This window comes from Natronosporangium hydrolyticum (assembly GCF_016925615.1).
Taxonomy (GTDB): Bacteria; Actinomycetota; Actinomycetes; order Mycobacteriales; family Micromonosporaceae; genus Natronosporangium; species Natronosporangium hydrolyticum.
In genome coordinates this window covers 920,560-976,591 of sequence record NZ_CP070499.1, presented here as the reverse complement: position 1 = coordinate 976,591, position 56,032 = coordinate 920,560, and the positions used below count along the sequence as shown (strand labels likewise).

The 56,032-nt window shown below is 70.8% G+C and carries 56 protein-coding genes (2 of these 56 running past the window's edge); 25 read left to right on the top strand and 31 right to left on the bottom strand.

The annotated features are described in order from the left end of the window. The 6 genes from cutA to purN all read right to left on the bottom strand — a co-directional run. Window positions 1-282 carry the 5' portion of a divalent-cation tolerance protein CutA gene (gene cutA, locus JQS43_RS04565; protein ID WP_239677803.1) on the bottom strand. It extends 42 nt beyond the left edge of the window, so 282 of the gene's 324 nt are visible here — the first part of the coding sequence; the start codon lies at window positions 280-282; the stop codon falls past the left edge of the window. A 56-nt stretch (window positions 283-338) separates the two neighbouring features. Continuing rightward, window positions 339-1,295 carry a malate dehydrogenase gene (locus JQS43_RS04560; protein WP_239677802.1) on the bottom strand — a complete coding sequence of 319 codons (957 nt, stop codon included), beginning with the start codon at window positions 1,293-1,295 and terminating at the stop codon, window positions 339-341. A 20-nt stretch (window positions 1,296-1,315) separates the two neighbouring features. Continuing rightward, on the bottom strand, window positions 1,316-2,473 hold the full coding sequence (locus JQS43_RS04555; RefSeq protein ID WP_239677801.1) for a M23 family metallopeptidase: 1,158 nt from the start codon (window positions 2,471-2,473) through the stop codon (window positions 1,316-1,318). 78 nt (window positions 2,474-2,551) lie between these two features. Beyond that, the gene (locus tag JQS43_RS04550; RefSeq protein ID WP_239677800.1) at window positions 2,552-3,412 is read right to left on the bottom strand and encodes a bifunctional methylenetetrahydrofolate dehydrogenase/methenyltetrahydrofolate cyclohydrolase; all 861 of its coding nucleotides are present in this window, start codon (window positions 3,410-3,412) and stop codon (window positions 2,552-2,554) included. A 14-nt stretch (window positions 3,413-3,426) separates the two neighbouring features. Then, the gene (gene purH, locus JQS43_RS04545) at window positions 3,427-5,013 is read right to left on the bottom strand and encodes a bifunctional phosphoribosylaminoimidazolecarboxamide formyltransferase/IMP cyclohydrolase (RefSeq protein ID WP_239677799.1); all 1,587 of its coding nucleotides are present in this window, start codon (window positions 5,011-5,013) and stop codon (window positions 3,427-3,429) included. Then, complete coding sequence (purN, locus tag JQS43_RS04540; protein WP_239677798.1) at window positions 5,010-5,615, bottom strand: phosphoribosylglycinamide formyltransferase; 606 nt, start codon at window positions 5,613-5,615, stop codon at window positions 5,010-5,012. The genes purH and purN overlap by 4 nt, the downstream gene beginning before the upstream one ends. A gap of 246 nt (window positions 5,616-5,861) precedes the next feature. Here purN and JQS43_RS04535 point away from each other — a divergent pair, with 246 nt between their 5' ends. Further along, window positions 5,862-6,098 (top strand): DUF4190 domain-containing protein, encoded by a 237-nt coding sequence (locus JQS43_RS04535; RefSeq protein ID WP_239677797.1) that lies wholly within the window; start codon window positions 5,862-5,864, stop codon window positions 6,096-6,098. 218 nt (window positions 6,099-6,316) lie between these two features. Further along, window positions 6,317-6,559: a hypothetical protein gene (locus JQS43_RS04530; protein WP_239677796.1), complete on the top strand. Its 243-nt coding sequence runs from the start codon at window positions 6,317-6,319 to the stop codon at window positions 6,557-6,559. Between the two features lie 227 nt (window positions 6,560-6,786). Here the strand turns inward: JQS43_RS04530 and JQS43_RS04525 are convergent, their stop codons facing one another. The 4 genes from JQS43_RS04525 to JQS43_RS04510 all read right to left on the bottom strand — a co-directional run bounded on the left by JQS43_RS04525 (window position 6,787) and on the right by JQS43_RS04510 (window position 11,244). Next, on the bottom strand, window positions 6,787-8,184 hold the full coding sequence (locus JQS43_RS04525) for a cell division protein PerM (protein WP_239677795.1): 1,398 nt from the start codon (window positions 8,182-8,184) through the stop codon (window positions 6,787-6,789). A 253-nt stretch (window positions 8,185-8,437) separates the two neighbouring features. Then, window positions 8,438-9,322 carry a succinate--CoA ligase subunit alpha gene (gene sucD, locus JQS43_RS04520; RefSeq protein ID WP_239677794.1) on the bottom strand — a complete coding sequence of 295 codons (885 nt, stop codon included), beginning with the start codon at window positions 9,320-9,322 and terminating at the stop codon, window positions 8,438-8,440. A gap of 2 nt (window positions 9,323-9,324) precedes the next feature. After that, a complete protein-coding gene (gene sucC / locus JQS43_RS04515; RefSeq protein WP_239677793.1) occupies window positions 9,325-10,509 on the bottom strand; it encodes an ADP-forming succinate--CoA ligase subunit beta in 1,185 nt (394 codons plus the stop codon). A gap of 330 nt (window positions 10,510-10,839) precedes the next feature. After that, entirely contained in the window at window positions 10,840-11,244 is a 405-nt protein-coding gene (locus JQS43_RS04510) for a coenzyme B12-dependent isobutyryl CoA mutase small subunit (RefSeq protein ID WP_239677792.1), read from the bottom strand. 424 nt (window positions 11,245-11,668) lie between these two features. Here JQS43_RS04510 and JQS43_RS04505 point away from each other — a divergent pair, with 424 nt between their 5' ends. Next, on the top strand, window positions 11,669-12,322 hold the full coding sequence (locus tag JQS43_RS04505; protein ID WP_239677791.1) for a M23 family metallopeptidase: 654 nt from the start codon (window positions 11,669-11,671) through the stop codon (window positions 12,320-12,322). Between the two features lie 278 nt (window positions 12,323-12,600). Continuing rightward, on the top strand, window positions 12,601-13,629 hold the full coding sequence (locus tag JQS43_RS04500) for a M23 family metallopeptidase (protein WP_239677790.1): 1,029 nt from the start codon (window positions 12,601-12,603) through the stop codon (window positions 13,627-13,629). A gap of 67 nt (window positions 13,630-13,696) precedes the next feature. Here the strand turns inward: JQS43_RS04500 and pcrA are convergent, their stop codons facing one another. Continuing rightward, entirely contained in the window at window positions 13,697-16,054 is a 2,358-nt protein-coding gene (pcrA, locus tag JQS43_RS04495; protein ID WP_239677789.1) for a DNA helicase PcrA, read from the bottom strand. 288 nt (window positions 16,055-16,342) lie between these two features. On the opposite strand from pcrA, the gene JQS43_RS04490 reads away from it, so the two are divergent. Then, window positions 16,343-16,630: a chorismate mutase gene (locus tag JQS43_RS04490; RefSeq protein ID WP_239677788.1), complete on the top strand. Its 288-nt coding sequence runs from the start codon at window positions 16,343-16,345 to the stop codon at window positions 16,628-16,630. A gap of 7 nt (window positions 16,631-16,637) precedes the next feature. Here JQS43_RS04490 and JQS43_RS04485 read toward each other — a convergent pair whose 3' ends face one another. Beyond that, window positions 16,638-17,384 (bottom strand): LuxR C-terminal-related transcriptional regulator, encoded by a 747-nt coding sequence (locus JQS43_RS04485; RefSeq protein WP_275581019.1) that lies wholly within the window; start codon window positions 17,382-17,384, stop codon window positions 16,638-16,640. Next, window positions 17,381-18,703, bottom strand: coding sequence for an ATP-binding protein (locus tag JQS43_RS04480; protein ID WP_239679312.1), 1,323 nt, complete (start codon window positions 18,701-18,703; stop codon window positions 17,381-17,383). Before JQS43_RS04480 ends, JQS43_RS04485 begins: the two co-directional genes overlap by 4 nt. A gap of 165 nt (window positions 18,704-18,868) precedes the next feature. Here JQS43_RS04480 and JQS43_RS04475 point away from each other — a divergent pair, with 165 nt between their 5' ends. The 3 genes from JQS43_RS04475 to JQS43_RS04465 are packed head-to-tail and all read left to right on the top strand — an operon-like array spanning window position 18,869 to window position 21,865. Further along, window positions 18,869-20,326 (top strand): PspC domain-containing protein, encoded by a 1,458-nt coding sequence (locus JQS43_RS04475; RefSeq protein ID WP_239677787.1) that lies wholly within the window; start codon window positions 18,869-18,871, stop codon window positions 20,324-20,326. Further along, the gene (locus JQS43_RS04470; protein WP_239677786.1) at window positions 20,323-20,526 is read left to right on the top strand and encodes a hypothetical protein; all 204 of its coding nucleotides are present in this window, start codon (window positions 20,323-20,325) and stop codon (window positions 20,524-20,526) included. Before JQS43_RS04475 ends, JQS43_RS04470 begins: the two co-directional genes overlap by 4 nt. A gap of 49 nt (window positions 20,527-20,575) precedes the next feature. After that, complete coding sequence (locus JQS43_RS04465; RefSeq protein WP_239677785.1) at window positions 20,576-21,865, top strand: phosphatidylserine decarboxylase; 1,290 nt, start codon at window positions 20,576-20,578, stop codon at window positions 21,863-21,865. A gap of 115 nt (window positions 21,866-21,980) precedes the next feature. Here the strand turns inward: JQS43_RS04465 and JQS43_RS04460 are convergent, their stop codons facing one another. The 3 genes from JQS43_RS04460 to JQS43_RS04445 form a co-directional block, all read right to left on the bottom strand. Further along, complete coding sequence (locus tag JQS43_RS04460) at window positions 21,981-23,030, bottom strand: CDP-alcohol phosphatidyltransferase family protein (RefSeq protein ID WP_239677784.1); 1,050 nt, start codon at window positions 23,028-23,030, stop codon at window positions 21,981-21,983. Between the two features lie 166 nt (window positions 23,031-23,196). Beyond that, complete coding sequence (locus JQS43_RS26010; RefSeq protein ID WP_275581018.1) at window positions 23,197-24,123, bottom strand: NUDIX hydrolase; 927 nt, start codon at window positions 24,121-24,123, stop codon at window positions 23,197-23,199. Window positions 24,124-24,154: 31 nt separating this feature from the next. Beyond that, window positions 24,155-25,081 carry an NUDIX domain-containing protein gene (locus JQS43_RS04445; protein ID WP_239677783.1) on the bottom strand — a complete coding sequence of 309 codons (927 nt, stop codon included), beginning with the start codon at window positions 25,079-25,081 and terminating at the stop codon, window positions 24,155-24,157. 164 nt (window positions 25,082-25,245) lie between these two features. Between JQS43_RS04445 and JQS43_RS04440 the strand changes: the two genes are divergently transcribed. Next, on the top strand, window positions 25,246-25,479 hold the full coding sequence (locus JQS43_RS04440; RefSeq protein ID WP_239677782.1) for a PspC domain-containing protein: 234 nt from the start codon (window positions 25,246-25,248) through the stop codon (window positions 25,477-25,479). A gap of 70 nt (window positions 25,480-25,549) precedes the next feature. On the opposite strand, the gene guaA is transcribed toward JQS43_RS04440, so the two are convergent. Genes guaA through JQS43_RS04415 form a run of 5 tightly spaced genes read right to left on the bottom strand, consistent with a single transcriptional unit; the run spans window position 25,550 to window position 30,477 of the window. After that, complete coding sequence (gene guaA, locus JQS43_RS04435) at window positions 25,550-27,103, bottom strand: glutamine-hydrolyzing GMP synthase (protein ID WP_239677781.1); 1,554 nt, start codon at window positions 27,101-27,103, stop codon at window positions 25,550-25,552. Window positions 27,104-27,135: 32 nt separating this feature from the next. Further along, the gene (locus JQS43_RS04430) at window positions 27,136-27,675 is read right to left on the bottom strand and encodes a Uma2 family endonuclease (protein ID WP_239677780.1); all 540 of its coding nucleotides are present in this window, start codon (window positions 27,673-27,675) and stop codon (window positions 27,136-27,138) included. After that, window positions 27,672-29,375 (bottom strand): GMC family oxidoreductase, encoded by a 1,704-nt coding sequence (locus JQS43_RS04425; protein ID WP_239677779.1) that lies wholly within the window; start codon window positions 29,373-29,375, stop codon window positions 27,672-27,674. Before JQS43_RS04425 ends, JQS43_RS04430 begins: the two co-directional genes overlap by 4 nt. 17 nt (window positions 29,376-29,392) lie before the next feature. Beyond that, window positions 29,393-30,091, bottom strand: coding sequence for a class I SAM-dependent methyltransferase (locus JQS43_RS04420; protein WP_239677778.1), 699 nt, complete (start codon window positions 30,089-30,091; stop codon window positions 29,393-29,395). A 20-nt stretch (window positions 30,092-30,111) separates the two neighbouring features. Continuing rightward, window positions 30,112-30,477 (bottom strand): hypothetical protein, encoded by a 366-nt coding sequence (locus tag JQS43_RS04415; protein WP_239677777.1) that lies wholly within the window; start codon window positions 30,475-30,477, stop codon window positions 30,112-30,114. Window positions 30,478-30,634: 157 nt separating this feature from the next. Here JQS43_RS04415 and JQS43_RS04410 point away from each other — a divergent pair, with 157 nt between their 5' ends. The 9 genes from JQS43_RS04410 to JQS43_RS04370 all read left to right on the top strand — a co-directional run bounded on the left by JQS43_RS04410 (window position 30,635) and on the right by JQS43_RS04370 (window position 39,654). Beyond that, window positions 30,635-33,271, top strand: coding sequence for a TPR repeat domain-containing protein (locus tag JQS43_RS04410; RefSeq protein WP_239677776.1), 2,637 nt, complete (start codon window positions 30,635-30,637; stop codon window positions 33,269-33,271). Continuing rightward, complete coding sequence (locus JQS43_RS04405; RefSeq protein ID WP_239677775.1) at window positions 33,268-33,915, top strand: hypothetical protein; 648 nt, start codon at window positions 33,268-33,270, stop codon at window positions 33,913-33,915. Before JQS43_RS04410 ends, JQS43_RS04405 begins: the two co-directional genes overlap by 4 nt. A gap of 66 nt (window positions 33,916-33,981) precedes the next feature. Further along, the gene (locus tag JQS43_RS04400) at window positions 33,982-34,608 is read left to right on the top strand and encodes a hypothetical protein (protein ID WP_239677774.1); all 627 of its coding nucleotides are present in this window, start codon (window positions 33,982-33,984) and stop codon (window positions 34,606-34,608) included. Window positions 34,609-34,631: 23 nt separating this feature from the next. Then, window positions 34,632-35,270 carry a hypothetical protein gene (locus tag JQS43_RS04395; protein WP_239677773.1) on the top strand — a complete coding sequence of 213 codons (639 nt, stop codon included), beginning with the start codon at window positions 34,632-34,634 and terminating at the stop codon, window positions 35,268-35,270. Between the two features lie 63 nt (window positions 35,271-35,333). Continuing rightward, on the top strand, window positions 35,334-35,963 hold the full coding sequence (locus JQS43_RS04390) for a hypothetical protein (protein ID WP_239677772.1): 630 nt from the start codon (window positions 35,334-35,336) through the stop codon (window positions 35,961-35,963). 23 nt (window positions 35,964-35,986) lie between these two features. Continuing rightward, window positions 35,987-36,583, top strand: a complete 597-nt coding sequence (locus JQS43_RS04385) for a hypothetical protein (RefSeq protein ID WP_239677771.1) — start codon at window positions 35,987-35,989, stop codon at window positions 36,581-36,583. An 84-nt stretch (window positions 36,584-36,667) separates the two neighbouring features. Then, window positions 36,668-37,303, top strand: a complete 636-nt coding sequence (locus tag JQS43_RS04380) for a hypothetical protein (RefSeq protein WP_239677770.1) — start codon at window positions 36,668-36,670, stop codon at window positions 37,301-37,303. A 5-nt stretch (window positions 37,304-37,308) separates the two neighbouring features. After that, window positions 37,309-38,721: an outer membrane protein assembly factor BamB family protein gene (locus tag JQS43_RS04375; protein ID WP_239677769.1), complete on the top strand. Its 1,413-nt coding sequence runs from the start codon at window positions 37,309-37,311 to the stop codon at window positions 38,719-38,721. A 57-nt stretch (window positions 38,722-38,778) separates the two neighbouring features. After that, the gene (locus JQS43_RS04370) at window positions 38,779-39,654 is read left to right on the top strand and encodes a hypothetical protein (RefSeq protein WP_239677768.1); all 876 of its coding nucleotides are present in this window, start codon (window positions 38,779-38,781) and stop codon (window positions 39,652-39,654) included. 6 nt (window positions 39,655-39,660) lie between these two features. Here the strand turns inward: JQS43_RS04370 and JQS43_RS04365 are convergent, their stop codons facing one another. The 5 genes from JQS43_RS04365 to guaB form a co-directional block, all read right to left on the bottom strand. Further along, window positions 39,661-40,770 carry a winged helix DNA-binding domain-containing protein gene (locus JQS43_RS04365; RefSeq protein WP_239677767.1) on the bottom strand — a complete coding sequence of 370 codons (1,110 nt, stop codon included), beginning with the start codon at window positions 40,768-40,770 and terminating at the stop codon, window positions 39,661-39,663. A 42-nt stretch (window positions 40,771-40,812) separates the two neighbouring features. Further along, a complete protein-coding gene (locus tag JQS43_RS04360) occupies window positions 40,813-42,222 on the bottom strand; it encodes an ATP-binding protein (protein WP_239677766.1) in 1,410 nt (469 codons plus the stop codon). Window positions 42,223-42,348: 126 nt separating this feature from the next. Beyond that, window positions 42,349-43,758 carry a M1 family metallopeptidase gene (locus JQS43_RS04355; protein WP_239677765.1) on the bottom strand — a complete coding sequence of 470 codons (1,410 nt, stop codon included), beginning with the start codon at window positions 43,756-43,758 and terminating at the stop codon, window positions 42,349-42,351. Window positions 43,759-43,816: 58 nt separating this feature from the next. Further along, window positions 43,817-44,929: a GuaB3 family IMP dehydrogenase-related protein gene (locus tag JQS43_RS04350; protein ID WP_239677764.1), complete on the bottom strand. Its 1,113-nt coding sequence runs from the start codon at window positions 44,927-44,929 to the stop codon at window positions 43,817-43,819. Window positions 44,930-44,954: 25 nt separating this feature from the next. Next, window positions 44,955-46,457, bottom strand: coding sequence for an IMP dehydrogenase (gene guaB / locus JQS43_RS04345; protein WP_239677763.1), 1,503 nt, complete (start codon window positions 46,455-46,457; stop codon window positions 44,955-44,957). A 128-nt stretch (window positions 46,458-46,585) separates the two neighbouring features. Between guaB and JQS43_RS04340 the strand changes: the two genes are divergently transcribed. Then, complete coding sequence (locus JQS43_RS04340; RefSeq protein ID WP_239677762.1) at window positions 46,586-46,969, top strand: DUF5319 domain-containing protein; 384 nt, start codon at window positions 46,586-46,588, stop codon at window positions 46,967-46,969. Between the two features lie 7 nt (window positions 46,970-46,976). Here the strand turns inward: JQS43_RS04340 and JQS43_RS04335 are convergent, their stop codons facing one another. Next, entirely contained in the window at window positions 46,977-47,954 is a 978-nt protein-coding gene (locus tag JQS43_RS04335; RefSeq protein ID WP_239677761.1) for a response regulator transcription factor, read from the bottom strand. Between the two features lie 217 nt (window positions 47,955-48,171). On the opposite strand from JQS43_RS04335, the gene JQS43_RS04330 reads away from it, so the two are divergent. Further along, window positions 48,172-48,597 carry a WhiB family transcriptional regulator gene (locus JQS43_RS04330; RefSeq protein ID WP_239677760.1) on the top strand — a complete coding sequence of 142 codons (426 nt, stop codon included), beginning with the start codon at window positions 48,172-48,174 and terminating at the stop codon, window positions 48,595-48,597. A gap of 28 nt (window positions 48,598-48,625) precedes the next feature. Here the strand turns inward: JQS43_RS04330 and JQS43_RS04325 are convergent, their stop codons facing one another. From JQS43_RS04325 to groES, 3 genes are all read right to left on the bottom strand, one after another. Next, complete coding sequence (locus JQS43_RS04325) at window positions 48,626-50,161, bottom strand: molybdopterin-dependent oxidoreductase (RefSeq protein ID WP_239677759.1); 1,536 nt, start codon at window positions 50,159-50,161, stop codon at window positions 48,626-48,628. Between the two features lie 112 nt (window positions 50,162-50,273). Beyond that, entirely contained in the window at window positions 50,274-51,914 is a 1,641-nt protein-coding gene (groL, locus tag JQS43_RS04320) for a chaperonin GroEL (RefSeq protein WP_239677758.1), read from the bottom strand. A gap of 99 nt (window positions 51,915-52,013) precedes the next feature. Next, window positions 52,014-52,328 (bottom strand): co-chaperone GroES, encoded by a 315-nt coding sequence (gene groES, locus JQS43_RS04315; protein WP_239677757.1) that lies wholly within the window; start codon window positions 52,326-52,328, stop codon window positions 52,014-52,016. A 306-nt stretch (window positions 52,329-52,634) separates the two neighbouring features. Between groES and JQS43_RS04310 the strand changes: the two genes are divergently transcribed. The 5 genes from JQS43_RS04310 (at window position 52,635) to JQS43_RS04290 (ending at window position 56,027) form a co-directional block, all read left to right on the top strand. Further along, the gene (locus JQS43_RS04310; RefSeq protein WP_239677756.1) at window positions 52,635-52,832 is read left to right on the top strand and encodes a DUF1918 domain-containing protein; all 198 of its coding nucleotides are present in this window, start codon (window positions 52,635-52,637) and stop codon (window positions 52,830-52,832) included. 56 nt (window positions 52,833-52,888) lie between these two features. Further along, window positions 52,889-53,704 carry a hypothetical protein gene (locus JQS43_RS04305; protein WP_239677755.1) on the top strand — a complete coding sequence of 272 codons (816 nt, stop codon included), beginning with the start codon at window positions 52,889-52,891 and terminating at the stop codon, window positions 53,702-53,704. Window positions 53,705-53,723: 19 nt separating this feature from the next. Continuing rightward, on the top strand, window positions 53,724-54,923 hold the full coding sequence (locus tag JQS43_RS04300) for a class I SAM-dependent methyltransferase (protein WP_239677754.1): 1,200 nt from the start codon (window positions 53,724-53,726) through the stop codon (window positions 54,921-54,923). Between the two features lie 4 nt (window positions 54,924-54,927). Further along, complete coding sequence (gene ybaK, locus JQS43_RS04295) at window positions 54,928-55,413, top strand: Cys-tRNA(Pro) deacylase (protein ID WP_239677753.1); 486 nt, start codon at window positions 54,928-54,930, stop codon at window positions 55,411-55,413. Between the two features lie 161 nt (window positions 55,414-55,574). Further along, entirely contained in the window at window positions 55,575-56,027 is a 453-nt protein-coding gene (locus tag JQS43_RS04290; protein WP_239677752.1) for a hypothetical protein, read from the top strand. Here the strand turns inward: JQS43_RS04290 and JQS43_RS04285 are convergent. Further along, window positions 56,008-56,032, bottom strand: partial view of a hypothetical protein gene (locus JQS43_RS04285; RefSeq protein ID WP_239679310.1) — the 3' portion only. 227 nt of this gene lie beyond the right edge of the window; 25 of the gene's 252 nt are visible here — the last part of the coding sequence; the start codon falls outside the window, past its right edge — the gene reads right to left on this strand; its stop codon occupies window positions 56,008-56,010. The genes JQS43_RS04290 and JQS43_RS04285 overlap by 20 nt on opposite strands.

Sequence of the window (56,032 nt, the reverse complement as noted above, 5' to 3'; positions counted from 1 at the left end):
CCCCGCGGTCACCGGCAGGCAGAGGATCTCCGGCACGTCGTAGCTGTGGTGGGCGCGGATGTACTCCTCCAGGCTGCCGTAGGCGCGCTGAGTGGTCTTGAAGACCACCTGCCACTCCTGCTCGGTCTGGACCGACCCCTCCCACCAGTAGCTACTCGAGATCGGGCCGATCACCTGGGCGCAGGCCGCGGCGCGCGCCTGCACCGCCGCCCGGGCGAGGTCGTCCGCGGCGTCCTTGCTGTCGATGGTGGTCACGACCTGGCAGTGCGAGTACCCGTTCATCCGCCACACTCTAGCGGGGACGGCCACCGGCCCGGGCGGGCCGGCGGCCGCACTGCTCAGAGATTTGCGACGTCAGCCTGCTTGGCGCGGACCGCCTCGGCCGCCTCGCCCAGCGCCGCCCGCTCAGCGTCGGTCAGGGCGGTCTCGACCACCCGGCGCACCCCGGTCGCGCCCAGCTCGGCCTCGACCCCGAGGTAGACCCCGGAGATGCCGTACTCGCCGTCGACCCAGGCACAGACCGGCATCACCGCGCCGCTGTCCTCGGCGACCGCCCGCGCCATCTTCGCCGCGGCGGCGGAGGGGGCGTAGTAGGCAGACCCGGTCTTCAGCAGCGCCACCACTTCGGCGCCGCCGTTACGGGTCCGGGTCACCAGCTCGTCGACCTTGTCGGCCGGCAAGAGGTCGGCCAGCGCGGTCCCGTTCACGGTGCAGCGGGACGGCACCGGCACCATGGTGTCGCCGTGCGAACCCAGGGTGAGCGTCCGCACCGCGCTCACCGGCACCGCCAGCGCCTCCGCAACGTTGTTGGTGAACCGGGCGGTGTCGAGCATGCCCGCCTGCCCCATCACCCGGTGCTTCGGGAACTGGGTGACCTGCTGGGTGAGCGCGGTCATCTCGTCGAGCGGGTTCGAGACCACGATCACTACGGCGTTCGGCGCGTACTTGGCGATGTTTTCCGAGACCTGCCGGACGATCTTGGCGTTGACCTCGATCAGGTCCATCCGGCTCATGCCCGGCTTGCGCGGCAGACCGGCGGTGACCACGACGATGTCGGAGCCCTCGATCGCCTCATAGCCCTCACCCTGCTGGCCGGTGCTCTGCCCGACCACGGTGGTCTCGAAGCCCTCGACGGCGCGGGACTGGTTCAGGTCCAGCGCCAGCCCTTCCGGCTTCCCTTCGATGATGTCGGTCAACACCACCGTGTCAAAGATGTCGTACTCCGCGAGCCGCTGCGCGGTGGTGGAGCCGTAGAAGCCGGCGCCGACCACGGTGACCTTCTTGCCAGTACCCATGCCCCGACCTTAATCGCGACTCAGCACCATCGGGTGAGCGGGTCCGGCGCGCCGGTCCACACGTACGCGGCGCTGACCCACCCACCGTCGCCGAGCCGGTGCCACACATTGGTAGTGCGGTCCCGGCCGGTGTGGTCACTGCCCCGGGCAGAGCACTCGATCGTGACGGTGGCGCCATCGGCCACCGAGCCCACGATCTCGTGCTCGGCCCCGGGCCCGCCGCGACGGTTCAACTCCCCCGGACCAAAGGTGTCGACGACCCCCTCGTCCAGGGCCAGGGCGCCGTGGTTGTGGAGCACCCCGCCGACATCCACCCGGGTGGAACCGTGCCGAGCGAACCCCTGGTAGTTGGCCGCTCCGGCGCCGATCACCCACTTGCCGAGGTTGTAGCCGTCGATCGGCACGTACTCGCCGTCCCGGCGCAGCGAGAAGTGGACATGCGGGCCGGTGCTGCTGCCCCCACAGGAGACGTCATTGCCGATCATCCCGATATAGTCGCCCTCGGCGACCGCACTGCCGTAGACCACGATGTTGTCTTCGAGGTGGTAGTAGTCGGTGGCGAAGCCGCGGCCATGGACCACCCGGATCCAGCCGGTCTCGGACGGGCACATGGTGTACGCGTACCCGTCGGCGGCCGCGAGCACCCGGCCGTCGCCGCCGGCCAGGTCGATGGAGCTGCGGACGGTGCCGCTCATCGGGTGCGGCCCGCCGGTGTAGCGCCACTGCTGCCCCACCGCGTACGGCAGTCGCATCCCCGTCCGGAAGTCAGTCGCCAGCGGCGCCGAGCCGCCATAGCCGGTGGTACCGAGCACCTCCTGCTCCGGCTCGGTGAGCACCGGGGCGTCGTCGCTGACCCGGGCGAACTGCGGCGAGCCCTCCAGCGCCACCCGCCACCGGTCGCCCTCCGCCCAGGCCAGCCACAGCCACCCGTCGGGGTGGCGCTCCGGCTCCTCGGGAGCCACCTGAACCACGGTGCCGAACGCCCACTTGTCGGCGTTCTCCCGTTGCACGTGGACATCGGTGGCGACCGTGTCGTCGCGCGGCGGCAACTGGGCCATCACCTCATCGACCAGCACCGGGTCGGGGGAGTAGACGAACGGCTCGTCGTCGGCGGGTTGCTGGGACGCTGGCGCGGCGGCGCCGAACAGACCGGGCAGGACCAACGCGATCGCGGACACGGGTAGCGGCCTCCACATACCCGCATCCTCGACAAACCGGACAGTAATAACAAGTGACGCGCCGACTACATAGGGTAATTAGTGATCGCGCTCGGCGCGCTCCACCACATTCGCCAACAACATCGCCCGGGTCATCGGCCCCGCCCCACCGGGCATCGGCGCCAGGAAACCCGCCACCTCGGCGACCTCGGGCGCGACATCACCCACCAGCTTCACCTTGCCGTCGCGCTCGGCCCGGGTGATCCCCACATCGAGCACCGCCGCCCCCGGTCGGACCATATCGGCGGTGAGCAGTCCCGGCACCCCGGCCGCCGCGACCACGATGTCGGCCCGGCGAGTATGCCCAGCCAGCTCCCGGGTACCGGTGTGGCACAACGTGACCGTCGCATTCTCCGACCGGCGGCTCAACAGCAACCCCAACGGCCGGCCCACGGTCACACCCCGACCGATCACCACCACCTCCGCGCCCGCCACCGGCACCTCGTACCGGCGCAGCAACGCCAGGATGCCGCGCGGTGTGCAGGGCAGCGGCCCCGGCATCCCCAGCACCAACTTGCCCAGATTCACCGGGTGTAGGCCGTCGGCGTCCTTGTCCGGATCGACCGCCGTCAGCACCGCCTGTTCGTCCACCCCGGATGGCAGCGGCAGCTGCACCAGGAAGCCGGTACACGCCGGGTCGACGTTCAGCTCCGCGACCGCCGCCAGCACCTCATCCTGGGTGGCGCTCGCGGGCAGGTCCCGGCGGATCGAGGCGATGCCGACCTCGGCGCAGTCCCGGTGTTTGCCAGCGACATAGGCCCGGGAACCCGGATCGTCACCGACCAGGATCGTCCCCAGGCCCGCGGTACGCCCCCGCGCCGCCAGCGCCTTGACCCGCTCCCGCAGCTCCTCCTTGACCGCCGCCGCGGCCGCCTTGCCGTCCAGCCGCACTGCGCTCACGGCTCGCTCCTCTCTCAGTGGTAGAAGTGCCGGGTCCCGGTCAGGTAGAGGGTGATCCCGGCCGCGGTCGCCGCCTCGATCGCCAACTCGTCCCGGACCGATCCGCCCGGCTGGACCACCGCCCGGACACCGGCGTCGATCAGCACCTGCAGTCCGTCCGGGAACGGGAAGAAGGCGTCCGAGGCCGCGACCGAACCGGTGGCGCGCTCGGCCCCGGCCCGCGCCACCGCGAGCCGGGCCGCGTCGACCCGGTTGACCTGGCCCATGCCGACCCCGACCGTGGCCCGATCGGCGGCGAGCAGGATCGCGTTCGACTTCACCGACCGCACCGCCCGCCAGGCAAACGCCAGATCCGCCAACACCGCCGGCGCGGCCGGCTCGCCGGCCACCAGCCGCCAACTCGCCGGATCGTCGCCCGGCGCGTCGATCCGGTCAGCCGACTGCAGCAAGGTGCCGCCAGAGATGTGCCGCACGTCGAATGCCACCGGCTCCCACGCCGGCACCCGCAACACTCGCAGGCCCTTCCGCTCGGCGAGCACCGTCAGCGCCGCGTCCTCATACGCCGGGGCGACGATCACCTCGGTGAAGATCTCGGCGACCTGCTGGGCCAACTCCTCGGTGACCGGCCGGTTGACCGCGATGATCCCACCAAAGGCCGAGACCGGATCACAGGCGTGCGCCTTGCGGTGCGCCTCGGCGACATCGGCCCCGAGGGCGATACCGCACGGGTTCGCGTGCTTGATCACCGCCACGCACGGCTCGGCGAAGTCGTGCGCCGAGCGCCAGGCGGCGTCGGCGTCAATGTAGTTGTTGTAGGACATCTCCTTGCCGTGCAGCTGCTCGGCCTGCGCCAACCCGACCGGCTGGGCCGGGTCGGTGTAGAGCGCGGCGGCCTGGTGGGGATTCTCGCCGTAGCGCAGCACCGTCGCCAGCTGCCCGGACGAGGCGGCGTACGCCGGCCAGCCCTGCTGCTCCGGCTCCGGCTCCGGCTCCGGCTCCGGCTCCAGCAGCACCTGCGCGCTCCACGCCGCGACCGCCCGGTCATAGTCGGCGATGTCGATGAAGGCCCGGGCCGCCAGGGCCCGTCGCTGCGCCAGCGTGAACCCACCCTCGGCGACCGCCGCCAGCAGCTCCGGATAGCGCTCCGGCGAGGTGACGACGGCGACATTGGCGTGGTTCTTCGCCGCCGCCCGCACCATCGCCGGCCCGCCGATGTCGATCTGCTCGACGCACTCCTCCAGGCCGGCGCCCGAGGCGATGGTCTCCCGGAACGGGTAGAGATTGGAGACCAGGAGGTCGAACGGGGCCAGCTCCAGCTCGGCCAGCTGGGCGGCGTGCGCCTCGCGCCGGTCCACATCGGCGAGCAGCCCCGCGTGGACCGCCGGATGCAGCGTCTTCACCCGCCCATCCAGACACTCGGGGAAACCGGTCAGCTCCTCCACCCGGCGCACCGGGGCCCCGGCCGCCTCGATCGCCCCAGCCGTGGAACCGGTGGAGACGATCTCCACCCCGGCGGCGTGGAGCGCCTGCGCCAGCTCCGCCAGGCCCGCCTTGTCATACACACTCACCAGTGCGCGCCGGATCGGCCGCCGACTGGTCATGGGATGCTCACTTTCCTCTCGGTGATGGTCCAACCCTCACGCACCAGCCGCCCGACGCACTCGACCAGCTGCGCCCGCTCGGCGACTTTGATCCGCTCAGTCAATGTCTCCACTGTGTCGTCCGGCTGCACCGGCACCGCCACCTGGGCGACGATCGGGCCGGTGTCGACCCCCTCGTCGACGAAGAAGAGCGTGGCACCGGCAAGCTTCACACCGTACGCCAGCGCGTCCCGCGGGCCGTGGATGCCGGGGAACGCCGGCAACAGCGAGTTGTGGGTGTTGAGGAAACGATTCCGGAAGGCGGACAGGAACGCCGGGCCGGCGAGCCGCAGAAATCCGGCCGAGATCACCAGATCCGGACGGTGCGCCGCCACCCGCTCAGTGAGCGCCCGATCCCACGCGGCACGGTCCGGATAGTCGCCGACCGGCACCTCGAAGGTCGCCACCCCGGCCGCCGCGGCCAGCGCAACCCCGCCGGTCCCCGGCCGGTCCGCGCCGACCGCCACCACCTGCGCGCCGTACGCCGGAGCGGCGCAGGCCTCGAGCAACGCTCTGGCGTTGCTGCCGGCCCCGGAGACGAGTACGACGAGCCGAGCGGTCACCCTGGCACCCTACCGACCGGCCCCGACATGGGCGCCGGCAGGCCGATCGTGCCAGACCTACCCGCCGGGCGGCCGAGCCCCGCGCCCACTCGACCAGTTATCCATGGTTGCTCCCGCCACCTAAGATCTGCCGAGTCACACGTAACTGACGGAAGGATCATGATGACCGCCCCAGTTCCCCCGGGCATGCCGGGTCAACCAGGCCCCCCGCCCCAGCAACCAAGCAACGGGCTCGGCCTCGCCGCGATGATCGTCGGCATCGCCGCCATCCCGCTGGTGTGCTGCTTCGGCTTCGGCATCCTCGCGGGCATCGTCGCGGTAGTGCTCGGCTTCCTCGGCAAACAGAAGGCCGACCAGGGACTCGCCACCAACCGTGGCCAGGCGCTGACCGGCATCATCTGCGGCGCCGTCGCCGCCGGGCTCGGCCTGTGCGGCACCGTCCTCAGCCTGCTGGACGTGTTCACCTTCAGCAGCTCGTTCTAGTTTTGCCAACGCGGTGGTTGCGGGGCTCGGATAGTCTCCCCACGTCGTAGCGTTCAGGCCAGGACCAGCCGCAGTCGACGGTCCGCGACCTGTAACCGCAGGCCACGCCGGTGCCAACCGGGCATCGGCTGTACTGATCGATCAGGGGTTGACGTGCTGGTCACCGGACCGCATGATCACCTCTGGTCGATCACTTGAGGACCCGGGAGGAAACACACATGACCGCACCTGGCGCACCTGGTGCACCGGCAACCGGCGGCAGCAACAAGGCCACGCTCTTCGGCATCCTGGGCATCGTGCTCAGCTTTGTCTGCTGCGGAATCGTCGGCGTCGTCTTCGGCGTACTGAGCATGAACCAGGCGAAGAAGTTCGGCACCTCGACGACGCTCGGCATCGTGACGATCGTGATCGGCTCGATCCTCACGGTGCTGCAGCTCATCGGGGGTCTGACGGCGCTCTGACGACGCCCGCCGGGTGACCCCGCGTCACCCACCGGCTCTTATCGGCCGGTGCCGCCCGCCTCGGGCAACTCCTCGGAGCGGGCGGCACCGGCCGATCGCTGTCCGCCTACTCCCACGTACCCAGCCAGAAGCCGCCTGACCGTACGTCGCCGCCGGGCATTCTCGGGTCAAGGGTCAAGGGTCAAGGGTCAAGGGTCAAGGGTCAAGCGGCGAGCAGGCGGGCGGGGTCAGGCCCGGCGGCGGCGGGAGAGCGCCGTGCTGGCGCCCGCCCCGATCAGCCCGCCGACCGTCACCGACGCGGCTGCGAACCCCGCCACCGGCAACGGATCCGGCCCCAGCGTGGTCAACGCTCCGCTGAGCAGCGGACCACCCGAGAGGTAGGCCGCCGCGCCAATCAACAACCCGGCGACCGCCCCGGCGACCACCACCGCCGTCAGTAGCTGGCCCCAGCCCGCCCGGATCCGCCGGATCAGGGCCGCCGCCCGCAGCCGACGGGCCAGCCCCCGACCGGCGAGCGCCCCGGCGATCACCGGCACCACCAGCAGCACCGCCCCGAGGGTCGGTAGTGGACCGTCCGGCACCCCGGCGAAGACCGGCAACGGCGGCAAGGGCTGCGCCGCTGTCACCTCGCTGCTACGAACCACCGTGTCGCTACCGATCGCGAAGCCCGGCCCCAGCAGATACGCCGTCGCCCAGACCATCAGATTCGGCGCGAAGGCCAGGCACATGAGGGTGAGCCCGGCCTGACCGGCCACACCGGTCTGGTAGACCGCGAGCATGTCACCGGCCTCCCGCCAGTCGACCGCGATCGCCGCCCCGGCGAGCACCGCGCCACTGGCGAAGACGACAGCCACCGCTACCACCGCTGCCCGCGCCCCGGCCGGCACCGCCGCCGGCAGCCTGGCCAGCCACATCCGCCACACTCCGGTCGCGTGCAATGATCCGCAGCCGGCCGCCAGCAGACCGAAGCCGGCGAGCGTCACCCCGGCGACGACGACCGAAACTCCCCAGTCCTGCTCCCCGACGACGAACCCGGCGAGCGCGCCCAGCCCGCCGTAGCCGACCGCCACCACCACCGCCGCCAGCAGCGCGTGCCAGAACGAACGGCGGTGCCGCGCCCCCATCGCCCGGGTCACGTGCACCCCTGCCCGGGCCACCCGCCATGCGGCCAAAGCCCCGATCGCCAACGGCGCGACGCCGATCGGACCTTCTGGCGTCTGCAGTGCGACACCGTGGCCGAGGAGCCAGCCGGCGGCCGCCACCCGCAACGGATCGAGCAGGCCGGTCGGACCGAGCTCGACGAAGATCAACAGCGTGACGAAGAGCGCCACCGGGGTGAACGAAAGCAGCGCCGCCCAGCCGGTCGCTACCGCAGCGGCCAGCGGCAGCGGCGCCCGCCGCGGCCGATCACCGCGGCTCGCCCGACCCGGCCGACCGGCCCGCCCGGCAGCGGCGGCGGCACCCGCGACACCGGCGACGGCCGGGGCGTCGGCCGCCCCACCAGCCATGTCGGCTGACTCGCCCGGCGCGCTCCGGGCCGCCAGGTGGGCGGCCTCAGCCGCGGTCAACAGCTCCTCTGGTGCGGCCGACTGGGCCGGCACCGGGGGGTCATCACGAGTCGCCATCAACGACTACCTTCGACCTGCATGCCGTCATTCTGCCCGAACCGAGCACGAATAGTCGCTGTCGGCGAACCGGTGCCGGCATCGCAGTCCGCGCCAGCCGGCGCCATACCGCTAAGGCGCCTACCAGCCGGCGCCATACCACCAAAGCGCCTACCAGCCGGCGCCATACCACCAAAGCGCCTGCCGGTCGGCGCCATACCACCAAAGCGCCTACCGGTCGGCGCCATGCCACCAAAGCGCCTACCAGCCGGCGCTAGCCGCGCATGACCTCGCGGACCAGACCGGCGGTCTCGGTCGGCGTCCGACCAACCCGCACCCCGACCGCCTCCAGCGCCTCCTGCTTGGCCTGTGCGGTGCCGGCCGAACCGGAGATGATCGCGCCGGCGTGACCCATGGTCTTGCCGGGCGGCGCGGTGAAGCCGGCGATATAGCCGACGACCGGCTTGCTGACGTGCTGCTTGATGAACTCAGCCGCCCGCTCCTCGGCGTCGCCGCCGATCTCGCCGATCATGACCACGGCGTCGGTCTCGGGGTCCGCCTCGAAGGCGGCGAGCGCGTCGATGTGGGTAGTGCCGATCACCGGGTCGCCACCGATCCCGACACAGGTCGAGAAGCCGATGTCCCGCAGCTCGTACATCATCTGGTAGGTCAGCGTGCCGGACTTGCTGACCAGCCCGATCCGGCCGGGGCCGGTGATGTCGGCCGGGATGATGCCGGCGTTGGCGGCCCCGGGCGAGGCGATCCCCGGGCAGTTCGGGCCGATGATCCGGGTGTGGCCGCCGGCGGCCACGTTGTACGCCCAGAACGCGGTCGAATCGTGCACCGGGATGCCCTCGGTGATCACCACCGCCAGGCCGATCCGGGCGTCGACCGCCTCCATCACCGCCGCCTTGGCGAACTTCGGCGGGACGAAGATGACCGACACATCGGCGCCGGTCTGCTCGACCGCCGCGGCGACATCGCCGAAGACCGGCAGGGTCACGCCGTCGAACTCCACCTGCTGGCCACCCTTACCGGGGGTCACCCCACCGACGATGGTGGTGCCGGCGGCGAGCATCCGTCGGGTGTGCTTCGAGCCCTCCCCGCCGGTCATCCCCTGCACGATGACCTTCGAGTCCTTGGTCAACCAGATCGCCATGACTACTTCCCTGCTGCCGCGAGCTCCGCCGCCCGCTTGGCGGCACCATCCATCGTGTCCACCCGCTGCACCAGCGGGTTGGCGGCGCTGTCGAGAATCGCCCGACCCGCCTCGGCGTTGTTGCCGTCCAGCCGGACCACCAGCGGCTTGTCGACCTGCTCCCCGCGCTGCCGGAGCAGGTCGAGCGCCTGCACGATGCCGTTGGCGACCTCGTCACAGGCGGTGATCCCGCCGAAGACGTTGACGAAGACCGACTTCACGTCCGGGTCGGAGAGCACGATCTCCAGACCGTTGGCCATCACCGCGGCGCTCGCGCCGCCCCCGATGTCCAGGAAGTTGGCGGGCTTCACCCCGCCGGCCAGATCCGCTCCGGCGTACGCCACCACGTCCAGGGTGGACATCACCAGGCCGGCACCGTTGCCAACGATCCCGACCGAGCCGCCGGTCAGCTTCACATAGTTGAGGTCCTTCTCCTTGGCCCGCTGCTCCAGCGGATCCTCGGCGGCGTGGTCGGCGAGTTCTTCGTACTCAGGGTGCCGGAAGGCCGCGTTCTCGTCCAGCGTCACCTTGGCGTCCAGGCAGAGCACCCGGCGCTGCGGGGTACGTGCCAGCGGGTTCACCTCGACCAGCGTGGCGTCCTCGGCGATGAACGCCCGCCAGAGCCCCTGCGCGATCTCGGCCACCTGGTCGGCGACCTCGGTCGGGAACTGACCCTCGCTGACGATCTGCCGGGCAGTGGCGTCGTCCACGCCCACGTTGGGGTCGATCGCCACCTTCGCCACCCGATCAGGGGTGGTCGCGGCGACCTCCTCGATATCCATACCGCCGGCCACGCTGGCGATGCAGCGGAAGGTCCGCTCCGCCCGGTCCAGTAGGTAGGAGAGGTAATACTCCTCGGCGATATCGGCGGTCACCGTCAGCATGACCTGCTCGACCCGGTGACCTTTGATGTCCATGCCGAGGATGGCGGCGGCGTGCGCGGCCGCCTCGTCCGCGTCCTCGGCGAGCTTCACGCCGCCGGCCTTGCCTCGGCCGCCGACCTTTACCTGCGCCTTGACCACCACTTGACCACCGAGCTGCGCCGCGAGCTCGCGGGCCTCCTCCGGGGTGGTGGCGACCCCGCCGGCCAACACCGGCAACCCGTGCTTGGCGAAGAGCGCGCGCCCCTGGTACTCGTACAGATCCACGCCGGCAGCCTAGCGACCCTTAAGGCACGGTACGCAGTTGGGTGTGTGGTCGCCGCCCGCGTCGCCGGCCCACGCCGCGGCCGTCGAAGATATGCGGAACTCGCTCCAAGGATCCCGTTACCCCCGCGATGAGCCGTCGTTGAGTAAGACGTCGGCAGCTGATTCACGCTGACAATCCGCACATATGCGGCCGATGCCCTGTCGGTCGAGGGGTGGCGGCGGGGCGTCGTGCATAGAGAGGCCGGGCGTGTGAGGGGTGCGCCCGGCCTCTCCTTAATCTGTGAGCCGGTCTCTTCGTTCGCCACGGCCTGGCCCGCTGGCGGCAGCGGCTTAGCCGATCGGGGTACGGACGTTGCCGCGGACCCAGTCGACGATCGACTCGGTGGTCGTACCGGGAGTGAACACCTTGGCCACGCCGATTCGCGCCAGCTCGGGAATGTCCACATCCGGGATGATCCCGCCGCCGAAGACCACGATGTCCCGGGCGTCGCGCTCGTCGAGCAGCTCCACCACTCGCCGGAACAGCGTCATATGGGCGCCGGAGAGGACCGAGAGCCCGACGGCGTGGGCGTCCTCCTGGACAGCGGTCTCCACGATCTGCTCCGGGGTCTGATGCAGGCCGGTGTAGATGACCTCCATACCCGCGTCCCGAAGTGCGCGGGCCACCACTTTGGCGCCCCGGTCGTGCCCGTCCAGCCCGGGCTTCGCCACGACCACCCGTATCCGTGCGCTCATTGCGTGCCTTCCCTGTGGGCCCCGACCTTCGGTGCCCGGCGACCGTTGTCGGCCGGAGATCACCGAGGCCAGGGCACGTCCTGAACGAACACTAACCTTACCGCCGCAGCCACCGCGAGGCAGGACGCGGATTCAACAACGACGCAGCCGGCTCGGACGGCCGGACCGGGGTCGAGCCGTGATGTTCGGGCCCGGTTCCGGTAGCGGAGACAGCAGGGTACTGATAGGAAGGTCACTCAGAGTTTCCCCATGAGCCATCTTGCTTCCCTACCGACACTGTGGTTACGGTGTGCCGGGTGCTGATCAGTGGTGCCGTGTGATTCGGAGTAGCGGCCGGGACATCCGCCACTCCCACACCGGACAATCACGGAGGGTGAGCTTGGACGAGGACTCGTCACCCGCGAGATATCGGGGGCGTCGCCGCGTGCCTGCCGCACCCCGCAGCCGCTATGCCGCGGTCGTCACCAGTGCGGTGGTCGGCGCCGGGGTGGTGGCGCTCGGTGCCGGTGCCGGCTTCGACGACGCGAAGCTCGACCCGGACCGCCTGTCGTCGCTGGGCAACCTCGACACCAGCGCGCTCGAGGGCCGGGCCGAGGCCGCGGAGCGCGCCTCCCGGGCCGAGCGAGAGGGCGGCCTCGCCACCTCGATCCCACAGGCGGCCCCGGATGTCTGGCTGCTACCTATGCACAACTACAGCTTCACCTCGTCGTATGGGTGGCGCTGGGGACGCATGCACAACGGCATCGACCTGGCCGCACCGCAGGGCGCCCCGATCTACGCGGTGCACGCGGGCACGGTCGTGCTCTCACGGTGGCACGGCGGGTTCGGCTACGCAGTCGTGATCGACCACGGTGACGGCGTCGAGACTCTCTACGCGCACGCCTCGGAGCTGCTCGTCAGTGAGGGTCAAGAGGTGACCGCGGGCGATCGGATCGCGCTGGTCGGCAACACCGGCTTCTCATTTGGGCCGCATCTCCACTTCGAGATTCACCAGCACAACACCCCGGTGGAGCCGCTCGAGTGGCTGGAGGAGCGGGGCGTGGACGTCCTCAACGCCAAAGAGGAGATTTACGGCTGAACCGGTCGGCGGGCGGCTGGTCCCATTGTCGGGCTCGGGCTGATCTGACCGATTATTGTTGCCCGGAGCAGCTATAAAGTTCCCCCCGTCACACCCCGGGTTGTGACCCGACGCACCCCCCAACCCGCCCCGAAACAGGCTCAATCAGGGACAAAACCCCCCGAAAATCGGGGTTGGCGGCCCCCGGTATCGGCCCGACTACCGCCCAGCCGTTTGCGTATACGGCGCTGGTCCGCACCATTGGAACTTCCCGCGTACCCCCTGACGGAGGTTCCCCCGTGCTGGAGAAGTTCCTGCGCCGTGGGCGCAGCAACCCTGGTACCGACCGCGACCACCAACCCAACCCCGGCGCCGCCACCGGCGGCGCCCAGCACCGGGACCGGATCGACGTGATCCGGCACCGCAGTCGTAGCGCCATCGCGACCGCGAGCAACCACGGCCGCCAATTCGTCGACAACGTCCGAGAGCAGGTCCGCCGGCTCACCCCGGTAGCCGCCGATCACGGCCGGCGGCTACTGAACACCGCCACCGCCACCCGCCGCAGCCAGGCGCTGGTGGCGGTCGCGGCGGTACTCATGCTCGCCGCTGGCGGAGCACTCACCGCCCAAGCCTCGGTCTTCGACCGGAGCCCCGCGACCAGCGAGGCGAGCGAACTCCCGGAGTCGGACGGAGCGGACGACCCGCTCGCCGAGCGGGAACAGGACACTGAACGCGGCGACCGCGGTGACCGCTCCGGCTCCGAGTCCGGCCGGGACCGGGAGGACTCGGGCGAAGCCCGCGGGGCGGCCCCCGACGAGTCGCCCTCCCCGGAGCCGGAGCCGGAGCCGGAGCCGGAGCCGGAGCCAACCGAGTCGGAATCCGAGCCAGAGCCAGAGCCGGAGCCCTCGGAGACCACCGAGGAGCAGCCCGACTGGGTCCATCCGATGCCAGACGGCCGCACCACGTCCTGCTTCGGGCAGCGTTGGGGCACGCTGCACGCCGGTGTCGACCTCGCCTACCCGAACGGTGGTCCGATCCACGCGGCGGGCGCCGGCACGGTTACCCACGCTGGCTGGGTCTTCGGCGGCTACGGCATCTCGGTCGTAATCGACCATCAGGACGGGCACTTCACGCACTACGCCCACGCCTCCGAGACCCGAGTCTCGGTCGGTGACACCGTCGAGCCTGGCGAGGTCATCGCGCTGGAAGGGTCCACAGGCGACTCCACCGGCCCGCACCTGCACTTCGAGGTGCATCAGGGCATGTGGAACCAGGTGGAGCCCACCCAGTGGATGAGCAACCGAGGCGTGAACATCGACGGCTGCTGAGCCACCTACCCCGACCCCCGACCCCCGCCCGGTGGACCCCCGCCCGGGCGGGGGTCGATCGGGCGGGTCAGACCTTTTCGATCGGGGCGTGCCGCAGCACCAGCCAGAGCACCTGGTCCCCGAAGTCGATCTGGGCCTGGGCCCGGGCACCGGCTCCCTGCACCGCCAGCACCCGCCCCAACCCGTACCGCTGATGATTGATCCGGTCACCGGCCTCGACTGACGGCACCGACGGTAGGTCGGCTGCGGTGGTGAGGCCCGCGCCCGAGACCCCGAGCTGTTCGGCCAGGCGCGCCGCCTTCGCCGACCCGGGACGCTCCCCCGTCCGCTCCGCCCGCCCACCGACGCCGCCCCACGAGGTGACCGCGTCGGCGGTCCGCTCCCAACGGACCAGCTCCGGCGGCAACTCCTCCAGAAACCGAGAGGCGGGGTTGTACTGCGGCTGGCCCCAGGCCGACCGGGTCACCGCCCGGGTGAGGTAGAGCCGCTGTTGGGCCCGGGTCACCCCGACGTAGGCCAGCCGCCGCTCCTCCTCCAGCTCCCGTTGGTCCGACAGCGACCGCAGGTGCGGGAAGACCCCCTCCTCCAGCCCGGTCAGGAAGACCACCGGGAACTCCAGGCCCTTCGCGGTGTGCAGCGTCATCAGGGTGACCACCCCGCTCTGCTCCGGGTCTGCGGGGTCGGGAAGCTGATCCGCGTCGGCGACCAGCGCCACCTGCTCCAGGAAACCGGCGAGCGTCGGCGGCTGCGCCTCCGCCAGGCTCTCGGCCCGCTCCGTGTACTCGCGGGCCACGCTGACCAACTCTTGGAGGTTCTCCAACCGGCCGGCGTCCTGCGGGTCGGTGCTCTCCTCCAGGGTGGCGAGGTAGCCGCTGCGGTGCAGCGCCGCCTCCAGCACCCCCTCCGGGCCGCCCTCGTCGGCGAGCCCGGCGAGCTCGTCCAGCAGCCCCACGAAGTCGCGGCAGGCGTTCGCCGCCCGGCTGGCGATGCCTGGCGCCTCAGCGGCGCGGCGCAGGGCGGCGCCGAAGGAGATTCGCTCCCGGGAGGCGAGCGCCTCGACGCAGGCCTGAGCGCGGTCGCCGATCCCCCGCCGGGGGGTGTTGAGGATCCGCCGGACGCTCACGGTGTCGTCGAGGTTCGCCACCGCGCGCAGGTACGCCAGTGCGTCGCGAACCTCCCGACGCTCGTAGAAGCGCACCCCACCGACGACCTTGTACGGCAGCCCCAGCCGGATGAACACCTCTTCGAAGACCCGGGACTGGGAGTTCGTCCGGTAGAAGATGGCCACCTCGCTGAAGCGGGCTTCCCCCGCGTCGGCGAGCCGGTCCACCTCCCGGGCGATCCAGTCGGCCTCGGCGTGCTCCGAGTCGGCGACGTATCCGACGATCCGCTCGCCCGTACCCTGGTCGCTCCAGAGCCGCTTCGGCTTCCGCCCGGAGTTGCGGTCGATCACCGCGTTGGCGGCGTTGAGGATGGTCTGCGTGGAGCGGTAGTTCTGCTCCAGCAGGATCGTCCGGGCCTCGGGGTAGTCGCGCTCGAACTCCAGGATATTGCGGATGGTCGCGCCCCGGAACGCGTAGATCGACTGGTCGGCGTCGCCGACGACGCACAGCTCGGCCGGCGGTGGTTCCGCCCCGCTCGCGCCGACCAGCTCCTTGATCAGCATGTACTGGGCGTGGTTGGTGTCTTGATACTCGTCGACCAGGACATGCCGGAACCGACGCCGGTACTTCTCCGCCACCGCCGGCTTGGCCTGTAGCAGGTGCACGGTCGTCATGATCAGATCGTCGAAGTCGAGGGCGTGGGCCTCCCGCAGCCGCCGCTGGTAAAGCTCGTACGCCTCGGCAAGCGCCCGCTGCTGCGGCCCTTTGGCGTCGGCGGCGAAGTCCGCCGGGTCGATGAGTTCATTTTTCAGGTTGCTCACCTGCGCCGCGAGCGCCCGGGCGGGGTAGCGCTTGGGGTCGAGGTCGAGCTCGCGCGTGACCAGCTGCATCAGCCGCCGGGAGTCGTCCGCGTCGTAGATCGAGAAGCTCGACTTCAGCCCGGCGTGCTCATGCTCGGCTCGCAGGATGCGGACACACGCGGAGTGGAAGGTCGACACCCACATCAGCCGCGCCCGGCCACCGACCAGTGCGGCGACCCGCTCCTTCATCTCGCCGGCGGCTTTGTTGGTGAAGGTAATGGCGATGATCTCGCCAGGGTGGACATCCCGCGCGGCCAGCAGGTAGGCGATCCGGTGGGTGAGCACCCGGGTCTTGCCGGAGCCGGCCCCGGCGACGATCAGCAGCGGCGAGCCGGCGTGAGTGACCGCCTCGCCCTGCGGCCCGTTCAGGCCGGCGAGCAGCGCGCCGGGGTCACGGCTGGGCGCTGGGCGCGCCGGGGCGGCCGGCGCATCGAAGAGTGAAGTCTCAGAGAGTCCGCGCATCGCTTGGCGAGTCTATGCCTCGGCTACGACGCCACCGGTAGCTGGTCACCGCCGTTCCCGCCGGCCGTAACTGCGCATCTCAGATAGTGGCGAAGTCGTTGCGCTGGCCGGCCGGTGTGGCATACTCAGAGCCATGACTGGGCAGAAGTTCTACTTTTTTTACGGCTCCGGGAGTCCGGCAGCCGTAGGTAGCGCCTAGTCAACACGACCTACGAAAGCCCCGGGCTCCCGAGCCCGGGGCTTTCGGCGCTCCGGGGCGGGGACCGAACCGACCAGCCAAGGAGCGACATGATGAGCACCACCACGGCCCCTAGTCAGCCCACCGCCAGCTCTCCCGACGCCGAGATCGCGGACCTGCGAGCCCGCATCGACGAGATCGACTCCGCGCTGGTCGATTTGTGGCGAGAACGAGCGGCCCTCTCCCAGCGGGTCGGCGCGGCCCGGGTCGCCGCCGGCGGCACCCGGTTGGTGCTCGCCCGGGAGCGGGAGATCCTCGACCGTTTCCACCGCGACCTGGGCCCGGTCGGCACCCAGCTGGGTCTGCTGGTGCTGCGGGCCGGCCGCGGACCGCTATAACCAGCCGCTAGACCAGCCGGCGGTCCGCCGCCCACCGGGACAATTCGTACCGGTTGGACATCTGCAGCTTGCGCAGGACGTTCGAAACATGCGTCTCGACCGTCTTGATCGAGATGAAGAGCTCCTTGGCGATCTCCTTGTACGCGTACCCGCGGGCCAGCAGCCGGAGCACCTCGCGTTCCCGGGTGGTCAGCTGGTCCAGCTCCGGGTCGGCCACCGGGGCGTCGGGACGGGCGGCGAACGCATCCAGCACGAAGCCGGCCAGCCGTGGGCTGAAGACCGCGTCGCCGTCGGCTACCCGCCGGATCGCCGCCGCCAACTCCTGCGACGAGATGCTCTTCGTGACGTAGCCGCGGGCGCCCGCCCGGATCAGCCCGATCACATCCTCGGCCGCGTCCGAGACTGAGAGCGCCAGGAACCGGACCGCGGTCGCGCCGCCCCCCTCGCGGCGTACCGCCTCCAGAACCGCCCGGCCGCCACCATCGGGCATATGCACGTCGAGCAGCACCACGTCGGGGCGTAACACCAGGATCTGCCGTACCGCCTCGGCGACCGTACTGGCCTCGCCGACAACATCCAACTCGATCGGTTCCCGCCCCGATTCGGAGGTGTCCGGCGGCCGCTGGCCGCCCAGCTCGGCGCGGACCCCCGCCCGGAACATCGCATGATCGTCCACCAGAAACACCCGCAGCGGGGCCGGCTGCGCAGCCGCCTCACCGGTCTCCGGTACGCCCGGGTCGCCCTGCTCGCTCATGCCGTGCCCTCCTCCGGGTCGGCCGCGGCCGTACCCGTCGTCGCTGTAGCCGGGGTGGCCCGCAGCGGCAGCCACAGCCGTACCTCGGTGCCCTCACCCGCGCTGCTGATGATCTTCGCAGAGCCGCCGTGCCGCTCCATCCGGCCGACGATCGACCCTCGTACGCCGTGCCGACCGCCGTTGATCTGGGTGGGGTCGAACCCGACCCCACGGTCGCGGACGAAGACGTTTACCTGATCCGGCTCGACCTCCGCGTAGAGGGAGACGGTGGCCACCTGCGCGTGCCTGCCGGCGTTGACCAGCGCCTCCCGTGCCGCCGCCACCAGCGCCTGCACCCGGTCTCCAACCCCCACCTCAGCGTCCGAGCCCACCAGCACCACCTCCACGGTGATCCCGTACGCGTCCTCGACCTCGCCCGCGGCCTGTTCCAACGCCGCGCTCAACCGCTCGCTCGGCGAACCGGTCGGTTTGTAGAGCCAGTTCCGTAGGGTGCGTTCCTGCGCCCGCGCCAGCCGATAGACGGTAGAGCCGCTCTCGGCGTTGCGCTGGATCAACGCCAGCGTGTGCAGCACCTCGTCATGCACCATCGCCGCGAACTCGGCCCGCTCCTGCTCCCGGATCCGCGCCTCCCGCTCCTCCCGCAGCGCGCCGAAGATCCGCCACAGCAGCGGCGCCGAGACCAGCGCCACGCCGCTAAGCGCCAACAGCGCGAAGAGCAGCCCGTTCATCGTCGCGGCGATGCCGCCGCCGACCGGCGCGAAGAACGCGACCAGGCCGATCATCCCGACCGCTATCAGTCCACCACCGCCGATGAAGCGCAACAGGTACGCGCGTCGCCCGGTCTCGGTAAGGACCGCCCCGAGCCACGCGTTGCCGCCAGCACCGTTACCGAGCTCGGGGCCGCTGCCGGCCGGCCGCCGGGTGGTGGCCGCACCGCTGGTCTGGTGCCAGATGATCCCGGCCCCGACCGCGATCAACGCGGTCAGCCAGCCGAGGGCCGCGGTCGCCGGCTGATCATCCACGGTCAGCGCCCGGAAAACCAGCACCACCAGGGCCAGCCCGGCGAACCCGAGCAGTGGTAGCACCCGCCGCGACTCGGCCCGGTCCGGCCCCCCGGCCGGGTCGACCGGCAACACCGCCCAGAAGATTGCGTAGAGCAGCACGCCGAGACCGTTGAAGCCCAGCAGCCCGACGAAGACCGCCCGCACCGCCAGCACCGGCAAGCCCAGGTGGGCCGCGATCCCGGCGGCCACACCGGCCGCCAACCGGTGCTCCCGCGAGCGGTACAGCCGCGGGGACGGCGACGCTGCGATGTCGATCGTCGGCTCCCTCCACCCATTCCTGCGTGATCGGTTAGATCGTCACACGGTTGAGCTGGCTCCGGCCAATCTTCTGCCCCCGACAATCCCACCAGCCGAACCTCAGGGTCTGCTCAGGGTTACCGCCGGAGGCGGATCTAGTCGCCGAAGAGGCAGGATCAGGGCATGGACGAGAACCCGGGGCACCGCGAAGCGCACCGTCAGGGTCGGCCACCGTCGCTAGCGGAGCGGTACGGACTGGTGCGCCCCCGGCAGGGACGCTACGTGGCCGGGGTGTGCGTCGTGCTCGGGCGGGCGACCGGCACCGACCCGGTGCTGTGGCGGGTGCTGCTGGCGGTGCTGGTCTGCTTCGGCGGCATCGGCGTGCTCGCCTATCTGGCGGTGTGGCTGCTGACCCCGGAGGAGGGGGACACCGCCTCACCGGTCGAGGCGGTGCTGGGGCGCGGCCACTCGGCCACTCCGTCGCTGCTCGTCGTCGTGCTGTCGATCGTCGCGTTGGTGACGATGCTGATAACTATGTCCCGCCCCGGCCAGGTGGTGTTGCTCGGCGCAGCGGTGGTGCTCGTCGTGGTGCTGATGCAACGGCAGCAGCGAGGCCCGACGGGAGCGGGCACGCCGCCGGCTCCCCCACCGACACCACCGACGCCACCCACCGAGCCGCCGGACGCGACGGACGCGACCGAGCCGACGGACGCGACCGAGCCGACGGCGGCAACCGAGCCGACGGCGGCAACCGAGCCCGGGCCGGGCGGCGAGCAACCCGGGCCGGCCGAACCACCGGCCGAACCACCGGCTCGCCGTCGCACCATCTCCGACCTGGCGTCCACACCGCCGGCGGCCACCCCGGTGACCGTTCCTATCGAGCCGCCGAACCCACCGAGCCCGCCGACCCCGACCTCGGCTCCGTTCGCCGGTCCCCGGGCCTACCCGGAGGCGTTCGCCCCGCACGGTCCGTTCGCCCAGCCTGCGCCGCCGCGCCCGGCAGCGCCGCCGCCCCGACCGCGGCCACCCAAGGAACGCTCGGCGCTGCCCCTACTCACGTTCCTCACCATGGTGATTGGAGTCGGCGGGCTCGGCGTACTCGACCTCACCGGGGTCACCAGCGTCCCGGTCGCCGGGTACGTCGCCGCCGGGCTGGCCGTGGTCGGCGCCGGTCTGCTGGTCGGTGCCTGGATGGGTCGGGGCAGGTCACTGATCGTGCTCGGGGTGGTGCTCGCGCTGGCGCTGCCGACCGCACACCTCGCCGCCGGCTGGACCCCACCGGAGCACGTCGCCACCAATGTGCAATGGCGTCCGAGCAGCGCCGCCGACCTGCAGCCGGAGTACGCGGTGGCGTTCGGGGAGGGAGTCCTCGACTTGCGCGGTCTAGACTTCGCTGGCGAGCGTCACGAGCTGACCGCGCGAGTCGACGGCGGCGAGATCCGGATCCACGTGCCACGGGACGTCTCGGTCACGATCGAGGTCGACGCCCGGGCGGGCAACGCGACGATCTTCGGCGCCGACGACATCACCGGGTTGAGTACCACCCAGACCCTGGAGTACCCGGCGGTCGAGGAGCCCGTCGCCGGCGAACTCGTTCTCCTCCTTTCCGTACGCTTCGGACATATAGGGGTAACCCGATGAAGAGTCATTCGCTGGACATGCTGTCGTTGTGCTTCGGGATCGCTTTCCTGGCGATGGCGGTGCTGTGGCTGCTGGCCCACTTCGACTCGCTGACGCCGGGTACGCTCGCCGGCACCATCGGCGGCAGCGTACTGGCGATGACCGGGATCGGCCTCAGCCACGCCCTGTTGCGGATGCGGTCGGGCCCGGACCATGGCTGACCGCGCGTTGGGCGGAGGTCACCCGCACCGGATGTCTATGCTGGGCGGCATGAACGAGTCCGCCCTCGGCCAACCCGACCCACCCGACCGGCCGGGCCTGCTCGGTGCGCTGCGCGCCGCCACGATCGGCGCCCGGGCCGCCCGCGCCCTGGTCCACGAGCTTGCTCGCCGCCCCGGCCCGAAGACCGCGCTGCTGGTCGGGGTCGGCCCCGACAGCCCGGTCCTCACCGCTGCGATCGACGCCCTGCTACCGGAGGACTCCCTGGCGGTGGTCGCCACCGACCCACCCGCGATGCGTACCCACATCGCCGCGCAGGGCAGCTGGGTACGCGACCGGGTGCAGGTGCTCGCCGCGACGACCGCGGCGGACCCCGCCGACGTGGTGGTGATCGCTGAACCGTTGACCGGTGAGGCGGACGCTGCCCGAGAGACCCTGACCGAGCTCGCGAAGCTGGTGACCGCCGGGGGCGTGCTCACGGCCGCCACGGTGGCACTGCCGGGGCTAGCCGTCGGCGCCGCCGCCGAGCTGGATCGCCACGCCGCGCTCTACGGCGTCGGCTCCGACCTGGTGCTATGGAACGCGCCCCCGGTCCGCATCCACCGGCTGCGGTGGGCCGCCGCCGACCCGGGCGCAGCAGAGCGGCTGACCGCGACCGACCGACCGTCGAGCGTCCCGCTCACCCGCGAGCTCCACATCGACTCGAACGGGGTCGCCGCCGCCGGCATCACACTGGGGTTGGCGGCGCTGGCTAAGCTGGCCCGCCCGCGCAGCCGGCTGTGGTTGCTCCCCGCGGCGGCGACGCTGCCGATCGCCGCGTTCTTCCGGGATCCGCAGCGGGACCTGCCCGACGACGACGGCTCGCTGGTGATCGCCGCGAGCGACGGCAAGGTGCTCTCGGTCGAGCACGTCAGCGACGACCGGTTCAGCCCGGACGGCGCCACGGTCGACTATCTTCGGATCGCGGTCTTCCTGTCGGTGCTCGATGTCCATGTCAACCGGGCCCCGGTCGCCGGGCAGGTCGTCGACTACCAGCTTGAGGACGGCGGCTACGCGCCGGCGATGAACGCCGAAGCCGAGCACAACGTCGCCGCGTACACGGTGCTCGACACCGGTCCGCGGGGGCGGGTGGTGGTGGCGCAGCGCACCGGGCTGCTCGCCCGGCGGATCGTGCAGCGAGCTCCGGTCGGCGCCCAGCTGGCGCGGGGCGAACGCTTCGGCCTGATCCGGTTCGGCTCCCGGACCGACGTCTACCTACCCGCCGAGGGGGTCGAGCCGCTGGTCGCCCCGGACGACCGGGTGCTGGGCGGCACCACCCCGATCGCACGTTTCCGCCGTTGACCCGGCCGCGGCCGGTCGCCCGCCCGGGTGACCGGCCGCGCCGCCCAGCCGGGGTCGGTGGTCAGGCGGGGCGGCGGTCAGGCCGGAGCCGGCTAGGTCAGCCGAGGCGGTGAGGTCAGCCGAGGCGGCGGCGCTGGTGGACCCAGAGCAACGGCCCGGAGAGCAGGTACGCCCCGATCAGTACGACGAAGGTCAGCCGCGGATCGGCGAGGAACCCCGCCAGCGGCGCGAGCCACAACCAGACCGGCAGCCGCAGTAGCCGGACCAGCGTGGCGTAGGGGAAGTTGGAGACCATCGCGATCGCGAGCGCGGCCACCCCGAGCAGCAGCACCGCCGGCGGCAGGGGCAGGTCCACCAGGACGGTCACCGCGAGCACCCCGGCCGCCATGGTGGTGGGGACACCGGTGAAGTAACGGCTGTCTTTGACCGACACGTTGAATCGGGCCAGCCGGATCGCGGCGGCCGCCGCCACCATGGCGCAGACCAGCGCGGCCGGTGCGGGCGGCACGGCCCCGGCGAGCGTCGCGTAGACGACCACCGGGGCGGCGATCCCGAACGCAGCCATGTCTGCCAACGAATCGAGCTGGGCGCCGAACGGGCTGCTCACCCCGAGCCGGCGGGCCAGCACGCCGTCCATCCCGTCGCAGATGACGCAGGCGAGCAGGCAGATCGCGGCGGTCTGCACGTCGCCGCGCATGGCCAGCAGGATCGCCAGCAACCCCAGCGACAGGCTCGCCAGGGTGCAGCCGTTGACCACCGCGAAGCTGAGCTGCCGGGCGGCGGTCCGCTCCCCCGGCAGCAGCGCGGATGCGGCGCTGGTCGGGTCGGGTGCGACGGTGGTTTCGGCAGTGATGGGCGCCGCTGCGGTCGGCACGAGGACCGGCGGCGCCGCCGCCGGTGGGGCGGCGTTGCGCATCCGGGGTGGCTCAGCCAGTGGGTGGGTGACGACCGGGTCCCCCTCCGGGTGTGGTGGCCGGGTTGGATAGACGTCGGGGATGCGCCCGTCACCGGCGCGGCGGCGGTGACTCACCCGCAGCACCCGGCGGGCCAGCACCCCACCTTGCCGGAACCGGCCGGTCCATCGCCGCCGCCCGACCGGGCGGGGGCTGTCGGCGGTCAGCCGACGCCGGGACGTGGCCCGTGCGCGCCACGAAAGTCTCGGCACGTGTCGCCTCCAATGCCCGGCCCTCGCCACTACCTGCGCAGCGGGCGAGGCCGGTGCTTTTTCTGCGCCGTCCGGGCTCGCCGGCGGCTCCATCTCCGGAAGATACGCGGTTACACCATCCCACAGCGGGATAGGACTCCGCGACACCCGGGGCGGTCATGTTACTCTAAGCAACTACTTGACCACTGCTCCACCTGGTGGTCAGGACTCCTCTCGCCACCTCGGTCAACGGCAACGCCATCGCCTCTGACCAGGTAAACCAGGCCGCCGCCGCGGTCGATCCGGCCAACTCCAGCACCCGCGGCGGGGTCGGCGCCGGCACCGACACCTGAAACACCGCGCGGACCGCGTGCCAGTCGACCGGGTGCCCTTCTGGCCCGAACGCCGCCGGGTCCCGGTGGTGGGAGACCGTCAACAACCGGCCGATCTCGCCCTGTTGCGCCGTCTCCTCGGCGACTTCACGCGCCAACGCCGCGCGCGGCTGCTCCCCGGCGTCGTTGCCGCCGCCGGGCAGGTGCCACCGACCGGCGCCCGGGTAACCCGCGGCGGTCCGGGTGAGCAACACCCGGCCAGCCGCCTCCGTCACCAGCCCGTAGACCGCGAACCGCTGCCCGCGGGGTCGGCCACGGACCGGCTCCGGCGCCTTGGCTGGTGACTCCGCCACCGGCCAACTGGCCGCCGTTGGGCCCGGGTCGCCCGCGATCACCGCTGCCACGAAGCCGCTGTGCGGCAACGTCGCCGCAGCCGCCGGCGACAGCCAGGCGAGCTCATCCACACCGTCGCCCGGCTCCGGCTGTGGCGGGCCCACGCCGGGCAACTCCAGGTCGAAGATCACTCCATCGGTGTGCTCGCGGCCCGATCGCCGCTCGACCACCTCCGCCAGCACGTCCCGCAGGCCGACGACGCGACCGGTCAGGCCGGTCTCCTCGGTCAGCTCCCGCAACACCGCCTCGGCCGGGTGCTCGCCGTGCTCGAGACCGCCCCCGGGTAGCAGCCACTGGCCGCGTCGGGCCGATTGGGCACCCGCGCGGACCAGCAGCAGCCGGCCCGCCGGATCCCGGCAGACCCCGTACGCCCCGATCCGTCGCCGCATCTCGCCCTCCCGGTCGATGATCGCCTGGCGATCATACGTGGAGGGCCTCCTCGGTGACCTCGGTCAACGGCAGGTCAGCCAGGTCTGCCCGGGTGAACCAGCGCGCCTCGGCGGTGGAGCCTCCCAGCTCGCCGACGCTCGGGGCGCCCGGGTCGTCCACCACCACCTGATAGAAGGCCCGGACCCCGTGCCAGTCGATCGGGTAACCCTCTGGCCCTAGTGAGGCGGCGTCCCGGTGACTCGCCACCCCCAACAACGCCTCGATCCGGCCCTGCTGGCCGGTCTCCTCCACCAGCTCCCGCAGCAGCGCCGCCGGCGGCTGCTCCCCGAAATCGGTGCCGCCGCCCGGCAGATGCCAGCGCCCGGCCCCGGGGAAACCGTCCGCGATCCGGGTCAGCAGCAACCGCGCGGACGCGTCGGTCGCGACGGCGTACGCGGCGAACCGCTGCGCCCGGTGCAGCCCGTCCTTGCCCGGGACCGCCAGAAACGAGGGCAGCTCCGGGGCCTTGTCTGGCCGCTGGTCCACCGCCTCGGTGGGCAACCCCAGCGCCGCCGCGGTGAACGGCCGCAACGGCAGCTCCTTCGCCTCGCTCAACGTGAACCAGCACGCCAGGTCGGTCGGTTGATCGACCCGCTCGATCAGATTGCCGCCGCGCAGCGACACCTCGTAGATCAGTCGATCGGTGTGGATGGTCAACCCCCGGGCCGGTAGCGCCCGGACATCCGACAGCACGTCCCGGAGCTGGTCCACCGCCACCGACAGGCCGGTCTCCGCCGCCGTCTCCCGCACCACCGTGTCACCCGGGTGCTCGCCGTGGTCCACCGCACCGCCCGGCAACGACCAGGTGCCTGGGGTGCCGGAGGTCGCCGAGCAGCGCACCAGCAGCACCCGCTCGGTCTGGTCGATGCAGATGGCGTATGCCGCGATCCGGCGCAGCGGCTCCAGTCCGTCGTCCACGTCCGGAAGTATGCCCGAATCATGTGAACGTTAGGTCACGATGTCGGTTTCTGGACCTGCAAGCTCCGCTGCGGTTCGAGCGTGACCGACTCGGGGAAACTTCGGGGGTGACGCTCAGGGCAGTCACCGAGGTCAGCGACCGCGGGGGGCGCGATCCTGGAGACATGGCTGATTTCCACGAAACCCCGCAGCACTCGCCCACTCCCTACCGCCGGCTGCAGCGCAGCCGCAACAACCGCATGATCGCCGGCGTCTGCGCCGGTCTCGCCGACTATCTACGGATCGATCCGACGGTGGTACGGGTCGGCGTGGTGGTCCTCGCCTTCCTCACCTGGGGGGTGGTCCTGCTCGGCTATCTGGTCGCCTGGCTGCTCATGCCCGAGGCAGATTCCCTCTGAGGTTGACCATGAGGCTAGGGACCGTGATCGGCCCCGACCATGTACCTAGGTCCATGATCAACTCGTGGGGCTACTCCCACTCGATGGTGCCGGGTGGCTTGCTCGTGACGTCCAGAGCCACCCGGTTGACCTCGGGCACCTCGTTGGTGATCCGGGTCGAGATCTTCGCGATCACCTCGTAGGGCAGCCGGGACCAGTCAGCGGTCATCGCGTCCTCGCTGCTCACCGGGCGCAGCACCACCGGGTGACCGTAGCTGCGACCATCGCCCTGCACCCCCACCGAGCGGACGTCGGCGAGCAGCACCACCGGGAACTGCCACACCGACCGGTCCAGGCCGGACACGGTCAGCTCTTCCCGGGCGATCCGGTCGGCGGCGCGGAGCACCTCCAGCCGTTGCGGGGTGACCTCGCCGATGATCCGGATCGCCAGCCCCGGCCCGGGGAACGGGTGCCGCCACACCATCGGCTCCGGCAGGCCCAACTCCACGCCGAGCCGCCGCACCTCGTCCTTGAACAACGTCCGCAGCGGCTCCACCAGCTGGAAAGCCAGGTCGTCCGGGAGCCCCCCGACATTGTGGTGCGATTTGATGTTGGCGGTGCCGGAGCCACCACCCGACTCCACCACGTCCGGGTAAAGGGTGCCCTGGACCAGGAACTCGATGTGCCGCTCGGCGGCCAACTCCCGGGCGGCGCCCTCGAAGGACCGGATGAACTCCCGCCCGATGATCTTGCGCTTCTGCTCCGGGTCCGACACCCCCGCCAGCGCGCTCAGGAAGGTGTCCGCGGCCTCCACCACGTGCAGCCGGATCCCCGTCGCGGCGACGTAGTCCTTCTCGACCTGCTCCGCCTCGCCGGCCCGCAGCAGACCGTGGTCCACGAAGACACAGGTGAGCTGGTCCCCGATCGCCCGGTGCACCAGCGCCGCCGCCACCGCTGAGTCGACCCCGCCGGAGAGGCCGCAGATGACCTGCCCGTCACCGACCTGCTGCCGGATCGCCGCCACCTGCTCGTCGATGATGCCCGCCGCGGTCCAGGTGGGGGCGATGCCGGCGATGTCCCGCAGAAACCGGGTCAACAACCGCTGCCCGTACGGGGTGTGGGCCACCTCGGGATGGAACTGCACCCCGGCGATCCGGCGCTCCGGGTCCTCGAACGCCGCCACCGGAGTGCGCTCCGACGACGCGGTGACGGTGGCGCCGGGCGGGGCGGCCACGACGCTGTCGCCGTGGCTCATCCACACATCCTGCCGCTCCGGCAGCCCGGTGAAGAGCACGCTGCGCTCCGGTAGCGCGGTCAACGGCGTGCCGCCATACTCCCGGGATCCGGTGTGGGCGACCTCCCCACCCATCGCCTGCACCATCGCCTGGAATCCGTAGCAGATCCCGAAGGTGGGCACCCCGGTCTCGAAGAGCGCCGGGTCGAGGGTTGGCGCGCCCGGCTCGTAGACGCTCGCCGGACCACCGGAGAGCACGATCGCGGCCGGATCTTTGGCGAGCATCTGCGCCACCGGCATGGTGTGCGGCACGATCTCGGAGTAGACCTGCGCCTCCCGGACCCGGCGGGCGATCAGTTGGGCGTACTGGGCTCCGAAGTCCACCACCAGGACCGGACGCGGTGTGCTCATGGCACTAAGCCTACCGAGGCGGAGATCGGCGCCTACTTGGTGCCGTACTTGGCCTCCAGCTCAGTCAGGACCGCCTCACCGATCCGCTCATACCGCGCGCCCTGCCCCAGCTTGAAGAACTCGATCACCGCGTCGCGCCGGTCGTCCGGGTGCCGGTCGACGATCCAGTACTCCGGGATCTCCGCCGCGGCGTACAGGTCGGGCTTGGTGACCCGATCATCATGCTCGCTGCCGTCCGAGATCACCTCAACCACCAGCGTGAAGTCGCTCGGGTCGTGGCGACCGGCGTCCGGGTCGGGCCACTGCCGGAAGGCGGCGATATCCGGGAACCGAACCCGCCGCCGGGCCAACCGAACCCCCTGCTCCTGCAGCGCGGGCCGCCCCTGCGCGACCAGCACGTTGCAGAGCCGACGCGCCGCATCCGCGTGCCAGCCCTTCATCGGCGACATCAGGACCAGCCTTCCGTTGTCCAGCTCGTAGTGAATCCCGGTGCCGTCCAGGGCACGCCCGACCGAGTCGAGGTCGTCCTCGGTGAGCGGGTGCTCCATCAACTCGTCCAGCAGCGCAGTCATCCGCCTATGGTACTGCTCCAGAGTGCCGCCGGAGCGCCCGTCGGCACCGCCGGCTGGCGGGGCGGCACCGGGTCCAGCCGGGCGTAGGGCGCTCCCAGCGGCGGGCGCGGATCGGGGTCACCGCGGTTCGGCCACATCGACATCGCCCGCTCCGCCTGGGCGGTGATGGTCAGCGCCGGGTTCACCCCCAGATTCGCGCTCACCGCCGCACCGTCGACCACGTGCAGCCCCGGATGCCCGTACACCCGCTGGTACGCATCCACCACACCGGAGTGTGGACTGTCGCCGATCACCGCGCCGCCGAGGATGTGCGCGGTCATCGGGGCGTTGAACGCTTCGGTGACCGCGCCCCCCGGGTAGCCGCCGATCTCCTCGGCGAGCAGCCGCGCCGCCCGGTGCCCGGCCGGGATCCAGGTCGGGTTCGGCGGACCGTGCCCGCTGACCGCGTAGAGCCGGCGCCGGCCGTACCAGGCGCGGCGCCAGCGCAGGGTGAGCGAGTTGTCGAGCGACTGCATCACCAACGCGATGACGGTGCGCCGCGACCAGTCCCGCACGAGCGGCAGCCGCAGCGCCAACCCTGGCCGGCGGAGCAGGCCGCCGACCCAGCGCAGCGGCCGCCACCGGCCGCCGGCTACCAGCACCGACTGCAGCAGCCCCATCGCGTTCGACCCTCGCCCGTACCGCACCGGTTCGATATGGGTACGCGGATCCGGGTGGAACGAGCTGGTGATCGCCACCCCCTGGCTGAAGTCGACGCCGCGCTGGCGGGCGGAGCGCAGCGGCACCGAAGCGCCGAGGATCGCCTCGGAATTGGTCCGGGTCAACGCACCCAGCTGCGGCGAGAGCTCCGGCAGCCGACCGCGCCGCCGCATCGCGTGCAGCAGCCGCTGGGTGCCGAGCGCTCCGGCGGCGAAGACCACCTGCTCGGCGTGCAGGATCGTACGGCGCCGGCGCCAATCGCCGGTGCGGACCACCGTCACCTGATAGCCGCCGTCGGGGGCCGGGACGACCTCGGTGACGGTGCTGCGGTCCCGCAGCTGCGCGCCCGCCCGCTCGGCCAGCCACAGATAGTTCTTGACCATCGTGTTCTTGGCGTTGAACCGGCAGCCGGTCATGCAGGCGCCGCAGTGCCGGCAGCCAGCACGCTCCGGCCCGGCACCACCGAAGTACGGGTCGGGGGTGGGCTCGCCCGACGGGCCGAGGTAGACCCCGACCGGGGTGGGCCGGAACGTGTCGCCGACCCCCATCCGCTGCGCCACCGCCCGCATCGTCGCGTCCGCCGGCGTATGTTGCTGATAGGTGGTCACCCCGAGCATCCGGCTGGCCTGGTCGTACCCGGGTGCAAGCTCATCCGCCCAGTCCGTGATGTCGCGCCACTGTGGATCATCGTAGAACTCCGGCGGCGGCCGGTAGAGGGTGTTGCCGTAGACCAGGCTGCCGCCGCCCACCCCGGCGCCGGAGAGCACCAGCACCCTCGCCCCTCGGCGCCCCGGCAGCAGGTTGATCCGTTGGATCCCGAGGCAGCCGAGGGCGGGCGCCCACAGAAACCGCCGCAGCCGCCACGACGTTTGCGGCAACTCGTGGTCGGCGAAGCGGCGGCCGGCCTCCAGCACCGCCACCGAGTAGCCCTTCTCGACCGCGCGCAGCGCGGCGACGCTCCCACCGAAGCCGGAGCCGACCACTACCACGTCGTAACGCACGCCTCTATGCTGGCGGATCAGTAGCGGCGCCACCAGAGGTTGACGGCGTAGTCGACCTCAAGCTCCGGATGCTCGGCGACGATCTGGTCGGCGATGGCCGGCGGAAACTCGATCCGCACCACCGCTTCGAAGTCGGCCCGCCGGGTGAACCGCCAGCAGATCTCCAGCGGCTGGCGGACGAAATCTTGTGTGCTCCAGAACCGCTCCACCGCGACCGGGTCGTACCGCGGGTATGCGCGCCGGAACCAGCCGCCGAAGGTGCTCCGGGTCGCGTCGTTGTCGATCACGAACGCCACCCCGCCGCGGCGCATCACCCGACGCAGCTCCGCCAGCCCCGGCTCACATCCCGGCCCGAAGAAGTACGCCCACCGGGCGTGCGCCACCTCGATCGAGGCGTCCGGCACCGGCAGCCGCTGCGCCGTACCCTGCCGGACCGTGACGTGGGGCAGCGAACGGGCCCGGCGGGCCGCGGCGGCCGCGAGCTGCCGGTGCGGCTCCACCCCGGTGACCTGGGCGGCGGTCGCCGCGAACCGGGACAGATGGAAACCGGTGCCGCAGCCGATGTCCAGCACCTGGGCGCCGCGCCAGTCCCGGATCTGCCGCATCGCGCGCTCCAACCCGCCGGCCGGGTCGACGGCCTGATTTTCCAGCTCGTAGGTGGCGGCGTCACCCCAGATGTTCGGGCTGGGGATCGCCCCGGTGAGGGCGGTGGTCACGGTGCCATGCTACGTGCGCCTCAGACCGCCACGGAGCCGTCGATCGGCCGGCTCAGCGCCGACCCGGCCGCCTGCGCGGCCCCGGCCTGCACATTCAGCAGGTGCCCGGCGTCGTCGTCGGCGGCGGCCACCATCACCGCCCCACCGGCGGTCGCCCCGCCCAGCGCGTCGATCTCCAGCGCGACCTCGTTGACCGCCGGCTGCCAGGTCGTGCGGTACCGGTCCAGGGCACCCGAGACCCGCTGATGGCCGACGACCCCGCGCTCGTCGTCGATCAGCCCGAAGTAGCGCCTGGCCAGGCCGAAGGCGCCGTCGGTGAGGTCGGTGACCGCCCGACCCGAATGGTGCACCTGGTCGGTGGTCATCTGGTAGTAGTAGTCGGCCATCGTGCTCCCCTGTGGTTTCAGACCTGAGACCACGATATCGCCTGCTGTCCAACCGACCAGCTGATCTTGCTGCGTACGGCGATGATGTGGCGCGCGGACAGTACAGTAGAGGTCGCGACTGGACAGACGGAAGTGTCGCGATCTGGGAGAGACGATCATGACGATGGCAATCGACGGCGGCGGCCGGTCGGGCCCGTTCGCGCGGTACCCGGTCCGCCCCGAGACGGTGCAGTCCTCCGGCGACCGGATCGCGGCCTTCGCCGGTGACGTGGAAAGCCTGCACGACGCGGTGACCGGCGCCCACCGCCCCGCCCAGCAAGGGGTGGCGGGGCTGCTGACCATGCCGATGGTCGCCGCCGAGGACCCCGTCCGCCGCAAAGCGCAGCGGTGGCTCGGCTCGGCCCTCTTCGCCGGCGGCGCGGTGCGGCTCTTCTCCGAGGCAGTGGCGGAGTACAACCGGCAGGTCGACGACCTCAACTCGCGCTACTGGGAGGCCAAACGCAACAACTTCGGGATCGCCTCGCCCACCCTGGCACCCGACGCCACCGCCGCCGAACGGACCGAGGCGAACGACGAGTTCCGGGAGTCGGTCTCGACCGCCGAGCAGGACCTGCTGCGCGAACTCCGCAACCGCTTCCACCGGGTAATTGAACCCCAACTGGACGACGACGCCGACCACGTGGCCGGGCTGCTGGACCGCGGGCCGGACGACGAGGAGGCGGTCCTCGCCCTCTACTCGGCCGGCACGTTACCCGCCTACGCCCCGGTCTTCTTCCCGCAGCACGACTTCACCCAGGTGCCGCTGCAGGACCTCCCCAACGGCACCCTGCTCGCCGAACGGATGCAGCTGGCCATGGACGGCGAGCTGCCGCCGGAAGAGTTCCTCGAAATGATGGTCTGGCTGGAGATGATGGCCGGCCGGATCGAGTATGTGCAGCAACACGGCAACGCCTCCCTCTCCGAGGATGAGCTGAAGTTCCTGCACTACTTCTATGCACAGATGGGTGACCGGATCTGGGAGCTGCCCGACTACATTCAGGCAGAGGAGCACCGCTGGGACGGCGGCGGCTTCAACCCGTGGGGCTGGCGCGACGAACGATCCGACGGATTCGACCAGGCCACCCAGGAGCGGATGCTCGGCGCGCTCGGCACCGGCCTGCTCGGCCTGTCCAACCCCGAGCTGTGGCCGCCGCACCTGCGTGGGCAGGACCCGATGGACCCGCAGTCCCGCTACCACCTCCCGCAGACCGTGATCGACCTGGTCAGCCAGCCGTCGCTCGACGCGCAACAGACAATGCAGTACCCCCACCTCGGCCCGCTGGTCGACCGGCTCGACGACTTCGCCAAGCTGTCGACGATGTTCGCCCACGTCCCGGCCGATGTCGAGGGCGGCACCCGATTCTCCGAGCTCACCACCCAGCGGGTCGCCGAACTCGCCTTCGCGGCCCAGATGTATCAGGACGGCGGCTTCGGGCGAGGGATAACGACGGCCTCACCGCTGGTCAACACGGAAGCGGTCGCCGCCATCCTGGAACCGCTGCTCGAGGTCTCCACCCGCAACGAGGAGGCCAACTACCGACTGCTCACCGGCGAAGGTCTGGGACCGATGGAACGGACCGCTCTCAAGCACCCCGACGCGAACTACCATCACTACGATGACCAGGCGTTCCTACTCAACGCGCTGTACGGGTTCCAATGGTCCGACGACGGCGCGGCGGCGGCTGGGCTCACCAACTGGATCAGCGAACGAGCGCAGGCCGCCGCCCTCAACGGGGAGTACGACCCCATGGCGACCGAGGCCGCGGCGGCGCTGATCGACCTGGTGACGATGACGGCGGAGGGGGAAGGCCATCAGGACGACCCGCGGATCGACACGTACGACAGCCTGATGCGTTCACTCTCTCAGCACAATCCGGAGATCGCCCGCAGCTTCAGCCGGATCGCCGCCTCCTACCTGGGCGACTTCAGCGAACCCTCCGGGCCAGCGACCCGAGTCGAGGGTAATGGATCGCTCAGCCTCAGTGATCACGACAAGATCAGGTTCCTGGATCTGGTCGCCACCGACGAGCAGGCGATCAACGCGCTCAGCTTCGCCGCCGGTGAGTACCAGCAACGGCTGCTGGAGGCCGGGTTGGCCGGCGAGACCTCGATGCTCGAGGTCGGCCAGCGCCACTCCCACCTGGACGCGCTCCTGGCCGCATCCCGGATCCACGCCGGCCTGGTCCAGGGCTCGCACCAGCACGAGTTAGCGATGGCCGCATATGAGGAGCACATGCGCTGGGCCAGCTACGGCAAGAGCGCGGTGACGACCACCAGCGGCGCCGTCATCGGCGCCACCCCACTCAAGCCGGTGGGACCATTCCTCAACGCCGGCCTGGGGCACATGGTGGATGACATCCTTGCCGGCTACATCGCCCCGCCTACGCGAGACAACAGCTTCGACCACGGCGGCATCCTCGACCTCGGCCGCGACAATACCTACGCCGCTCACGAATACCTCACCGCGATGATCGCCACAGACTCTTTCCCAGAGGACAGGGAGATCCCGACAGAGCTTCTGCTGACCGAGCCGCCCGACGAAACCCCGGTCTACGTCGACGGTCGCCCGGTTCTCAAACCAGTTGCCGACCTGGATGGCGACGAACGGAACGATCTTTTCTTGCTTGTTGGAAACGAGACAGACGGAGTTGGTGGCGACGCATTCCGTTTCTACCGGAACGAGTACCAGGCGTCGAGCGACTTCCAACGGGTGTTCGGTAGGGACCCCGAGAACCATCGGCAAGGCCTGCGATGAACCACGCGACAGTCCGCTGGCGGCGGATCTTAACAGCGCTGTTCCTGGCAACGTTATTGCTCCCAGGATGCACCCGCGGCGAACAGGCCACGACCGACGTCACCGCATCCCCACCCTCGATCCCCCCGCCCGAGCAACGGCTCCACTTCGAATGGGACGAAGCCGTCGAGGTGCCGGAGTCCGCGCAACCCGCGGTGGCCATCGCCAGAGACTGGGACTACCACTACTACCTGTGGGTGACCGACCCCGAGTCGGTGCCGGCATACCTCAAGCAACACTCGACCGACTTCATGTATGAGTCGATCGCCGGCATCTCCGCACCCCAGACCACCGGCGCGATCCGGATCCTGCTCGTCGATCTGCAAGCCGAAGACGGCCATCTGATTCTGCACCTGTGCAACGACCGGCGGGACCGGGACCGCCTCGACGAGCACGGCCAACGCGTCGGCGACCCGGGAAGCATCACCACCGCCGAGACCCGACTGGAGGAAGTCGAGCCCGACCGGTGGGTGGTCAGTTACCGGGGCGCCATCATGGACACGGAGCTCCGCCACGACATACAAGCACGCTGCGAAAAGCTGCTTACCGACCCACCCACCCCTGACGTCTCCCGACCCGCAACGGGCATCCCTGATCCCGCTTAGCGGCCGGGATGCACCGAACCCACTGAAGCCGAAACCGATGCCGAACTGCGCCGGAAGGGTGCTCCCATGTCTAGAGCGCTGACTAGGGTAACGACCCCCGCCAGCGCCGGGCTGCTCGCGGTGGCGCTGGTGGGGTGCCAGCCCACACCGGAGCCGCCACCGACCCCCGCCCCGCTGCCGCCCCCGGAGGAACGGCTCGACTTCCACTGGCGTGAGGATACTGTAGTCTCAGCCGCAGCCCGGCCGGCCGTAGCGCTACTCCAAGACTGGATGTACGCCTACTACCTCTGGAATACCGAACCGGCCGTCATCCCGAACCTGATCTACGACCGTAGCGCCGCCGAGGTGTCCGAGTCCATCGAACGGGCCTCCGCCGGACCGAAGCCCATGGCAGGTTCCGTCCGGATCCACCTGGTCGAGATCGTGCTCCTTGAGGAAGGCGGAGAGCAGTTGACGGTCGCGGTTGGGCTGTGCGAAGACCGGCTCGACTTCCACATGATCGACCAACACGGCGAGCCGATCGACCACGAGCGCCACATCACAACCAGCCGGGCGGTATTAGCTCAGGCGCCAGACGGCCAGTGGGTCGTGGCTGAGCGGTCTTTTCACGACGCCCAGGATCTGCGGTCAACCTGCGAGGCGTACGCCACGGAGCCAGCCCGCACACCGCCGACCGGCACCCCAGGACGCTGACTCACGTGACGCACGAGTCCGGAATGTCCATATGCTGGTGGCGGACCTTGGCGGCACTGTTACTGGCGGCGCTGGCGCTGGCGGGATGCAGCAGCGGCGAGCAACCTACGAACGACGCCACCGCATCCCCACCGTCGATCCCCCCGCCCGAGGAACGGCTCCATTTCGAGTGGGACGAAGCCATCGAGGTGCCGGAGTCCGCGCGGGCCGCGGTGGCCATCGCCAGAGACTGGGATTATTACTACTACCTGTGGATAACCGACCCTGACTCGATACCGGAGTACCTCAAGCAACATTCGACCGAGTCCAGGTACGAATCGATCGCCGGCATCTCCGCACCACAGACCGCTGGCGCGATCCGGATCCTGCTCGTTGACCTGCGGGCCGAAGACGACCAGCTGGTCCTGCACCTGTGCGACGACCGACGGGACCGCGACCGCCTCGACGAGTACGGCCAACGCGTCGGCGACCCGGGAGGCATCACCCCCGCCGAGACCCGGCTGGAAGAGATCGCACCCGGCCGCTGGCTGGTCAGTTACCGCAGCCTCATCATCGACACGGAACTACGCCACGACGTGCAGTCACGCTGCGAACAGCTGCTCACTGACCCACCCACCCCTGACGTCTCCCGACCCGCAACGGGCATCCCTGATCCCGCATAGCGGCCGGGATGCACCGAACCCACCTGAAACCGAAACCGATGCCGCGCCGGAAGGGTGCCCCACATGTCTAGGCCGTTGGCGCACACGGCTGCGCGGGCTCCCGCAGGGCTGCTCTCGCTGGCGCTGGCGTTGACGCTGGTGGGATGCCGACCCACACCGGAGCCGTTGCCGACCCCCGCCCCGCTGCCGCCCCCGGAGGAACGGCTCGACTTCCACTGGCATGAAGACCTCGACGTGCCGACCGAGGCCCGCGAAGCCGTCGACATGCTCCACCACTGGATTCACGCCTACAACCTCTGGGCCACCGAGCCATCGATCATCCCCGACTACATCTACCACCACAGCGACCCATCGGTCTCCGAACGTATCGAGAGCGCTTCGGCCGGTCCCCGACCCATGGCCGGGACGGTCCATGCGTTTCTGGTCGAGTTAGAAGTCGACCACGACACGCCGACCGTCACCGCCGGAGTGTGCGAGGATCTCCTTGAGTTTCACATGATCAACGAGACCGGGGAGCCGATCAACCGGGAGGGCTACGTAAGCAGCAGTCGGGCGGAACTCGCCCAAACGCCTGACGGACAATGGATCGTCGCGGAACGGACCACCTACGACGCCCAAGATCTGCGGTCAACCTGCGAGGCGTACGCCTCGGGGCCAGCCCCCACTCCGCCCACCGGCACCCCAGGACGTTGACTCACGTGACACACGAGTCCGGAATGTCCATATGCTGGTGGCGGACCTTGGCGGCACCGTTACTGGCGGCGCTGGCGCTGGCGGGATGCACCCGGGGCGAACAGGCCACGACCGACGCCACCGCACCCCCGCCGTCGATCCCCCCGCCGGAGCAACGGCTCCACTTCGAATGGGACGAAGCCATCGAGGTCCCGGAGTCCGCGCAACCCGCGGTGGCCATCGCCAGAGACTGGGACTACCACTACTACCTGTGGATAACCGACCCTGACTCGGTCCCCGAGTACCTGAAGCAACACTCGACCGACTTCATGTATGAGTCGATCGCCGGCATCTCCGCACCCCAGACCACCGGCGCGATCCGGATCCTGCTCGTCGATCTGCAAGCCGAAGACCACCAGCTGATTCTGCACCTGTGCAACGACCGGCGGGACCGCGACCGCCTCGACGAGCACGGCCAACGCGTCGGCGACCCGGGAAGCATCACCACCGCCGAGACCCGACTGGAGGAAGTCGAGCCCGAGCGGTGGGTGGTCAGTTACCGCGGCGTCGTCATGGACACGGAGCTCCGCCACGACATACAGGCACGCTGCGAGAAGCTGCTCGCCGAACCACCACCCTGATGCATCCTCGATCCCAAATAATGTCCGGGATGCACCGAACCCACCTGAAACCGAAACCGATGCCGCGCCGGAAGGGTGCCCCACATGTCTAGGCCGTTGGCGCACACGGCTGCGCGGGCTCCCGCAGGGCTGCTCTCGCTGGCGCTGGCGTTGACGCTGGTGGGATGCCGACCCACACCGGACCCGTCGCCGACCCCCGCCCCACTGCCGCCCCCGGAGGAACGACTCGACTTCCACTGGCATGAAGACCTCGACGTGCCGACCGAGGCCCGCGAAGCCGTCGACATGCTCCACCACTGGATCCACGCCTACAACCTCTGGGCCACCGAGCCATCGATCATCCCCGACTACATCTACCACCACAGCGACCCATCGGTCTTCGAACGCATCGAGAGTGCCTCGGGAGCCCCACAGCCGATGGCCGGCACCGTCCACGCTTACCTGGTCGAGATCGAGTTCGCGGACGGCGACCCACCGACGGTCGAGGTCGGAATCTGCGAGAGCGGCCCGACCTTCCACATGATCGACGAGACCGGGGAACCGATCAATAACGAGGGCTTCTTGTCCAGTAGGCGTGCGGTGCTGACCCGAGCGGCCGATGGGCGATGGATCGTGGCCGAGCGCACCTCGTTCGGCGTACAGGACTTGCGCGCTGTCTGCGAACGCCGCGCCGCACTACTCGCCGGGACCTCCCCGTCGACTACCGCCCCGGGAGGTTGATTCGCATGACTTCCGCGATCGGACAGGTTCGATCGAAGCGGCCCGCCACCTGGATCGCGGCCGGGCTGGCGGTCGCGATCAGCGCAACCGGTGTCGTTGGCTACCTCGGTTGGGATGCGCGGCAACACCGCTGTGAGGAAGCCGTACCGGTGCCAGACCCGGGAGTCGAGGCGTCGGTCGTCACGCCCGCGGAGCAGGCCGAACCCTGGCCCGCGGAGTGGGCGATCGACGCGACCGACGGCCCCGGGCCGTTCGGCGCCCCGCGACTGGCGGTGCTCGACATCAAGATCTTTACCGCGCCACAGCTTGCCGGCGACGACACGCTGCTGCTGCGGCGCGGCGATGTCGGTCAGGTCCTCCACGCGATCGACCTCGACAACGGCCACCTTCGCTGGCAACGGCAGCTGGATCGCGGGTGGCGGCAGCCCGTGGTGCCGATCGGGGACCTGGTGACGATCGTCGACGAACCGATCGACGAAGCGCTAGCGGTCGTCGCAGTGGATCGGGCCACCGGCGAGGTGCACAGCTGTCTCCGGGTTGGTGAGCACAGGTTAAGGTCCCGAGCGCTGGTGGCGCCGGTCGGCGACGAACTCTTGGCGGTCACGCGGCCGGACACTGGGCCTGAGGCAACCCTCTGGCTCATCGACCCCCACGCCGGTGAGGTGACCGCCGAGATGCCGATCGAGCCGGCGCCACACGACCTACGCAGCGCTGGTGAGGTGGTGGTGGCCAGTAGGGTGCCAGCCGACCACAGAGACGAGTGGCTAAGGCTCGCCGCTGGCGCCGAGGGCGTCCCCCCCAGCGACCTGGCCCTGCGCGCCTACTCCGTCGCCGACGGTGCCCAGGTGTGGCAGTACGCCTTCGAGGTCGGTGACGGCGGTCAACCGTTCGTGCATCAGCTGGTGGCCGCCGACGAGGACGCGGTGGTCATGATCGCCAGCCGGTTCTCACCCTGGGAGGGCTGGCGGGGGGATCGCTACTCGAAGCCCGCGCTGGAGAGCTACCTGATCGCGCTCGACCCAGCCACCGGCCGGCAACAGTGGGCCCAGGAGCTGGCGCCCGACCTCGTACGCCAGCCGGAGGCGCAACGGTTCGGCGACCTGGTCCTGGTCAGGCAGCCGGACCCGGACGGCGAACTGCGCAGACCGGTCGCCTACGACGTGGCCGATGGTGCGCAACGGTGGCGTCTCGACTTCTACGCTGACCGGGAGGACGGTCTCTACCTCCCCGCGACCGGCGCCGCTGGCGCTGCTCTGCTGGCCGCCATCGGCGGGCTGCGCTTGGTGGACCTAGCCGACGGCAGCAGCCGAACCGTCGCCGAATCGTGGCTCAGTCTCCCGGCCGTGGCCGACGACACCACGGTCGGGATCACGCTCGGCTCCGCCGACGCCGTGCTGGTCCTCTACGACCTGCGGTGATGTGCGTTACCGGGGTCGTTACCGGCCCCGCTGGCGGTCATATGACAAGATGCGCGGATGCCGCATCAGGACGAGCAGCACCCGAACTCAGTCCCGGACAACTCCGTCCCGGACGGCGACAAACTTACCGAACCGATGCTGGAGCAGCTCCGGTCGGCGCTCTCCGCCGCTGGCGCCTCCGACGACGTACTGCAGCTGCTGGACGAGCCCGGCACCCCCACTGAGATCCTGCAACGGTTGGTCGACGCCGGGGTCATGCCCGACGAACCAGCATCGCTGGAGGAGCTGATCGAGGAGTTCGAGGAGCTGCTCACGCCGGAGACCAGCCCGCTGGAGGCCGAACTGGCCGGCGCCGAGTTCCTCGCCATCGCGCGCGGCGACGACGACGACAACGACCAGCTCGCAGCGGTGCTGACCGAGGTGGAGCAGTACGGCGGCGCCTCGGCGCTGGGCCTGCTCCGGGTGGTGGCGGCGATCAGTCCATCGGCGTCGATCCAGCAATCCGCCACCGCCGCCGCAGACCGGCTGGCCGGGACCGGGCTGGGCGACCCGCCGTGGGTCGGGAAGATCGGCACGCCGCGGCCCGAGAGCTGCTACGGCTATGTGGACAGCGATCAGGACCAGGCGGTGCTGGCGACGTTCCGGTACGGCGACGAAACACATGCGCTCGCCGTCCTCATCGACGGTGACCTCGGCGGCGTCCGCGATGTCTGGGTGACCGACAAGCCCGACGAGCTGCGGGACGAGTTCCGCGCCGACCCGGACCAGTTCGGCGCGGAGACCGAACTCTCCGCGGCCACTGCGGTGGGCCTGTTGGAGCAGGCGTTGACCCATGAGCCGTGCCCGGTCGAAGAGGACGAGATCGACGACGTCGATATCTACCTGGCGCTGCTGCGGCAACGGTTGCAGCTGCTGGCCGCGAACGCCGGCTGAGCAACCTCAGACCACGTCGGAGAGGACCGATCCGAGCGTCACGCCCCGGTAGTCGGCGAGCCGCTCCGCCTGCTCCTCGATCGCCGCGCGGGCCTGGGCACTGACCCGCCGCCACAGGTCGAGCTGCACGTTGAGGGTGCCGCTGGACTGCCGGGGCCGCCAGACGCCGACGATGTCGCCGTCGACCAGCACCGCACCCGGCCGGCCCAGCACCGGCCACAGCGTCTTGCTGCGCGCCGGCTGCTCGACCAGCAACGAGCGATCCTTGGCCTGCAGGAAAAGGTCGAACGGCCCGAGCAGCCGGGTCAAGGTCACCGGGCCCGCGGCCAGCTTCGGCACATCCTCGGTGAGTAGCCACCGGCGCTCGCCGGCGACGGTCACCTCGGTCACATCATCCGGCCACCGGCCGCGTACCTCCTTGACCGGGGCGTCGAGATAGTCGGCCACGTGCTTGGGTGTGGCGGGGCCGAGCAGTCGCAGATACCCCCGGATCACGTCGTGGTCCGGTCCCGGCTCGGCGGCGGGTGAGAAACGCCGGATCGGCGCCAGCACCGGCGGCGAGGTGTTCGGCGTAAGCTGCAGGCCGGCCCGGACCGCCGCCAGCCGGAACGGCATCTCGTACAGGTGGGTGGTGTCGCAGGGGCGGCAGAAGCGAAGGTACGGGGGGTCCATCAGCGCGGTCAGCCGGGTGGAGACCTCACCCTTGACCATGGGCTTGGTCACCACCGTGCGCATCGCCGCCGCGACCGCGTCGAGCGCGGTCAGATTGTCGATGCCCGCCTCCCGCAGCGGCTTGCTGGCGTCATAGATCCGCTTGCCGGCGTCGGCGTCGGAGAACGGCGCCACCGCGGCGGCGACCCGGGCGAGATCGCGGCGACGGTACCAGTGCGGAGCGCCCCGGATCGTCCAAAGCAGGATCAACTCGTCTTCGGGGATCGCCGCCGGGTCCACTCCCCGGATCGCCAGCGCCCACCGGCCGCCGTCCGGGCCGGTCTCCTGCACCCCCAGGTCGAGGACGGCAGGTGCCAAGGGTTCGCTGGTGCCCGCTGCCCGGTCAAGGTGCTGCACCCGGGCGCGGAACCCGAGCACCTGCTCCCGTGTTACGGCGCTTTTCACCACTCAACCGTACGACCCAACCCGGACCGATCCAGTCCGCGATCACACCGGATCGAAGATGTCCGCGGCGGTAACCGTCAGCATGTCCGGGTCCGCCCGGGTGACCTCCTCCCGGGCGCAGACCACATGCCGCAGGCCGGCCGGATCGGGAGCGCCCGCCCCCAGCTGCGCAGTCAGCGAGACGGCCTTGGGGGCGAGCCGCTTGCCGACCCTCACCGCGTCCACCCTGCGAGACCACTTGGCTTCGCCGACCGCGACCGGCACCCTGGTCCGCCCCGGCTCCGCCATCACCACCGCATCGATCTCGTCACCGCCGTCCGCCCGCCACCAGGGTCCGACCGCCACGACGGACTCACCCAATTGCCCCTGCCGGGCCATCCGCCGAAGGTGGTCCCGGAAGGCCTCTTCCCAGGGCGACCCGAGATGATCGTCCAGCGCACTGACCACGGCCGGCATGATCGTCTCACCCTGGCCACGTTCCAGCTCGCTACGGTGCCGAAGCAGCGGGCCAAGATAGAACGCGAGAAAGTTGTCGGCGATCCGGTAGTGGCGGCGCCGGGAGCGATGCGGTTGATCCGTGACCGGCAGCACGCGTTCGACCAACCGGGCTTCGATCAGGCGGTCCAGAATCCGACTCGGGTCGGCGCCGGTCACGTCCTGGATCTCGCTGTGCCGGGAACGGCCGGCGGCGAGTGCGTGAAGGACCTCCGCGGTCTGGGCACCGCTGCCCACCTCGGTGTGCATGATCAGCCGGCCCTCGGTGAGCAGCGGGCTGCCGGGGCGCCCGGCGAGCCGGAGCAGGTTCGCCGCAACCGACTCGCCCTGCCGCCACCAGGTCAGGTAGAGCGGCATCCCGCCGACGATGCCGTACACCAGCGCCCGCTGGGCGGGGGTCAGCTCCGGCAGCATGGCCGCGGCCTCCGCCGGCCCGAACGGGTAGACCGGCAGCGCCAGGTCGAACCGCCCGTAGAGGGGGGCGCGAGTCTGCTGGATAGACCACATTGTCCGCACCGCCGACCCACACACGAGCAGCCGGAGGTGGGTGCGGTGGCCAGACCGGTCGAGGAACGCCCGCAGAATGCCGGGCAGCGCTGGCGATGTGCTGATCAACTCCGGGAACTCGTCGAGCACGAGCAGCACCGGCTCTTCCGAGGCGAGCCGCGCCAGGTGGTCCAACGCGTCGTGCCAGTCGTGGTACGGGTTGCTGGCTAGGTCGCGCAACTCGTCGGGGAAGACGCGGGCAACCGCCCGGGAGAGCTGAGCCAGTTCGGCAGCGGGCGGCTCACCAGCCCCAGTGTGGAACACCACCCGCGGCAGACCGGCGGCGAAGCGTTCGATCAACGCGGTCTTACCGACCCGACGCCTGCCCCAGACCAGCGCTGGTCGCGGGACTGGTCCAGACCACCAGTCCCGAAGTGCCCGAAGCTCCGCTTCCCTTCCGACAAAGGCCACTAGGCCCGACCTCCTGCGTACCTGCATTGAATGCTACCTGCATTGAATGCTACCTGCATTGAATGCTACCTGCATCGAATGCAGGTTGCACGGGATGCTGGTAGCACGGGATGCTGGTTGAGCCGGTCAGCCGGGGTACGGCGGCCGGTCCGTGCCGTAGAGCCAGGCATCGAAGAGCGGGCGCAGCGACTGCCCCGAGATCCGCTCGCTCAGCGCGATCAGCTGCCCGGTCGTCGCGTTCCGGTTGCGCTGCTCCGCCGGCCAGGTCCGGAGAATCTCGAAGAACGCCTCCTCGCCGACGGTCAGCCGCAGCGCGTGCAGGGTCATCGCCCCGCGGAGGTAGACCGGGGCGGTGAGCAGCGCCGCCGCACCGGGATCGCCCGGCGGGGGCGACCAGTCCGACTCCTCGGCGTACGGCCCCTCCCAGTACACGTCGAAGGTCTCCTGGACGGTGTCGCCCCCGTCCTGTTCCTCCCACAGCCACTCGGCGTAGGTGGCGAACCCCTCGTTGAGCCAGATCTCATCCCAGGTGTTGATCGACACGCTGTTGCCGAACCACTGGTGGGCCAACTCGTGCACAATCACCCAGGTGGCGTCACCGCTTGCGAAGAACCCCGGTCCGTAGATCGGGCGGCTCTGGGTCTCCAGCGCGAAGTTGATCCGCCGGTCCGACAGCGCGATCCCACCGTACGCGTCGACTGGGTACGGCCCGAACCATTCGCTGAGAACATCGGCGATCTCACCGCTGCGCTGTAGCTGTTCGTCGACGGTCTCGGGCAGGTCGCTGTGGACCGCGGTCACCATCGGCCGGCCTGCGTGCTCCGCTTCGTGCACCCGGTAGTCGCCGATCGCCAGCGTGGTTAGGTAGCTCGCCATCGGGGTGCGTTCTTCCCACTGCCAGGTTGTCCAACCGTCGGTGCTCTCCCGGCCCAACGGAACGCCGTTGCTGATCGCTGCGAGCCCGTCCGGCACCGTCAGGTCGATCGTATAGGTGGCCTTATCCGACGGGTGGTCGTTCGCCGGGTACCAGGTGCTGGCCGAGCGGGGCTGTCCGATCACGAACGCGCCGTCGTCGGTGTGGTGGAAGCCGTTGGTCCCCAGTTGCGGCGAGTGCACCGGTTCCGGCACCCCGCCGTACCCCACCTCCACCACGAACTCGGCGCCTGCCGCGACCGGTTCGGCCGGGGTGACGAGTAGCTTCTCGTCGCCCCGGGCCGCCTCGGCCGGTGTCCCGTCCACGGTGACCGTCTCCACCGTCAGCCCGGAGAGATCGAAGCCGAACGACGCCAGCCCTTCATCGGCGGCGGTGGCCTCGATGGTGGCTGCTCCAGCCAGCTGCTGGCTGCTCGGGTCGTAGCGAACCCGGAGGTGGTAGTGGTCGACCGTGTAGCCAGCGTCGCCGTACGCCGGGAAGTAGGGGTCGCCGAGCCCGACCGCCCCGGTTACCGGGGGCGACGCCACCGACCTGGTCGGTTGCGGATCGGCAGAGTCGCCGAAGCTGCAGCCGGCCAACGCCAGCCCCAACGCGATGACCATGGGGATAGGGACCCAAACCGGCCGGTTCCAGGTACCTAGGTCCATGATCATCGCGGAATTAGAGGATCAGCTCGACGCGCTGGAACTCCTTCAGGTCCCGGTAGCCGCACTTCGCCATCGCCCGCCGCAGCCCGCCGAAGAGGTTGAGCGCCCCATCGGGTTGATCTGCCGGGCCGTAGAGCAGCTGCTCGAGCGTCCCCAGCGACGGCTGCGCCGACCGGAACGCGCCCCGCGGCAGCTTCGGATGGCTCGCCGCCGAGTGCCACCAGGCGCCGCCGGCGGGCGCCTCCTGCGCCCGCGACAGCGGCTCGCCGAGCATCACCGCGTCCGCCCCACAGCCGAGCGCCCGGGCGATGTCGCCGCTGGTCCGGACATCCCCGTCGGCGATCAGGTGGACGTACCGCCCGCCGGTCTCGTCGAGGTAGTCACGGCGTGCCGCAGCGGCGTCGGCGATCGCGGTCGCCATCGGCACCCGGATCCCCAACACCGGGTCGCTGGTCGCCGACGCGTCCGCGCCGATCCCGACGATCACCCCGGCGGCGCCGGTCCGCATCAGGTGCAGCGCGGTCTGGTAGTTGGTGCAGCCGCCGACCACCACCGGCAGGTCCAGGTCGGCGATGAACTCTTTCAGGTTCAGCGGCTCATCGCTGGTGGAGACGTGCTCGGCCGAGACGATGCTGCCCTGGATCACCAGCACGTCCACGCCGGCGTCCAGCACCACCGGCGCCAACGCCAGCGTGTGCTGCGGGGAGACCCGCACCGCCACCGTCGCGCCGCCCTCCCGCAGCTCCCGGATCCGCTCCACGATCAGCTCCGGCAGGATCGGCTCGGCGTACGCCTCCTGCAGACGCTGCGTCGCCCCGGCGACGGTGTCCTGCTGCGACAGTTCCTGCAGGACCTTGGCTGGGTTTTCGTAACGGGTCCAGAGCCCTTCCACGTTGAGCACGCCGAGCCCACCGAGCCGGCCGACCGAGACCGCGGTAGCCGGGCTCATGGTGGCGTCGCTGGGGTGGGCTACGCAGGGGATGGCGAACGGGTACGCGTCCAGCTGCCAGGAGGTGGAGACATCGTCGACGTCCCGGGTCCGCCGGGACGGGACGATCGCCACATCCCGTAAGTGGTATCCGCGCAGGGCGGTCTTGCCCAGGCCGATCTCAACCGCGTCACGCACTCTTCGCTCCTTGCCGCAGCCCGCGTCAGCGGGGCGTGTAGTTGGGCGCCTCGACGGTCAGCTGGATGTCGTGGGGGTGGCTCTCCACCAACCCCGCCGAGGTGATCCGGATCAGTCGGCCCCGCTGGGAGAGTTCGCCGACCCGGCGGGCGCCGACATACCCCATCGCCAGGCGCAGCCCACCGATCAGTTGGTGGGCGACGGTATCCAGCGGCCCCCGGTAGGGAACCTGACCCTCGATCCCTTCTGGCACCAGCTTGTCGTCGGAGGGGACGTCCTGCTGGAAGTAGCGGTCGCGGGAGTAGGAGGTGCCGCGGCCCCGCGACTGCATCGCGCCCAACGAACCCATCCCCCGGTACGACTTGAACTGCTTGCCGCGTTCGAAGACCACCTCGCCGGGGCTTTCGGCGCAGCCGGCGAGCAGACCGCCGAGCATCACCGTCTCGGCTCCGGCGACGAGCGCCTTGGCGATGTCACCGGACTGTTTGATGCCGCCGTCGCTGATCACCGGCACCCCGGCCGTGGCGGCGCCACGCGCCGCCTCCATCACCGCGGTGACCTGAGGTACGCCGACCCCGGCGACCACCCGGGTGGTGCAGATGGCGCCCGGCCCGACCCCGACCTTGACCGCGTCCGCGCCGGCCTCGGCCATCGCGCGGGCACCCTGAGCGGTGGCGACGTTGCCGCCGACCACATCGACCGCCTGGTGGTGCCGCTTCAGCCGGGCGACCATCTCCAGCACGTGCCGGTGATGCCCGTGCGAGGTGTCCACCATCAGCACGTCGACCCCGGCGTCGATCAGGGCGGTGGCCCGCTTGTAGCCCTCGTCGCCGACCCCCACCGCGGCGGCGACCCGCAGCCGGCCGGCTTCGTCCTTGGTGGCGTGCGGGTACTGCTCGGCCTTGGCGAAGTCTTTGACCGTGATCAGGCCACGCAGCCGGCCGGCGTCGTCGACCAGCGGCAGCTTCTCCACCTTGTGTCGGCGCAACAGCTCCAGCGCGTCGTCGCGGCCCACCCCGACCGGCGCGGTGACCAGCGGCATCGGGGTCATCACGGTCCGGGCGGCGACCGACTTGTCAGTGGCGAAGCGCATGTCGCGATTGGTGACGATGCCGAGCAGGAGCCCGTCCGGGTCAACCACCGGAACTCCGGAGATGCGGTACTGCGCGCAGAGCACGTCGACATCGGCGAGCGTGTCGTCCGGGCCGCAGGTGACCGGATTGGTCACCATGCCGGCCTCGGACCGCTTGACCAGGTCGACCTGGAGCGCCTGGTCCTCCACCGACAGATTGCGGTGCAGGACGCCGATGCCGCCGAGCCGGGCCATCGCCACCGCCATCCGAGCCTCGGTGACCGTGTCCATGGCGCTGCTGACCAGCGGCACCGCGAGCTCGATCCGGGAGGTCAACCGGGTGGCGGTCGCCACCTCGCTCGGCACCACATCCGACTCGGCGGGCTGCAGCAGCACGTCGTCGAAGGTCAAACCGAGCGGGAGCGCGTCGGCGCGATCGGGCAACGGCTGGTCCATGAGCCTCTCCATGGCTGGCGGCGGCGGAAAGAACCATCGTACCCGCGCGGATCGGGACGGTAGATCCGACACGGAGCTAAGCAGGCACCCGGGCAGCGGACTCGGCCACCGCGGACTACCGTGGAACCGTGCACGACGAGCCGATCGACCCGTTCCAGGGTGACCCCGCGGACCCCGCCTCGGAGCTGGACAACCTCGCCGACGATCTGCTCTCGGACCCGCTGTCCGAGGCCGACCGGCAAGACGTGCTGGAAGACCTCGCCGATCTGGAGGTCTATCAGGCGCTGTTGAGCCCGATCGGCATCCGCGGTCTGGTGATCGAGTGCGAGGAGTGCCACGAGCCGCACTACTTCGACTGGGATCTGCTCCGCGGCAATCTGCGCCACCTGCTCGACTCCGGGCTACCGCGGGTGCACGAACCCGCCTGCAACCCCGATCCGGAGCACTACGTGACGTGGGACTACGCCCGGGGCTACTGCGACGGCGTGCAGGACACCATCGCCGACGATTGACCGGCGCTCAGCGGAGGGCGCCGGCGCGGAAGCCGACCGCGACCGCGTGCGCCCGGTCCCGGGCCCGCAGTTTCCGGAACAGCCGCCGGGCGTGGGTCTTGACCGTGTCCTCGGAGACGAACAGCTCCCGACCGATCTCGGCGTTGCTCTTCCCCTCGGCCATTCCCCGCAGCACCTGCAACTCCCGCTCGGTGAGCGTCGCCCGGCGTACCTCGGGGGCGGCGGCCGCGTCGTCGCGCTGCGCGGGCACCATCGCCGGGCCGGCCGGCGCACCGGGTGGGGCGCTGGCGACCGCCCGCTCGGCGGCGGGGCGGCCGGCCCCGGCCTCCGGGACGGCCGGCCGGCTCGGGGCGCCGGGACGGCCGAGGCCCGGTTCGTCGCCACCGGCCGCCGCGAGCCGGGCGCCATCGGCGGCGGCGCCCGGCGGTCCGCTGGCTCGCGTACCGTCGGGGCGGTCGCCGCCGGCGGGTCGCTCACCGGCCACGGCCGGCGGCTGCGCGCCGCTACCGGATCGGCCCCCGCCGTCGATCTCGCCACCGTCGTGGTGTGCTCCGCTGCCGGCCGGCCCAGCCGGCGAACCGGTGCCGCCGGTTCTGGCCCCATCGGCCGACTGCGGCCGACGCGGGTTGCCGATCAGCAGCAGCACCTTGGCTACCGTGCCCGCAAGATCGTTGTCACCGCCCCGGATCAGGCCGCGGGCACCGGCCGCGACCGCCGCCGCCGCCACCTGCGGCTCCTCATGACCTAGCAGCACCAACATCGCGTTCGGCACCAGCGTCAGCACGCGCTTGGTGAAGCCGACGGTGTCCGGTCGGCTGATCGAGGTGTCGACGAGGATCAGCTCGGCCGGCGCCTCAGTCAGCCGGGCCATCACCTCCGCGTCGGTCACGGCGGTCCGAACGGTGGTCACTCCCATCCGCGCCGCACAGGTGGCGATCGACTGCGCGGCGATCGGTGTCCGTACGCATACCAGTGCGGTCCGCACCACGGCCCCCCTTCTGCCCCGATTCACCGGAGCAGGTAATTCCCTGGTGAGAGGAGACCACGAAGATTGCGATCTTGGCGGCATTTCAGGCCGAATCTCCGTAAAAGTTCTCCCGTGGTCACTCGCGTACCCTCAGTACTAGTGACCCACACCACGTCGGAGTAAGGTCTGTCGGTGCACCCGCGCGGCCGCCATCGCCGCGCGGTGAGGAGGTGAGATGTCGACCGTTCATAGGCTGCCGGGCCCGGTCGCCGACAGCTGGGACTGGCAGCGCCACGGCGCCTGCCGCGGGCGCGACAGTGGACAGTTCTTCCACCCTGATGGGGAGCGTGGCTCCTCCCGGACCCGCCGGGAGGTCGCGGCGAAGGCGGTCTGCGTCCGATGTCCGGTGCGGGCGGAGTGCGCGGCGCATGCGCTGACGGTGCAGGAGCCATACGGAATCTGGGGAGGATTCACCGAACACGAACGGCTGCAACTGCAGCACAGTGGATGGGTCGACCTGGTCGACGACGGCCGCGGCCGCGCCGACGTACCCGGGTTGGAGCAGCGGCTCCGCGACCTCAGCCCGCCGGTCGACCGGCCGCTGCTGGCTACTCCACCGCGGCAGCGGGCCGCCACGCCGTCCGGTGTCGACGCCCCCTGAACGAGCGCGAGAAGCCGGCCCGCGCTCGTCAGGCGACGTCGATCCGCACCGAGTGCCAGCCGGTGGCGCCATCCGGCGCTGGCGGTGCGAGGTCGGCCGGCTGCGGCTGCCCGGTGGTGTCGGTCGCCCGGACGGTGAGCGTGTGCTCGCCCGGGGACGCCTCCCAGCGCCACCACCACTGCCGCCAGGTGTCAGCGGACACCGTGTCGGCGAGCGTGGCCTCCTGCCACGGACCACCGTCCACCCGTACCTCCACCCGCTCGATCCCTCGCTGCTGCGCCCACGCCACCCCGGCCACCGTGACCACCCCGGCGGCGGCCCGCCGGCGTGGGGTATCGATCCGGGACTGAGTCTTGATCGGCGCCTGCGCCGACCAGCCGCGCCGCACCCAGTACGCGTCGAAGTCGTCGAAGCTGGACAGCTCCAGCTCCGTAAGCCACTTGCAGGCCGAGACGTACCCGTAAAGGCCCGGGACCACCATCCGCACCGGAAAACCGTGCTCGAGCGGCAGCGGCTCCCCGTTCATGCCGACCGCCAGCAGCGCGTCGCGACCGTCGGTGAGCGCCTCGGTCGGCGTACCACAGGTCCAACCGTCACTGGCCCGGCTGACCACCTGGTCGGCGCCGGGCAGCGGTTGCGCGGCGGCGAGCAGGTCGGCGACCGGCACGCCCAACCAGCTGGCGTTGCCGACCAGCTCACCACCGACCTCGTTGGAGACGCACGCCAGCGTGATGTGCCGCGCCACCATGGGGCGGGCCAACAGCTCCTCGAAGCTCAGCTCGTACGGATGGCGCACCCGTCCGTGGATGCGCAGCCGCCAGGTGGCCGGGTCGATCCGTGGCACCACCAGCGCGGTGTCGATCCGGTAGAAGCTGTCGTTGCCGGTGACGTACGGGGTGAGGTCGGGCAGATCCCGGTCGGCCCCGGCCGGCACTGGCGCGGCCGGGTCAACCGGCTGCGGCAGTTCGACGGCCGACCGGGCGGTCGCGACGCCTCGCTGGTTGCTCAACCAGCGGCCGCTCGCCCCGACCATTACGGCGGCACCCAGCCCCCAGCCGAGGGCGCGTACAACGCTGCGCCGGCTGGGCTGATCACGGTCGGGAGCGGACGCTGGATCAATCGGCGAGCCGTCGCTGACCACGCGGGCGATCGCGACGCGGAACAGGCCGGCGGCCACCGCCGCGCCGAGCAGGGTAGGTAGCGCAGCAGTGGGCGCCGCGCCGGGGCGGGTCAGTACCGCGGCGAGGCCGACCCCGGCGAACCCTGCCAACCCGAGGTAGGCGAGCCAGCTGCGGCCAGGCCGGACAGCGGCCGTACCGATCGCCGCCGCCGCCCCGGCGAGCAGCAACAGAACGCCGGTGAACAGCGCTACCTTGTCGTAGTGCCCGAAGACCCCGATGCCGAACTCGACGACTATGGCCGGGGCGTGATCGATCACGGTCGAGCCGACCGCGGTCAGCGGCGCCGTCGCCGGCCCCGTGAACACTGCAGCGAGCTCGGCTACGGCCACGGCGGTCGCCGCGGCGGCGAGCCCGGTAAGCGCACCGGTCGCACGGCTGGTCATGCCCTCCAGTGTGCCCGGCCCGGTGCAGCCCGCCCAGACGATCATGAGCTAGGTAGCCGACACGCTCGGCGTGTCCTCACCTAGCTCATGATCGGCGGGAGGGAGTTGTGGGTCAGAAACCCGGGCCCTGCTGGTGGCCGTGGCCGTGACCGTGGCCATGGCCGTTCTGGGCCGGCACCGGCTCCTCCGGCTTCTCCACCACCAACGACTCGGTGGTGATCAGCAGGCCGGCGATCGAGGCGGCGTTGGTCACCGCGTTGCGGGTCACCTTCACCGGGTCGACGATCCCGGCCGGGATCAGCTCCACATACTCGTCGGTGGCGGCGTTGAAGCCGTGCCCCCAGTCGTGGTCGCGGACCTTGTTGACGATCACCCGGCCGTCGTGGCCGGCGTTGCTGGCGATCCACCGCAGCGGCTCGTCGAGCGCCTTGCGGACGATCCCCACCCCGACCAGCTCGTCGCCGGTGGCGCCGAGCCCATCGGCGAGCACGCCGAGCTGCGCCAACGCCGCGCCGCCGCCGGGCACGATGCCCTCCTCGACGGCCGCCCGGGTCGCCGCGATCGCGTCCTCGATCCGGTGCTTGCGCTCCTTCATCTCGACCTCGGTCGCGGCGCCGGCCTTGATGACCGCGACGCCGCCGGAGAGCTTCGCCAGCCGCTCCGAGAGCTTCTCCCGGTCCCAGTCGGAGTCGCTCGCTTCGATCTCCTTGCGGATCTGCTCGACCCGGGCCCGCACCTCGGCGTCGTCGCCGGCACCGTCGACGATGGTGGTGTCGTCCTTGCTCACCACCACCCGCCGGGCCTGGCCGAGCACCTCCAGCCCCACCTGGTCGAGCTTGAAGCCCAGCTCCGGGGCGACCAGTTGGGCGCCGGTGAGGATCGCGATGTCCTGCAGCATCGCCTTCCGGCGGTCACCGAACCCGGGGGCCTTGACCGCGCAGATCTTCAGCGTCTTCCGCATCGCGTTGACCACCAGGGTGGAGAGCGCCTGCCCCTCCACGTCCTCGGCGATCAGCAGCAGCGGCTTGCTGGCCTGCAGGACCTTCTCCAGCAGCGGCAGCAGCTCCTCGATCGAGGAGATCTTCTGGGTGGTGATCAGGACGTACGCGTCCTCCAGGACCGACTCGGAGGCCTCCGCGTCGGTGGTGAAGTGCGGCGAGATGAAGCCCTTGTCGAACATCATCCCCTCGGTCACCTCGAGCTCGGTGGCGAGCGTGGAGCCCTCTTCGACGGTGATGACGCCGTCGCGACCCACCCGCTCCATCGCCTCCGCGATCAGGTCACCGATCGTCGCGTCCTGCGCCGAGACGGTCGCGACGTGGGCGATGTCCTCCCGCCGCTCCACCGGCACCGCCCTGCCCAGCAGCGCCTCGGAGACGGCCTGCGCGGCCTGGTCCATGCCCCGCTTGAGCCCGGTCGGGTTCGCCCCGGCGGCGACGTTGCGCAGGCCCTCGCGGACCATCGCCTGTGCCAGCACGGTGGCGGTGGTGGTGCCGTCGCCGGCCACGTCGTTGGTCTTGGTCGCTACTTCTTTGACCAACTGCGCGCCGAGATTTTCGTACGGGTTGTCGAGTTCGATCTCCTTGGCGACGGTGACCCCGTCGTTGGTGATCGACGGCGGCCCGAAACTCTTGGCCAGGACGACGTTGCGCCCCCGCGGGCCGAGGGTGACCTTGACCGCGTCGGTGAGCGTGTTGACGCCGTGCTCGAGCCGGTGTCGGGCGTCATCCGAGAAAGTCAGAATCTTCGCCATGTGCGGTTCTACTCCTTCATGGGGTTACCGCCCTGGGCCGGATCGGCCCAGGGCGGTAACGCTCGTGCGTGGGTCACCTCGCGATGACAGCGTGGTGAGTCACTTCTCGATGACGGCGAGGACGTCACGGGCCGACAGGACGAGGTACTCCTCGCCGCTGTACTTGACCTCGGTACCGCCGTACTTGGAGTACAGGACCGTGTCCCCGACATTGACGTCGAGCGGGATCCGCTTGCCGGAGTCGTCGACCCGGCCCGGGCCCACAGCGAGGACGGTGCCCTCCTGCGGCTTCTCCTTGGCGGTGTCGGGAATCACGATGCCCGACGCGGTAGTGGTCTCCGCCTCATTCGCCTGGACCAGAATCCGGTCCTCGAGCGGCTTGATCGCAACCTTCGTCGCGGTAGTCACGGGCATACCCTCCTGGGGTATCTGAAATGGCGTTACGGTCTCCCGTCGGTCCCGTCGTCGCGGGTGCCGGCACCGCCGGGTTTAGCACCCGCGTACCGCGAGTGCTAACCGCAGATTATGCCCCGACTTGGCACTCCGTCAAGGCGAGTGCCAGTACGCCACGCCACAATATCCATGGGTTTTCTGCCGCCGGTCGATCCGGTCCGGTGCCACGGCGCCCCGACGTTTGGCATGCTGGGATGAGGCACCCTGGTGACCACGGTTCACCGACGTGCACGCCCACCACACCAGACCCATGCGGAGGCGATCGGAATGCAGGCTAGTGTCGGCGACCGACTGCACGTGCACGGCAATAAGGTAGGCAACGCGGACAAGGTCGCGGAGATCATCGAAGTCCGGGGCAAAGGCGGCGCCCCGCCGTACTGGGTCCGGTTCCCGGACGGTCGGGAATCATTGGTCTTCCCCGGCCCGGACAGCGTGGTCGAGACCGCCGAGGGTCGGGTCCGCTGACCCCGAAAGGTCATCCGACGGCCGTCGGATGACCTAGACAGACAGGAGGTGCCGCGGTGGCGGCGAGGACGGGCCACGGGCAACGCGGACTCGGCGTCGGAGCGGTCCTGCTGCTCATCGCCGCTGGCTGCACCGGCGACGGCTCCGGCGACGCCACCGCCACCACCGCTGCCACCCCCAGCCCGTCCCCGGTCGACCTGGTCACCGACGACCCGCACTATCCGGCCGAGGCCCAGGAGTACGCCGAACTCACGGTCGCCGCCTGGGCAGCGCCGGACCTTTACCGCCTGGGCGAGCTCGCCACCAACAATGTCCAGCAGGAGCTGTTGGAGCTGCCCGGGCCGCCGCAGCGCGGCTGGCGGCTGATCGACTGCGCACCGGACGAGCCCGCGGCTACCACCGAGTGCGCCTTCTACAACCTCGACGGCGACCAGCTGTGGCTCACGGTCGAGGCGGAGCAGCTCGGCGACGCCCAGGCGGTGACCGGCGGTGGGTTCGACCCGATCGCGTTCCCGGACGAGCCGCTGGCGTACGTGGCCGCGTACGTCGAAGCCTGGCAGGCCGGCAACCAGGCCCGGATGCAGGCGCTGGGCGCTGACGCGGTCGCCACCACCTTCGGGGACTTGCCACCGGTCGGCGACCCCAGCTACCGCCTCGCCGAATCCACCAACGCCTTCACCACCGTCGTGATCGACTTCGACCCGGCGGCCACCGACGACGAGGCGGACCGATCACCCGGCTCCGACCCATCGCCCGGCCCCGACCGGTCACCCGACGCGGACCCGACGCCGGTCGTGGTCACCGTCTCGGTCAACCCCTCGCTGCTCGGCGAGGCGGCGGCGCTCCGGGCCGCCGAGCCCGACCGCACCTGACGCCGCCCGACCGCCGATCATGACCCCGGACCAGTTGGCGACCCTGCGGACCCCCGCCGGGCAGGCCGCGCTGGCGACGGCCGCGAGCGCCGGTGACGACCCGCTCGCCGCCGCCGCCACGCTCCGCCGGCACGGCATCGCCGCCGACCTCGCCGCCGCGGCGCTGACCCAGGCCCGGCTCCGCCGCCGGGCGGCGGCGAAATGGGGTCCGGCCGCCGCCGAGCTGTACTTCACCCAGACCGGGCTGGAACAGTCGACCCGCGCGGTCGTGGCGCGACGCCGAGCGCACCGGCTCGCCGCGGCCGGGGTCCGGCGACTGGTCGACCTGGGCTGCGGCATCGGCGCGGACAGCCTGGCCGCCGCCGCGGCCGGGATCGACGTGGTAGCGGTCGACGCGGACCCGCTCACCGCGGCGGTGGCCGAGGCCAACGCCGCCGCCCTCGGGCTCGCCGACCGGGTCACCGTCCGCTGCACCACGGCGGAGTCACCGGCGGTCACGGCCGAACTGGCCACCGCCGACGCGGTCTTCTGCGATCCGGCCCGCCGCCGGGCCGGCACCGGCCGGCGTACCTTCGATCCGGCCGCCTACTCGCCGCCGTGGAGCTTCGTGGCGACGCTGCCGGACCTGGTCCCCCGGACCGTGCTCAAACTCGCCCCTGGGATCGACCACGCGTTGCTGCCGGCGGCGGCGGAGGCCGAATGGGTCTCGGTCGGCGGCGATCTGGTGGAGGCGACCGTGTGGTGCGGCCCGCTGGCGGTCGTGCCCCGCCGCGCCACGCTGCTGGCGCCGGACGGCACGCCGCGGGGCGAGCTCACCGGCGACGGCGCGCACGACGCCCCGGTCGGGCCGGTCCGCCGGTACCTCTACGACCCCGATCCGGCGGTGCTCCGTACCCACCTGGTCGCCGAGTTCGCGGCGACGGTCGACGGCACGCTCGCCGACGACCAGATCGGCTACGTCTACACCGACCAGCCGGTCGAGACGCCGTACGCGCGCGGGCTGGAGGTGCACCAAGTGTTGCCGTTCTCACTCAAGCGACTCCGGACCGCGCTGCGCGAGGCCGACATCGGCCAGGTGGAGATCATGAAGCGCGGTACCGCGCTCGTACCTGACCAGGTACGCCGGGAGCTGCGACTGCGGGGCACCGGCGCGGCGACCGTGGTGCTGACCCGGGTCGCGGACGCCCACACCGCCCTCATCTGCCGCCCCCTACGCTGAGCGGGTGGGCTCGGCGAACACTCCGGCGGTCGCGCTGCTGCGGCGACAGCGGACACCACACGGGCAGCACCCCTACGAGGTGCCGGTCGGCGCAGAGTACGGCCGGTCGGTCGCGGCGGCGCTGGGGGTGGCCCTCGAACGGGTCTGCAAAACCCTGGTGGCCACGGTCGACGGGGTGCTGACCGTAGCGGTGGTGCCGGTCAGCGGCGAACTCGACCTGAAAGCGTTGGCGGCGGCGGCCGGCGGCAAGCGGGCGGCGGTGGCCGACCGGGCGGCGGCCGAGCGGGCAACCGGATACGTCCGCGGCGGCATCAGCCCGTTAGGGCAGAAGCGGCGACTGCCGACGGTGGTCGACGCCTCGGTGACCGAGTTCGACACCGTCTACGTCTCGGGAGGCCGGCGCGGTCTGCAGGTGTCGCTGAGCCCGGCGGATCTGATCCGGCTGACCGACGCCACGGTCGCCGCCATCGCCCGGCCGATCATGAGCTAGCCCTCCCCGGCCGATCATGAGCGAGACAGCCGACACGCCCGGCGTGTCTGTCAACTAGCTCATGATCGGCCGGGAGAGAGCTCATGATCGACTCGGCGAACTAGCTCATGATCGGCCGCCCGGGTTCCTAGAATGGGCGATATGAGCCGAAGGAGCCATGAATGTCGTTATTGACGGTCCGTCGCCCCGGGGTAGTCACCTTCGTCGCGGTGGTCGTACTGATCCAGGCGGTCATGGCCGCGGCGGTCGCGCTGGTGACGATCGGTCTCGCCGGCGACGACCGGGTGCAGTCCGCCACCGGCCTCGGCACCGCCGGCCTGGTCTGGACCGGGATCGTGGAGGCCCTGGTCGCAGTGGTCCTCTTCGTCGTCGCCGGTGGACTGCTCAGCGGCGCCCAGGGTGCCCGCCTCTTCGTCGCCATCGTCGAGGGCATCCGGATGGTCACCGCGGTGATATTCATGATCGTTTACCACACGGGCGGCTACCTCTACAACGCCGTCATCGCGGTGATCATCGGGCTCTTCGTGCTCTGGGCGCTCTACGTCTACCCATCCTCCGACGAGTACTTCCGCCGCAGCATCCCCGAGCGGGACTTCAGCGGTCGACCGGAGTGAAGTCC

Bases quoted from the DNA above. Each gene is read 5' to 3' on its own strand.
- JQS43_RS04560 (WP_239677802.1), bottom strand. From the start codon at position 1,295: ATGGGTACTGGCAAGAAGGTCACCGTGGTCGGCGCCGGCTTCTACGGC.
- purH (WP_239677799.1), bottom strand. From the start codon at position 5,013: ATGACCAGTCGGCGGCCGATCCGGCGCGCACTGGTGAGTGTGTATGAC.
- JQS43_RS04535 (WP_239677797.1), top strand. From the start codon at position 5,862: ATGATCGTCGGCATCGCCGCCATCCCGCTGGTGTGCTGCTTCGGCTTC.
- JQS43_RS04530 (WP_239677796.1), top strand. From the start codon at position 6,317: ATGACCGCACCTGGCGCACCTGGTGCACCGGCAACCGGCGGCAGCAAC.
- JQS43_RS04525 (WP_239677795.1), bottom strand. From the start codon at position 8,184: ATGGCGACTCGTGATGACCCCCCGGTGCCGGCCCAGTCGGCCGCACCA.
- sucD (WP_239677794.1), bottom strand. From the start codon at position 9,322: ATGGCGATCTGGTTGACCAAGGACTCGAAGGTCATCGTGCAGGGGATG.
- JQS43_RS04510 (WP_239677792.1), bottom strand. From the start codon at position 11,244: ATGAGCGCACGGATACGGGTGGTCGTGGCGAAGCCCGGGCTGGACGGG.
- pcrA (WP_239677789.1), bottom strand. From the start codon at position 16,054: ATGCGCGGACTCTCTGAGACTTCACTCTTCGATGCGCCGGCCGCCCCG.
- JQS43_RS04490 (WP_239677788.1), top strand. From the start codon at position 16,343: ATGATGAGCACCACCACGGCCCCTAGTCAGCCCACCGCCAGCTCTCCC.
- JQS43_RS04485 (WP_275581019.1), bottom strand. From the start codon at position 17,384: ATGAGCGAGCAGGGCGACCCGGGCGTACCGGAGACCGGTGAGGCGGCT.
- JQS43_RS04475 (WP_239677787.1), top strand. From the start codon at position 18,869: ATGGACGAGAACCCGGGGCACCGCGAAGCGCACCGTCAGGGTCGGCCA.
- JQS43_RS04470 (WP_239677786.1), top strand. From the start codon at position 20,323: ATGAAGAGTCATTCGCTGGACATGCTGTCGTTGTGCTTCGGGATCGCT.
- JQS43_RS04465 (WP_239677785.1), top strand. From the start codon at position 20,576: ATGAACGAGTCCGCCCTCGGCCAACCCGACCCACCCGACCGGCCGGGC.
- JQS43_RS26010 (WP_275581018.1), bottom strand. From the start codon at position 24,123: ATGCGGCGACGGATCGGGGCGTACGGGGTCTGCCGGGATCCGGCGGGC.
- JQS43_RS04440 (WP_239677782.1), top strand. From the start codon at position 25,246: ATGGCTGATTTCCACGAAACCCCGCAGCACTCGCCCACTCCCTACCGC.
- guaA (WP_239677781.1), bottom strand. From the start codon at position 27,103: ATGAGCACACCGCGTCCGGTCCTGGTGGTGGACTTCGGAGCCCAGTAC.
- JQS43_RS04430 (WP_239677780.1), bottom strand. From the start codon at position 27,675: ATGACTGCGCTGCTGGACGAGTTGATGGAGCACCCGCTCACCGAGGAC.
- JQS43_RS04415 (WP_239677777.1), bottom strand. From the start codon at position 30,477: ATGGCCGACTACTACTACCAGATGACCACCGACCAGGTGCACCATTCG.
- JQS43_RS04410 (WP_239677776.1), top strand. From the start codon at position 30,635: ATGACGATGGCAATCGACGGCGGCGGCCGGTCGGGCCCGTTCGCGCGG.
- JQS43_RS04405 (WP_239677775.1), top strand. From the start codon at position 33,268: ATGAACCACGCGACAGTCCGCTGGCGGCGGATCTTAACAGCGCTGTTC.
- JQS43_RS04400 (WP_239677774.1), top strand. From the start codon at position 33,982: ATGTCTAGAGCGCTGACTAGGGTAACGACCCCCGCCAGCGCCGGGCTG.
- JQS43_RS04395 (WP_239677773.1), top strand. From the start codon at position 34,632: ATGTCCATATGCTGGTGGCGGACCTTGGCGGCACTGTTACTGGCGGCG.
- JQS43_RS04390 (WP_239677772.1), top strand. From the start codon at position 35,334: ATGTCTAGGCCGTTGGCGCACACGGCTGCGCGGGCTCCCGCAGGGCTG.
- JQS43_RS04385 (WP_239677771.1), top strand. From the start codon at position 35,987: ATGTCCATATGCTGGTGGCGGACCTTGGCGGCACCGTTACTGGCGGCG.
- JQS43_RS04380 (WP_239677770.1), top strand. From the start codon at position 36,668: ATGTCTAGGCCGTTGGCGCACACGGCTGCGCGGGCTCCCGCAGGGCTG.
- JQS43_RS04375 (WP_239677769.1), top strand. From the start codon at position 37,309: ATGACTTCCGCGATCGGACAGGTTCGATCGAAGCGGCCCGCCACCTGG.
- JQS43_RS04370 (WP_239677768.1), top strand. From the start codon at position 38,779: ATGCCGCATCAGGACGAGCAGCACCCGAACTCAGTCCCGGACAACTCC.
- JQS43_RS04355 (WP_239677765.1), bottom strand. From the start codon at position 43,758: ATGGTCATCGCGTTGGGGCTGGCGTTGGCCGGCTGCAGCTTCGGCGAC.
- guaB (WP_239677763.1), bottom strand. From the start codon at position 46,457: ATGGACCAGCCGTTGCCCGATCGCGCCGACGCGCTCCCGCTCGGTTTG.
- JQS43_RS04330 (WP_239677760.1), top strand. From the start codon at position 48,172: ATGTCGACCGTTCATAGGCTGCCGGGCCCGGTCGCCGACAGCTGGGAC.
- JQS43_RS04325 (WP_239677759.1), bottom strand. From the start codon at position 50,161: ATGACCAGCCGTGCGACCGGTGCGCTTACCGGGCTCGCCGCCGCGGCG.
- groL (WP_239677758.1), bottom strand. From the start codon at position 51,914: ATGGCGAAGATTCTGACTTTCTCGGATGACGCCCGACACCGGCTCGAG.
- groES (WP_239677757.1), bottom strand. From the start codon at position 52,328: ATGCCCGTGACTACCGCGACGAAGGTTGCGATCAAGCCGCTCGAGGAC.
- JQS43_RS04310 (WP_239677756.1), top strand. From the start codon at position 52,635: ATGCAGGCTAGTGTCGGCGACCGACTGCACGTGCACGGCAATAAGGTA.
- JQS43_RS04300 (WP_239677754.1), top strand. From the start codon at position 53,724: ATGACCCCGGACCAGTTGGCGACCCTGCGGACCCCCGCCGGGCAGGCC.
- JQS43_RS04290 (WP_239677752.1), top strand. From the start codon at position 55,575: ATGTCGTTATTGACGGTCCGTCGCCCCGGGGTAGTCACCTTCGTCGCG.